General features: G+C 56.6%; 55 protein-coding genes, 1 pseudogene and 1 riboswitch. Of the genes and pseudogenes, 40 read left to right on the top strand and 16 right to left on the bottom strand.

Annotated elements, in window-relative coordinates; all coding sequences use genetic code 11:
- Positions 1-124: 124 nt before the first annotated feature.
- The 6 genes from mntA to EDC14_RS11565 all read left to right on the top strand — a co-directional run bounded on the left by mntA (position 125) and on the right by EDC14_RS11565 (position 3,877).
- Entirely contained in the window at positions 125-544 is a 420-nt protein-coding gene (gene mntA / locus EDC14_RS11540) for a type VII toxin-antitoxin system MntA family adenylyltransferase antitoxin (RefSeq protein ID WP_165907965.1), read from the top strand.
- Complete coding sequence (gene hepT, locus EDC14_RS11545) at positions 537-950, top strand: type VII toxin-antitoxin system HepT family RNase toxin (RefSeq protein ID WP_132014454.1); 414 nt, start codon at positions 537-539, stop codon at positions 948-950. Before mntA ends, hepT begins: the two co-directional genes overlap by 8 nt.
- 28 nt (positions 951-978) lie before the next feature.
- On the top strand, positions 979-1,485 hold the full coding sequence (gene cas4 / locus EDC14_RS11550; protein ID WP_132014455.1) for a CRISPR-associated protein Cas4: 507 nt from the start codon (positions 979-981) through the stop codon (positions 1,483-1,485).
- Positions 1,486-1,779: 294 nt separating this feature from the next.
- The gene (gene cas1b / locus EDC14_RS11555; RefSeq protein ID WP_132014456.1) at positions 1,780-2,772 is read left to right on the top strand and encodes a type I-B CRISPR-associated endonuclease Cas1b; all 993 of its coding nucleotides are present in this window, start codon (positions 1,780-1,782) and stop codon (positions 2,770-2,772) included.
- Between the two features lie 24 nt (positions 2,773-2,796).
- Positions 2,797-3,060, top strand: coding sequence for a CRISPR-associated endonuclease Cas2 (cas2, locus tag EDC14_RS11560; RefSeq protein ID WP_132014457.1), 264 nt, complete (start codon positions 2,797-2,799; stop codon positions 3,058-3,060).
- A gap of 499 nt (positions 3,061-3,559) precedes the next feature.
- Positions 3,560-3,877, top strand: coding sequence for a hypothetical protein (locus EDC14_RS11565; RefSeq protein ID WP_132014458.1), 318 nt, complete (start codon positions 3,560-3,562; stop codon positions 3,875-3,877).
- A 265-nt stretch (positions 3,878-4,142) separates the two neighbouring features.
- On the opposite strand, the gene EDC14_RS26785 is transcribed toward EDC14_RS11565, so the two are convergent.
- Positions 4,143-4,316 carry a hypothetical protein gene (locus EDC14_RS26785; protein WP_165907966.1) on the bottom strand — a complete coding sequence of 58 codons (174 nt, stop codon included), beginning with the start codon at positions 4,314-4,316 and terminating at the stop codon, positions 4,143-4,145.
- Positions 4,317-4,368: 52 nt separating this feature from the next.
- Here EDC14_RS26785 and EDC14_RS11570 point away from each other — a divergent pair, with 52 nt between their 5' ends.
- The 11 genes from EDC14_RS11570 to EDC14_RS11620 all read left to right on the top strand — a co-directional run bounded on the left by EDC14_RS11570 (position 4,369) and on the right by EDC14_RS11620 (position 18,187).
- Positions 4,369-5,211 (top strand): ChbG/HpnK family deacetylase, encoded by an 843-nt coding sequence (locus tag EDC14_RS11570; protein WP_132014459.1) that lies wholly within the window; start codon positions 4,369-4,371, stop codon positions 5,209-5,211.
- Between the two features lie 60 nt (positions 5,212-5,271).
- Positions 5,272-6,000: a glycosyltransferase family 2 protein gene (locus tag EDC14_RS11575; RefSeq protein ID WP_165907967.1), complete on the top strand. Its 729-nt coding sequence runs from the start codon at positions 5,272-5,274 to the stop codon at positions 5,998-6,000.
- A 17-nt stretch (positions 6,001-6,017) separates the two neighbouring features.
- Positions 6,018-7,637, top strand: a complete 1,620-nt coding sequence (locus tag EDC14_RS11580) for an ArnT family glycosyltransferase (protein WP_165907968.1) — start codon at positions 6,018-6,020, stop codon at positions 7,635-7,637.
- A gap of 138 nt (positions 7,638-7,775) precedes the next feature.
- A complete protein-coding gene (locus EDC14_RS11585) occupies positions 7,776-8,456 on the top strand; it encodes a response regulator transcription factor (protein WP_132014462.1) in 681 nt (226 codons plus the stop codon).
- Positions 8,449-9,738, top strand: a complete 1,290-nt coding sequence (locus EDC14_RS11590) for a sensor histidine kinase (RefSeq protein WP_165907969.1) — start codon at positions 8,449-8,451, stop codon at positions 9,736-9,738. Before EDC14_RS11585 ends, EDC14_RS11590 begins: the two co-directional genes overlap by 8 nt.
- Positions 9,739-10,011: 273 nt before the next feature.
- The gene (locus EDC14_RS11595; RefSeq protein ID WP_132014464.1) at positions 10,012-11,184 is read left to right on the top strand and encodes an inverse autotransporter beta domain-containing protein; all 1,173 of its coding nucleotides are present in this window, start codon (positions 10,012-10,014) and stop codon (positions 11,182-11,184) included.
- A 163-nt stretch (positions 11,185-11,347) separates the two neighbouring features.
- Positions 11,348-11,610, top strand: a riboswitch (cobalamin riboswitch).
- Between the two features lie 185 nt (positions 11,611-11,795).
- On the top strand, positions 11,796-13,637 hold the full coding sequence (locus tag EDC14_RS26790; RefSeq protein WP_165907970.1) for a TonB-dependent receptor plug domain-containing protein: 1,842 nt from the start codon (positions 11,796-11,798) through the stop codon (positions 13,635-13,637).
- 33 nt (positions 13,638-13,670) lie between these two features.
- Positions 13,671-14,798, top strand: a complete 1,128-nt coding sequence (locus tag EDC14_RS11605; RefSeq protein WP_165907971.1) for an ABC transporter substrate-binding protein — start codon at positions 13,671-13,673, stop codon at positions 14,796-14,798.
- Positions 14,799-14,822: 24 nt separating this feature from the next.
- Positions 14,823-15,836 carry an iron ABC transporter permease gene (locus EDC14_RS11610; RefSeq protein ID WP_132014466.1) on the top strand — a complete coding sequence of 338 codons (1,014 nt, stop codon included), beginning with the start codon at positions 14,823-14,825 and terminating at the stop codon, positions 15,834-15,836.
- Positions 15,833-17,044 carry an ABC transporter ATP-binding protein gene (locus EDC14_RS11615; protein ID WP_132014467.1) on the top strand — a complete coding sequence of 404 codons (1,212 nt, stop codon included), beginning with the start codon at positions 15,833-15,835 and terminating at the stop codon, positions 17,042-17,044. The genes EDC14_RS11610 and EDC14_RS11615 overlap by 4 nt, the downstream gene beginning before the upstream one ends.
- 3 nt (positions 17,045-17,047) lie before the next feature.
- The gene (locus EDC14_RS11620) at positions 17,048-18,187 is read left to right on the top strand and encodes an adenosylcobinamide amidohydrolase (RefSeq protein ID WP_132014468.1); all 1,140 of its coding nucleotides are present in this window, start codon (positions 17,048-17,050) and stop codon (positions 18,185-18,187) included.
- 20 nt (positions 18,188-18,207) lie between these two features.
- Here EDC14_RS11620 and EDC14_RS11625 read toward each other — a convergent pair whose 3' ends face one another.
- Entirely contained in the window at positions 18,208-19,884 is a 1,677-nt protein-coding gene (locus tag EDC14_RS11625) for a glycoside hydrolase family 13 protein (RefSeq protein WP_132014469.1), read from the bottom strand.
- A 283-nt stretch (positions 19,885-20,167) separates the two neighbouring features.
- Here EDC14_RS11625 and EDC14_RS11630 point away from each other — a divergent pair.
- The 5 genes and pseudogenes from EDC14_RS11630 (at position 20,168) to EDC14_RS11650 (ending at position 24,101) form a co-directional block, all read left to right on the top strand.
- Positions 20,168-20,912, top strand: a pseudogene (locus tag EDC14_RS11630) (nucleoside phosphorylase).
- A 63-nt stretch (positions 20,913-20,975) separates the two neighbouring features.
- A complete protein-coding gene (locus tag EDC14_RS11635) occupies positions 20,976-21,578 on the top strand; it encodes an ECF transporter S component (protein ID WP_132014470.1) in 603 nt (200 codons plus the stop codon).
- Between the two features lie 111 nt (positions 21,579-21,689).
- A complete protein-coding gene (locus tag EDC14_RS11640; RefSeq protein WP_132014471.1) occupies positions 21,690-22,457 on the top strand; it encodes an energy-coupling factor transporter transmembrane component T family protein in 768 nt (255 codons plus the stop codon).
- On the top strand, positions 22,457-23,302 hold the full coding sequence (locus tag EDC14_RS11645) for an energy-coupling factor ABC transporter ATP-binding protein (RefSeq protein WP_132014472.1): 846 nt from the start codon (positions 22,457-22,459) through the stop codon (positions 23,300-23,302). The genes EDC14_RS11640 and EDC14_RS11645 overlap by 1 nt, the downstream gene beginning before the upstream one ends.
- Positions 23,295-24,101: an energy-coupling factor ABC transporter ATP-binding protein gene (locus tag EDC14_RS11650; protein WP_132014473.1), complete on the top strand. Its 807-nt coding sequence runs from the start codon at positions 23,295-23,297 to the stop codon at positions 24,099-24,101. Before EDC14_RS11645 ends, EDC14_RS11650 begins: the two co-directional genes overlap by 8 nt.
- 47 nt (positions 24,102-24,148) lie before the next feature.
- Here the strand turns inward: EDC14_RS11650 and EDC14_RS11655 are convergent, their stop codons facing one another.
- Positions 24,149-25,051 carry a TIGR03943 family putative permease subunit gene (locus EDC14_RS11655; protein ID WP_132014474.1) on the bottom strand — a complete coding sequence of 301 codons (903 nt, stop codon included), beginning with the start codon at positions 25,049-25,051 and terminating at the stop codon, positions 24,149-24,151.
- A 3-nt stretch (positions 25,052-25,054) separates the two neighbouring features.
- Positions 25,055-26,131, bottom strand: coding sequence for a permease (locus EDC14_RS11660; protein ID WP_132014475.1), 1,077 nt, complete (start codon positions 26,129-26,131; stop codon positions 25,055-25,057).
- An 802-nt stretch (positions 26,132-26,933) separates the two neighbouring features.
- On the opposite strand from EDC14_RS11660, the gene EDC14_RS11670 reads away from it, so the two are divergent.
- From EDC14_RS11670 to EDC14_RS11685, 4 genes are all read left to right on the top strand, one after another.
- Positions 26,934-27,146 carry a DUF378 domain-containing protein gene (locus EDC14_RS11670; RefSeq protein WP_132014477.1) on the top strand — a complete coding sequence of 71 codons (213 nt, stop codon included), beginning with the start codon at positions 26,934-26,936 and terminating at the stop codon, positions 27,144-27,146.
- Between the two features lie 203 nt (positions 27,147-27,349).
- Positions 27,350-27,817 (top strand): CBS domain-containing protein, encoded by a 468-nt coding sequence (locus EDC14_RS11675; RefSeq protein WP_132014478.1) that lies wholly within the window; start codon positions 27,350-27,352, stop codon positions 27,815-27,817.
- Positions 27,818-27,934: 117 nt separating this feature from the next.
- Positions 27,935-28,249: a hypothetical protein gene (locus tag EDC14_RS11680; protein ID WP_132014479.1), complete on the top strand. Its 315-nt coding sequence runs from the start codon at positions 27,935-27,937 to the stop codon at positions 28,247-28,249.
- Between the two features lie 66 nt (positions 28,250-28,315).
- Positions 28,316-29,425, top strand: coding sequence for a deoxyguanosinetriphosphate triphosphohydrolase family protein (locus EDC14_RS11685; RefSeq protein WP_132014480.1), 1,110 nt, complete (start codon positions 28,316-28,318; stop codon positions 29,423-29,425).
- Positions 29,426-29,554: 129 nt separating this feature from the next.
- Here EDC14_RS11685 and EDC14_RS11690 read toward each other — a convergent pair whose 3' ends face one another.
- The 5 genes from EDC14_RS11690 to EDC14_RS11710 all read right to left on the bottom strand — a co-directional run bounded on the left by EDC14_RS11690 (position 29,555) and on the right by EDC14_RS11710 (position 35,080).
- The gene (locus EDC14_RS11690; protein WP_132014481.1) at positions 29,555-30,514 is read right to left on the bottom strand and encodes an ABC transporter ATP-binding protein; all 960 of its coding nucleotides are present in this window, start codon (positions 30,512-30,514) and stop codon (positions 29,555-29,557) included.
- A complete protein-coding gene (locus EDC14_RS11695) occupies positions 30,511-31,527 on the bottom strand; it encodes an ABC transporter ATP-binding protein (protein WP_132014482.1) in 1,017 nt (338 codons plus the stop codon). Before EDC14_RS11695 ends, EDC14_RS11690 begins: the two co-directional genes overlap by 4 nt.
- An 18-nt stretch (positions 31,528-31,545) precedes the next feature.
- Positions 31,546-32,460, bottom strand: coding sequence for an ABC transporter permease (locus EDC14_RS11700; RefSeq protein WP_132014483.1), 915 nt, complete (start codon positions 32,458-32,460; stop codon positions 31,546-31,548).
- Between the two features lie 3 nt (positions 32,461-32,463).
- The gene (locus EDC14_RS11705; protein ID WP_132014484.1) at positions 32,464-33,393 is read right to left on the bottom strand and encodes an ABC transporter permease; all 930 of its coding nucleotides are present in this window, start codon (positions 33,391-33,393) and stop codon (positions 32,464-32,466) included.
- A gap of 73 nt (positions 33,394-33,466) precedes the next feature.
- Positions 33,467-35,080 (bottom strand): peptide ABC transporter substrate-binding protein, encoded by a 1,614-nt coding sequence (locus EDC14_RS11710; RefSeq protein WP_132014485.1) that lies wholly within the window; start codon positions 35,078-35,080, stop codon positions 33,467-33,469.
- Positions 35,081-35,601: 521 nt separating this feature from the next.
- Between EDC14_RS11710 and EDC14_RS11715 the strand changes: the two genes are divergently transcribed.
- Both EDC14_RS11715 and EDC14_RS11720 read left to right on the top strand, forming a co-directional pair.
- Positions 35,602-36,543, top strand: coding sequence for an EamA family transporter (locus tag EDC14_RS11715; protein WP_132014486.1), 942 nt, complete (start codon positions 35,602-35,604; stop codon positions 36,541-36,543).
- Positions 36,544-36,646: 103 nt separating this feature from the next.
- On the top strand, positions 36,647-37,360 hold the full coding sequence (locus EDC14_RS11720; RefSeq protein WP_132014487.1) for an SIMPL domain-containing protein: 714 nt from the start codon (positions 36,647-36,649) through the stop codon (positions 37,358-37,360).
- A 279-nt stretch (positions 37,361-37,639) separates the two neighbouring features.
- Here EDC14_RS11720 and EDC14_RS11725 read toward each other — a convergent pair whose 3' ends face one another.
- Complete coding sequence (locus EDC14_RS11725) at positions 37,640-38,563, bottom strand: hypothetical protein (protein WP_132014488.1); 924 nt, start codon at positions 38,561-38,563, stop codon at positions 37,640-37,642.
- 214 nt (positions 38,564-38,777) lie between these two features.
- Here EDC14_RS11725 and EDC14_RS11730 point away from each other — a divergent pair, with 214 nt between their 5' ends.
- The 3 genes from EDC14_RS11730 (at position 38,778) to EDC14_RS11740 (ending at position 41,579) form a co-directional block, all read left to right on the top strand.
- Positions 38,778-39,662: a DMT family transporter gene (locus EDC14_RS11730; protein WP_132014489.1), complete on the top strand. Its 885-nt coding sequence runs from the start codon at positions 38,778-38,780 to the stop codon at positions 39,660-39,662.
- 3 nt (positions 39,663-39,665) lie between these two features.
- Positions 39,666-40,328: an HAD family hydrolase gene (locus tag EDC14_RS11735; protein WP_132014490.1), complete on the top strand. Its 663-nt coding sequence runs from the start codon at positions 39,666-39,668 to the stop codon at positions 40,326-40,328.
- 159 nt (positions 40,329-40,487) lie between these two features.
- Complete coding sequence (locus EDC14_RS11740; protein ID WP_132014491.1) at positions 40,488-41,579, top strand: GGDEF domain-containing protein; 1,092 nt, start codon at positions 40,488-40,490, stop codon at positions 41,577-41,579.
- Between the two features lie 26 nt (positions 41,580-41,605).
- On the opposite strand, the gene EDC14_RS11745 is transcribed toward EDC14_RS11740, so the two are convergent.
- Entirely contained in the window at positions 41,606-42,100 is a 495-nt protein-coding gene (locus EDC14_RS11745) for a GNAT family N-acetyltransferase (RefSeq protein ID WP_132014492.1), read from the bottom strand.
- A 237-nt stretch (positions 42,101-42,337) separates the two neighbouring features.
- Here EDC14_RS11745 and EDC14_RS11750 point away from each other — a divergent pair, with 237 nt between their 5' ends.
- Positions 42,338-42,667, top strand: a complete 330-nt coding sequence (locus EDC14_RS11750) for a YbjQ family protein (protein WP_132014493.1) — start codon at positions 42,338-42,340, stop codon at positions 42,665-42,667.
- 9 nt (positions 42,668-42,676) lie between these two features.
- Here the strand turns inward: EDC14_RS11750 and EDC14_RS11755 are convergent, their stop codons facing one another.
- The 4 genes from EDC14_RS11755 to EDC14_RS11770 form a co-directional block, all read right to left on the bottom strand.
- The gene (locus EDC14_RS11755; protein ID WP_132014494.1) at positions 42,677-43,204 is read right to left on the bottom strand and encodes a DUF421 domain-containing protein; all 528 of its coding nucleotides are present in this window, start codon (positions 43,202-43,204) and stop codon (positions 42,677-42,679) included.
- Positions 43,205-43,415: 211 nt separating this feature from the next.
- A complete protein-coding gene (locus tag EDC14_RS11760; protein ID WP_132014495.1) occupies positions 43,416-44,057 on the bottom strand; it encodes a hypothetical protein in 642 nt (213 codons plus the stop codon).
- A gap of 21 nt (positions 44,058-44,078) precedes the next feature.
- Positions 44,079-45,875 (bottom strand): Rqc2 family fibronectin-binding protein, encoded by a 1,797-nt coding sequence (locus EDC14_RS11765; protein WP_165907972.1) that lies wholly within the window; start codon positions 45,873-45,875, stop codon positions 44,079-44,081.
- A 172-nt stretch (positions 45,876-46,047) separates the two neighbouring features.
- Complete coding sequence (locus EDC14_RS11770) at positions 46,048-46,512, bottom strand: hypothetical protein (RefSeq protein ID WP_132014497.1); 465 nt, start codon at positions 46,510-46,512, stop codon at positions 46,048-46,050.
- Positions 46,513-47,101: 589 nt separating this feature from the next.
- Between EDC14_RS11770 and EDC14_RS11775 the strand changes: the two genes are divergently transcribed.
- From EDC14_RS11775 to EDC14_RS11790, 4 genes are all read left to right on the top strand, one after another.
- Positions 47,102-47,560 (top strand): DUF2000 domain-containing protein, encoded by a 459-nt coding sequence (locus EDC14_RS11775; RefSeq protein WP_132014498.1) that lies wholly within the window; start codon positions 47,102-47,104, stop codon positions 47,558-47,560.
- A 23-nt stretch (positions 47,561-47,583) separates the two neighbouring features.
- On the top strand, positions 47,584-48,435 hold the full coding sequence (locus EDC14_RS11780; protein WP_165907973.1) for an AraC family transcriptional regulator: 852 nt from the start codon (positions 47,584-47,586) through the stop codon (positions 48,433-48,435).
- Positions 48,436-48,490: 55 nt separating this feature from the next.
- Positions 48,491-49,417, top strand: coding sequence for a DMT family transporter (locus tag EDC14_RS11785; RefSeq protein ID WP_243662911.1), 927 nt, complete (start codon positions 48,491-48,493; stop codon positions 49,415-49,417).
- A 408-nt stretch (positions 49,418-49,825) separates the two neighbouring features.
- Positions 49,826-50,584, top strand: a complete 759-nt coding sequence (locus EDC14_RS11790) for a sulfite exporter TauE/SafE family protein (RefSeq protein WP_132014500.1) — start codon at positions 49,826-49,828, stop codon at positions 50,582-50,584.
- A 24-nt stretch (positions 50,585-50,608) separates the two neighbouring features.
- Here EDC14_RS11790 and EDC14_RS11795 read toward each other — a convergent pair whose 3' ends face one another.
- The gene (locus tag EDC14_RS11795) at positions 50,609-51,109 is read right to left on the bottom strand and encodes a GNAT family N-acetyltransferase (protein WP_132014501.1); all 501 of its coding nucleotides are present in this window, start codon (positions 51,107-51,109) and stop codon (positions 50,609-50,611) included.
- Positions 51,110-51,310: 201 nt separating this feature from the next.
- Between EDC14_RS11795 and EDC14_RS11800 the strand changes: the two genes are divergently transcribed.
- From EDC14_RS11800 to EDC14_RS11815, 4 genes are all read left to right on the top strand, one after another.
- Positions 51,311-53,749, top strand: a complete 2,439-nt coding sequence (locus EDC14_RS11800; RefSeq protein WP_132014502.1) for a TOTE conflict system archaeo-eukaryotic primase domain-containing protein — start codon at positions 51,311-51,313, stop codon at positions 53,747-53,749.
- Between the two features lie 135 nt (positions 53,750-53,884).
- A complete protein-coding gene (locus EDC14_RS11805) occupies positions 53,885-54,553 on the top strand; it encodes a Crp/Fnr family transcriptional regulator (RefSeq protein ID WP_165907974.1) in 669 nt (222 codons plus the stop codon).
- 27 nt (positions 54,554-54,580) lie between these two features.
- On the top strand, positions 54,581-55,600 hold the full coding sequence (locus EDC14_RS11810) for an L-rhamnose/proton symporter RhaT (protein WP_132014504.1): 1,020 nt from the start codon (positions 54,581-54,583) through the stop codon (positions 55,598-55,600).
- A gap of 213 nt (positions 55,601-55,813) precedes the next feature.
- A complete protein-coding gene (locus EDC14_RS11815; protein WP_243662914.1) occupies positions 55,814-56,563 on the top strand; it encodes a head GIN domain-containing protein in 750 nt (249 codons plus the stop codon).
- Positions 56,564-56,691 lie beyond the last annotated feature (128 nt).

The raw sequence follows: 56,691 nt of genomic DNA on the forward strand, positions 1-56,691 counted from the left end.
TTTTTTCAAGGTCCGTTTTGGGCTTGCTCATGGAACTTGGGGGGTTCGCTGAATCGGCTTTTTGAGGGCGTTTTCCCCTGTTCAGCGAACCCTAATTAACGATTTGACTAAAGGATTGATGAGCATGTCTGATCCCTTATCCCGCGTCACCGAATATCTTCATCATTACCCCAACGTGAGCGCCGCTTGGCTTTTTGGTTCCATGGCGACCGGAAAGGCCGGTAAGAATAGCGATATGGACATCGCTATTTTATTCACGCCGGATCTGTCCAAATATGAGCGGTTCGATTTGCGGTTGCTTATCGGCGGAGAACTGGCGCGCCTGGCGGAAAGAGAGGTTGATGTGGTGGATATGGCGGCCGCTCCGTTGTATCTGCAACATCAAGTTCGGAAAACCGGGCGGCTGATTGTGGAGAAGGATCATGCGTATCGAGTCGCTTTTGATATCCGGTCGCGGCGGGAGTATTTTGATCTAGCGCCCGTTTTGGAACTTAGAAACCGGAGGTTGATTGAACGAAGCATCGGAGGGAGCGAGAATGGTTGATAGCAACTTGCTAAAGAACAAACTGGCGCAATTAGCGGATTATTTAGCCGATCTTCAGGATTCCCAGACTGTATCGTTGGATTTATATCGAAACGACAAAAAGACTCGCCGCTATATTGAGCGCACGTTGCATCTGGCGATCGAATGCTGCTTGGACATCGGGAGCCACATCATCGCGGACAACGGTTGGCGCGAGCCGGTCGACAATAAGGATGTATTCGCGGTGCTGGCGGAAAACGGCGTTTTTTCCCAAGAATTAGTGCCGAGGCTCCAAAAAATGGCCCAGTTTCGCAATGTGCTGGTTCATGATTACGCCAAAATCGACCCGGATATCGTATACCGGGTGCTGACGCAGAACTTGCCGGATATCCGGGAATTCATCCGCGCGGTAGAACGGTTGTTATGACGAGACAGGTTAACGGGGGTGATATGTCGTGGCCGGGAGTGAAATAAACGTCACCGCCACCCTGATCTGGTATTACTATATCTGCCACCGTGAGGTTTGGCTGATGGCCCGGCAGATCACGCCCGACCAGGATAATTCCAACCTGGAGATCGGACGGGTGATTCAGGATCAGCGTTATGCCCGGGAGAAGAAGGAGGTCGACCTTGGCGGCCTCAAGGTGGACATTCTGAAACGGGAAGGCGGCGAGTTGGTGATCGCCGAGGTGAAAAAAAGCTCCCGTTTTAAAGAGAGCGCCCGGATGCAACTGGCTTTTTACATAAAGAGTCTGAAGACGCACGGTGTGATCGCCCGGGGCGAATTACGATTTCCGGAGGAAAAACAGAAAGAAGCGGTAATCCTGGACGAACAGTTGGAACAAGAACTGGACCGGGCGGAACGGGAGATCCTGCGGATTGCCTATCTGGAGCAGCCGCCCCGGCCGGAAAAGATTCAGTGGTGCAAACGTTGCGCGTATAACGAATTTTGTTGGACCTAAAAAGCATTGAGGTAAACTCCGGAGGCGATCGCAAAAGCTCTACCATCAACGCCTTTGGGCATCTTTGGTCCCTCCCCCATAGCCCGGTTTTCCGGGCGTGATGGGGGAGGGCAGGCAACTTCGAAAAGGCCCCAAGGGTGAGGGCATTGACGGCAACGCCGACCTAAAGACTTTATCCCATGGCTTCTGTATGCAACGACATGAATCCTTAGGGTATATGATTTGCGAAAATAACGAACGCTTCACCGTTTTTTCACAATCATGTCCTTGCATATAAAAAAGAGGAGACGTTTCATGCAAAAGACACTCTATATCTTTTCCAACGGAACATTGCAACGGGAGGGGAATACCCTCTGCTATATCACCGAGGAAGGCAAGCGGTTTCTGCCGGTTGAGGATATTCAGGAGATTATGGTCTTCGGCGCGGTAGACTTCAATAAAAGCCTGCTGGAGTTCCTGACGCAACATGAGATCTTGTTGCATTATTTCAATTACCACGACTATTATATGGGAACCTTTTACCCGCGCGAACATTATAATTCAGGTTTTGTCATTTTGAAGCAGGCGGAACACTACATGGAAGAAGCCAAGCGGCTGACACTGGCCAAGAAATTTGTAGCGGGCGCTTTGCGCAATATTGAGCAGGTACTGCGCTATTACGAGCGTCGGGGCATTGCCTTGGGGGATACGCTGTCGGAATTCACGGATAATGAAACTCAAATTGAATCCATCACTGACTTATCAGAATTGATGGCATATGAAGGAAATCATCGTGAGACGTATTATCGATGCTTCGATAAGATCCTGGATCATCCCGATTTCCCATTCGATAAACGAACCCGGCGGCCCCCTCAGAATAATCTGAATACTTTGATCAGTTTTGGAAACTCGATTCTATATACCATCGTTCTGTCGGAGATCTATAAAACTCATCTTGATCCGCGCATTGGTTATTTGCACGCCACAAACTTTCGGCGTTTTTCTTTGAATCTCGACGTTGCGGAGATCTTTAAGCCGATTATCATCGATCGGCTGATCTTCACGCTAATCGATAGACAGATGTTGACCAAGAAGGATTTCGAGGCCGAGACTGGTGGGATCGTTTTAAAGGAGAAAGGCCGAAAAGTATTTGTGGAAGAACTGGACAAACGGCTCAGCACCACCATCAGCCATCGCGCGGTGGGCCATCCGGTCTCTTATCGCCGGCTAATCCGGATGGAGTTATATAAGGTGGAAAAACATTTGATGGGGGAAGAATCATACAAGCCCTTTGTATCGCAATGGTAAAAGTCGGTACGGAGGTGAATTCAGCTGTTTGTAATCGTGGTTTATGATATTGCTGAAAAACGAGTCGCCAAAGTGCTTAAAAAATCTCGCCAATATTTGTACTGGGTTCAGAATTCGGTCTTTGAAGGCGAGATCTCGGAGGCCAAGTATAAGAAATATGTCACGGAACTAAAGAAAATAATCAATTTAGAAGAAGATTCGGTGATCATCTATAATTTAAGAACCAGCAAATATTCCTCCAGAGAAGTGATCGGCCTTGAGAAAGGAGGACAGAGCAATATTTTGTAGTTGACCCGGAATGATGTAAAAATACCGGGGGGTCGACAACAGCCCCAAATTTCAATCGAGCAGCGAGTTCATTAGAAAGTTGTGTGGAAAAGAGTCCGAACATTTGAGTTTCGGACTTAAAAAAGCCCATTTTGGAAGGGTTTTTAGACTACCTACGAGGGATTGAAACAAAAAAGCTCAAGCCGTAGGAAAAGAAAGTTTAGAACGTTTTTAGACTACCTACGAGGGATTGAAACATTATACCACTATAGTGTCATAGTGTCAACTGATTTAGTTTTTAGACTACCTACGAGGGATTGAAACTTGAGACGGATTGACCGAATCCATTATATTTTTTCAAAAAACTTTCCTGCCTCCATGCAGGAGTTTATTTTAAAAGACCTGTTACATATAAACAAATAATCTATTGATTTAATGATACGAACCTGATATAATAGGGTCATCGGATGAAGCCTAGGCAGCCGAGTCTAATCTTATCATTTACTAGGGGGAATGAATTGTGACAAAAGAACAAACCATCCTGTCCAAGCTGGGCCGGACCGAAGAGATGCTGGCCGGACTGGCGGCGCATGCCGAACAACTGGCGCGCCGGGGGATCGACGCCGCTTTCATCACCAAGCTGACCACCGCTCATGGCAACGCCCGCGACGCCCATACCGAACAATTGGCCTTCAAGGCGCGGATGATGGAGAAGACGAACGAGTGCCAGAGGCGCCTCGATGAGATGCTGGATCTTTACTCCGAGGCCCGCAAGCAAGTGAAGATCGAGTTGCCGACCGAAACCTGGCGGGAGTTCGGCATCGTCAATCAGCGGTAGCTCAGATTCATTTTGATATTTGTGGATACGGGGAGGTAGGCGCGGCCAATCGGCCCGCCTACCGGATCACCGCCAAATGTTTTTTGACAGATATTTTCAGACTATCCGCCGGAGATGACTTTGATCCTCCAAAATACTGGATTGGCCGTAATCCATTACATTTTTTGAAATAACTCCTGCTCCAAAGCAGGAATTTATTTTAAAAACATTATTACATCTAATTAATTAACCACAGTCCACATGTATCGCGAGGATGGAGGACGGTTTAGCCATGATGGATTCCATCGCCAAATTTCCCCTGATTTGAATTCACCGTCACCAGATCCGGCATAGCGGCATGCCATTGCGGAGAATGACCGGCGAGCGGTGTTTGAAGCCCGGCAGCTATTTTCAGTTGTTTTTCAGAATCGAGTTTTATACTGAAAGACATCGGACGCACGGACAAGGATCCGGCCGGTTGGGAATTTGACAAATTGAAGGAGGTGAGACCGGTGAAACGGCTGATCGTCAATGCCGATGATTTTGGACTCCACGAAAGTATCAACCGGGCGATTTTCCGGGCGCATCGCGAAGGTTGCGTAACCAGCGCCACCTTGGTTGCCGGAGGAGCGGCTTTTGACCAGGCGGTGAACTTGGCCCGCCAGTGTCCGGGCTTGGGGGTCGGGGTACACCTGACTCTGGTCGGTCTGCGTCCGGTGGCCCGCGGCAACGTGCGCTCCTTAGTGACCGAAGACGGCAGCTTTTGGCCGGATTATCTGGCCTTTAGCCGCCAATACCTCATGGGACGAATCGAACCGGAACAGGTGGAAACCGAACTGCGCTGCCAGTTGCAAAAAGTGATGGGCAGCGGCATTCCCATCACCCATCTCGATAGTCACCAGCACTTGCATGTGTTGCCCGGCTTCCCCCGGATCATCGGCAAATTAGCCTCCGAATTCGGAATCGAGCGAATCCGGATTCCGGCGGAGCCGGCCGGCTTTGTGCGGGCCGGGAGTTGGTCATGGGGCAGGCTGTTGGGCCGGACCCTGTTGACCGCTTGCTCGGTTGAGGCCGGGCGCCATTATCGTCGCCTGCGGCTGCGCCATCCCGATCATTTTTTCGGAATGTTGTCCGGAGGAAGGATGAATGATCAGAACCTGCAGGCGATTTTGACGGCACTGCCCGAGGGAACCACGGAGTTGATGGTGCACCCCGGTCTCGACAATGCCACCCTCGATACGGCGTACCACTGGGGTTACCAGTGGCAGGCCGAATTGGAGGCGCTGTGTTCCCCGGCGATCGCCGGCTGGTTGCGGAAGATGAACGTTACCCTGATCAATTACCGGGAGTTATAGTCCAAAAATTTCGGCCAAAAAATTTTGTTTGAGTAAGCTCCGAAAGGGGAAATGGAAAAGATGGAACCTCAATTTAGCCTATCCTTTGTTTTTCCGATGTATAATGAGATGGACAATATCGAAGCCTGCGTCAAAGGCGCAATGCAGGTCGGCGAGCAGTTGGGAATCGATTATGAGATCGTGGTGGTGGACGACGCGAGCACCGACGGCTGCGGTGCCTTGGCAGACAAGCTGGCCGAGGCATATCCGGTCCTCAAGGTCTTGCACCATCCGGTCAACCGCAAACTGGGCGGCGCGTTGAAAACCGGCTTCGCCAATGCCGCCAAGCAATACATCTTATATATGGATTCCGATTTGCCCTTGGATTTCGCTGAGGTCTGCGCGGCCATTCCCCAAATCGGCACGGCGGATATGTTGATCGGTTACCGGAAGACCCGCGATGAATCATTCCGGCGCAAGTTCATCTCGAAAGTCTATAACCGGGTGATCCGGCTGCTCTTCGGCCTGAAGGTCCGGGATGTCAATTTTTCGTTTAAACTGTTTAAACGGGAAATTTTCCAGCAAATGGTCCTGCAGTCCGAAGGTTCGTTTATCGATGCGGAACTCTTGATCGAGACTTATCGAAAAGGGTATGTCATACGGGAAGTCGGCCTCAATTATCAGCCGCGGATCGCCGGAGTCTCGACATTAGCCAGCAATGCCGTGATCAAGAAGATCCTGGCCGAGATGTGGGAATATTACTGGCGCCAAAAAAGCCTGCCCCAGCAAGTCCCTTCCTTGCGGGCATGACATTTCGAGGAGTTTTGATGAAGATCAATAAACCATTGCTGGTATTCGGACTGAGTCTGCTGTTGTTTCTCTTCTGGGCCCAGGCCTTTCCGGTCACGGATTCGGTAGAGTCCAACTACGCTTTGACTGCGAAGGAAATGGTAACGAGCGCCGATTGGATCTCACCCCGGATCTACGGTAAATTCTGGTATGATAAGCCGGTGATGATTTACTGGCTGCTGGCCCTGGCCATGAAGGCATTCGGATATGCGGAACTGGCGGTCCGGCTGGTGCCGGCGCTCGCCGGAGCGGGCGGCGTCGCCTTGATTTATTGGTTTGTCGCCAAGGTACGCAATGAGCGGACTGGATTGCTGGCTGCGGTACTGCTGGCAACCTCCTTGCAGTACTTGATCATTGCCAAACTGATTATCACGGACAGCCTGCTTTTTACCCTGAACGCGGCGGCATTGGCCTGCTTTTACCTGGGCTATATCAATCATCGGGGCGCTGCCCGGCGCTGGTATTTGTTAAGTTATCCTTGCCTGGGGCTGGCAGTCTTAACGAAGGGTCCGGTCGGCGTGCTTCTGCCGGGGCTGGTGATATTGATATTTTTAGCTTGGCGGAAAAGGTGGTCCGCGCTGCGGAAGATGCGGCTGGGCGTTGGGCTGCTGCTATTCTCGGCGGTGGCGCTGCCGTGGTATGGGCTGATGTATGCCCGGCACGGCCAGGCCTTTCTGGATACTTTTTTCGGGATTCATAATTTTTTACGGGCCACCGTCTCCGAGCATCCGCGCGATAACGTGATTTACTATTATCCTTTGTTGTTTGTGGCGAGCACGTTGCCGTGGACGGGCGTTTGTTTCGCCGGACTCGGGGAAGGATGGCGCCAATGCCGGAAATGGGACGATTTATCGTCGTTTTTACTGATCTGGGCCGGGGTTTTTGTGGTTTTTTACTCTTTGATGGCCACTAAATATCCGACCTATACTTTCCCCATACTATTTCCGGTTATCGTATTGACCGCCTGCTATCTGGAGAACCGCTGGGAGCAGAAAGACTTTCGCTTTGGCTGGCTCATGGGCGGCGGGCTCTTATTATGGTATGCTACGCTGGTATTCGTAGGGGGACGCTATTTAAACGGTGTATTGCTGGCGGTTTATGTAATTCTGAACGTCATCTGCTTATCAGCGATCATGTTTGGGTGCGGACGGTTCACCGGATCAAAGCGGTTCCTGCCGCTCGCCGCAGGGGTAATCGCCGGTTATCTGTTATTTGCGGCACTGGTGGTGCCGCCCTTTGGCAGCGACCGCTCCGGAAAAGAGTTGGCCCGGATGTTGGCCTCGTATGCCCATTATCAGATCGGCGCTTTTCAATTCTATAGCACAGCCGCGGTTTATTACGGCGGGCACCGGCTCACCATGCTGGAAACGGGCGCTGATATTCATCATTTCCGGCAGCATACCTTTAGCTGGTATGCGAAATATACAATGCCGGTCGCCACGGTACCGGAGTTTCTCGCCGGTCCGGGAAAACTCAAAATGATCATTGTAAAGCGTTCCGGGTGGCCGCGTTTCAAGGCGGAAACCAGCGGGGTCGCCTCATTGGAAAAGGTGGGGCAGAACGCCGAGTATCTTTTTTACCGCGTTCGGGCTATATAGGTTGAACCAGATTCCGCTTTGATTTCACTGGCATTCGGCTTCACGATGCAAACGTTTTAAAAGTCATCTGCATTGGGAAGCAAAATCTTGGGAAGAAATTTATTTCATCCTATCTATCAAGGCAGAAAGGTGAATCCAATGCGAATCTTGTTGGCCGAAGACGATCAGCGTCTGGGAAATCTCATCAAGCATCTGCTGGAAAACGAGAATCATCAAGTCGAGTGGGTGCAGCAAGGCGATGAGGTTTTTGATCTGGCTTATCAGACCGCTTTTGATGTGATCGTTTTGGACTGGATGATGCCTGGCGCGACCGGGCTGCAGGTTTGCGACCGCTTGCGCAAGAAGGGCTATCAAGGCGCGATCCTGATGTTAACCGCCCGCGATGCGGTGGATGACCGGGTTTTGGGCCTGGATGCCGGCGCGGACGATTATTTGGTGAAGCCGTTCGAGTTCGCCGAATTGAAGGCCCGGTTGCGCGCTTTGTCCAGGAGGGGACTGGCCCCTTTGCAGGAAGAGATCGTCAAAACGGAAGGCTTGATTTTAAACCGGACCACCCATAAGGTGCAACGGGGTGATCAAGAAATTCAGCTGACCAGCAGGGAATTTCAGATCCTGGACCTGCTGCTGCAAAATAGCGGCCGGGTGGTGCCGCGCGAAGTAATCATCGACCGGATTTGGGGTTGGGATACCGAAGTAACCTCAAACAACTTGGACGCTTATGTCCGGTTGCTCCGTAAAAAGCTGGATTTGCCGTTTTCTCAACCGTTGATCTCGAATGTCCGGGGTATCGGATATAAACTGGAGGTCCGGGATGTTTAAGAAGGTACTCCGAAAATTGACCCTCTTCAACTCGGCCTTAATGGGCGGGTTTCTGCTAGTCTTTATTGGAATTACTTTTGCCGGAATCGTTTGGGGCATCTATACCGAGGAGCAAAAAAACGTCTTGGGTTATGCCCAGGAAGAAGCGGAGGAAAACCTGGATCTCCTCAAAAATGAGTCTTATTTGCAGCCGGGGTTCAATCGTGTTGAGACCGGCGAGAACGAGATGATGTTTTTTTATGTGTATAATCATCGCGGGAGGTTAATCCGGTATGCCAATGCTCCGGCTGGATTGCTGGAGATAATTAAACAAAAAAGCCGGGCTGGCGCTATTCCAGAAGGCAAACCGACCGTGTTGATTCTGAAACGGATCCGGCCCAAAATCAAAGTGATGCTGACCGCCTTTACCATTCGTGAAGGGGGCAAGGTTTATGGGAAAATTTATGTGGGCAAAAATATCGCCGGATTATACCGGAATATTCAAAAATTGCTGTCCTATTTGGTCTTGATCACGCTGTTTTTTTTGGCTCTCACCGCGTTGCTCGGCTTTATTATGGCCCGGCGTTCGATCGCCCCGATCAAACGTTCCTATGAGAAACAACGGGAATTTTTAGCCGACGCCTCCCATGAATTACGGACTCCGTTAAGTATTTTGCTGGCCTCGGTGGAAACGATTCAAGGCGATCCCGCGAACCGGATGACGGAGTTTTCCGGGCAAGTGCTGGCCGATATGAAAGATGAGATTCGACAAATGACGAAAATCGTCACCGATCTTTTGACGCTGGCCCGCTCTGACGCCGCAGTGCTGAATTTGATGAAAGAGCAGTTTGATTTGGGATCAATCGCCGAGCAGGTGATTCGAACGATTACCCCGCTGGCGCGGGACAAGAGTATTGAGGTGCAACTTATTTTTCCGGAGTCCGTTACGGTTTACGCCGACCGGGAGCGGATTGCCCAATTGCTTTTAATCCTGGTTGACAATGCTGTCAAGTATACCCCCAATAACGGGCAGCTGCTACTGATGATCCGGCGCTTGGGAGGACGGGAAGGTTCCGGGGTGGAGATTGTCGTCCAAGACAACGGCATCGGAATTGCGCCGGAGGACCAAGAATTGATTTTCGAGCGGTTTTACCGGACCGATAAAGCCCGTTCCCGGGCGCTTGGCGGAAGCGGGTTGGGCCTGCCGATTGCCAAATGGATCGTGGAGCAACATGGCGGCACCATCAAAGTCACGAGCAAACTTGGGGAGGGAGCGCGTTTTACGGCGGTTTTGCCGATCTAAAGTATGAAAGTCCGTCGAATGCTTCGATTAAAGCAAGGGATTATCCCTTCAGACTAAGGTTTGTAGGTTTTTTTTATAGTGAGCATTAGGAATCTATCATCGGCACCGGGGTTTCGCCGGCGGAGGACCGCTTGGACCCGTAAAGTCCTGCGCGAAGATGCCGATGATCATATCGCAAGGGTTCGCAGCTCAAAGCAGAAATTCTCGAAAGGAAATCCCGCTTCGAAGTAGAATTCATCCGTAAATCATTGCTGCCGGGGAGGGATTGGTTTGTTGCCGAGGATACTTGGGGCCATGCTCGCGGGAGCGCTCCTTTTGACGGTGAACGTCCCGGCGGGCGCGTCAGCGTTCGCGGATGCCGATGCCACGGATATCGAAACCGCGATTCTCTCATCATTCCTGGAGTATCCCGAGCCAGGCCTGGCGCTGGCCGGATCGGCCGGTTACTATTCGGCGCTGGATAGAATCGCCAAACTGCAGTATTCCCAAGACGCAGAAGCCGAACTTGGAGTGGCAGAGCCGGACCAAGCCGGGGAAACGGCCCCGGACTCCGCCGAGTTGGCGCAGATCGTCCGCGCCAAGCTGAAACAGGAGCATATTATCGCCGTTCAGAGCCAGCCGGCGAAGCCCGTCAACCGGTTCGCCGATTTCACCACCGTTCCCGCGACTCCCAGCGCGGCCCGGTTCTTCAATACCATTTTTCCGTGGGCCTTCGGCGAAGCCAAAAGCAACGGACCGGAGTGGCTGACCCGGACCGAGCTGCGGCTGTCCCTGGACGGTACCTTAAAACCATTATACTCGCTTAATACCATCCAGCCGCTTTGGACCAACCAGCCCACCGATCTGCTCTTCTGGCAGAGCCGGGTCAGCGCCGACTCCACCGGCACCACGCCCACGCTCAATGTGGGGGCGGGTTATCGCAAGCTGTTGGACGGCCAGAGCCGGCTCCTCGGGGTCAACGGCTTTTACGATTATTCTTACGATACCGATCGCTCCCGGGCCGGAGTCGGGTTGGAATTTTTCGCCGGACAACTGGAGACCCGGCTCAACGGTTATTTTGTCCTGAATGGCGGCCTGCGGCGCCTGCCCGGCGATTCGTCCGGCCAGGGGAACGTGGCGGCCGGCTACGATCTGAAGATCGGCGGCCCCTTGCCGGAAATGCCTTGGCTGACGCTGTATGCCAGCAAACAGGTTTATTTTCACGAACGTTCCGCCGATGTAGCCACGCTGCAATTCCGGACCGGCTTGCGGCTCACCCCGCATTTCAGCGTCAAGCTCGGGTATGCCGTGAATCCGGTGGTGGAGTCGGTACTGTTCAACTACACCTTCGGACCGTCCAGCCTGCCTTCGTTGAAAACTTACCAACAGCAACAGGAAAACGCGGCGATGGGCGCGAAACTGCTGCAATCGGTGCAACGCGACAACACGATCCACATCGAAAAATGAAACGCCGGCGCGCCCGGAGCATTCGGCAAACGCTCTCCGCGTGAAGGCAAACCATCCTGTCCGCTTTTTTAAACCAATTCGAACCGGTTTCGCAAATATTTGAAGTTGCGTAAATGCCAATGAAACTCTATAATATTTCAAAGACTCTCGCACCTTCTTCATAAAAATCGTATATCTTCAAGGTGCCTAACGGCTTGATAGGGAAACCGGTGCGATTCCGGTACGGTCCCGCCACTGTAACAGGGGAATTCGTTGACAGCTATATCAGTTGAATTGAATTTCTAAAGCATCATGTTCCTAAGCTGGCCATGATGGAATAATGAAGAAATTTATTTCATCCCATATAGACCCACTGGGTAATTCCGGGAAGGGGTCAACGCGTCATGATCCTGAAGTCAGGAGACCTGCCTTGAAAAGATTGGAATCTGACCTACGGTCGATAGGGGGATGATGTCTCATGGCATGGTTATTCCGGCCTTTGACCCCATTCATCGGGTTAAAGGCCTTTTTTACTGTCCTCGCGCCATGGCGGCCCGGCTAGCGGCGGCGCCTCTCCTGCCATCTGGCCGGCATAGGGAGCCGGCAACCCAAAAAGCAAAGGGGGACTTTCATTGAAACGTTCGTTCTGGAGTTGGATCCCATTGACCCTCGCCATTGCGCTTTGCGGTTATCCCGTGGCCAGCGCGGCGACGGAGACCGATACATACGAGGAAGCAGAAGTGGTGGTTACCGCCAGCCGGGTACAGCAGCCGCAGGCACAGGCGCCGGGGACCACCGAAGTCATCACCAGGCAGGATATCGAGGCATCCGGTACGGAGCAGGGGAGCGTGGCCCAGGCGCTGTCCGCCAACGGTCAGCCCATCGCCCAATACAGCGGCACCGGCACGGCCAGCATCCGGCTGGACGGCGCCGATTCCCAGCAGACCCTGGTGATGGTCAACGGGGTTCCGGCCAATACCGGGACCCTGGGTATGGTTGACCTGAGCGCGTTCCCGGCCGCCAGCGTCGAGCGGATCGAGGTGACCCACGGGCCGCTCTCGGCGTTATACGGCGCAAATGCCCTAGGCGGCGTGGTCAATATCATCACCGATCTGACCGGAGAGCCGCAAAATCAGGTGTCGCTGGCGGGCGGCACCTTCGATACCGGCCGCTTCAACGTGACCACCATCCAGGAACGCTGGGGTTTTGCCATCGGCCGCAATATCACCGACGGTTCGCGCGCCCGCTCGGATCTGGCTGCCAACTATTTCACGGGCCAATACAATTTCTTTGAGGAAGAGGACAACTACCTTAAGTTATACCTCCAGGCCACTAGCAAGCAGATTGAGGTCCCGGGCTCAGTCGCCTATCCGGTATTTCAGGGGGAACAGTCGGACGACAGTTATACAGTCAACTTGAACGGCAAAAGCCAATTCCTCGCGGGCACTTGGGAATATAAACTTTATCATCAGTTTTGGGACGAGGACTATGATCAGCCCGCCTACGCCGGGGCGCCCTATTATCAACTGGAGGACCACGGCCGTTACCGTTCGAAAGTCCTGGGCAGCGACATCGCCGGGACTTACACCCTTGGGGAGCATGAGATTCTGGGCGGCCTGACCGTGAAACAAACCAAGTTCGAGAGCGACAAGGCCGGCGCTCATACCCAGGACGACTGGGCGTTTTTCGCCCAGGACACTTACAGGCCGATCCCGGGCCTGAGCCTCATCGGCGGACTGCGCCAGGACCACAGCTCGCAATTCGGCTCCGAGCTCTCGCCCCGGGTGAGCCTCGTCCAACAGGTCGGCGACGCGCTGACGCTGAAATATGGTTATGGGGAGGCCTACCGGGTCCCGACCATCAACGATCTGTATTGGGATCAGGTCGGCATGTACAGCAATCCCGATCTCCGGCCGGAGCGGGGCCGGCGCTTCGACATCAGCGCCGAATACCGGCAAGGCGTCTCGACCTGGACGGTCAATCTCTTTCGGAACCGCCTCCGGGACGGGATCCAATGGACGCCCGTGGATCTGTCGAACCCCTTGGGAAATTGGTTGGTCGACAATGTTGCCCGTTCCAAGGTCAATGGGGTTACGATCGGCTGGAAGGGGACCTGGCAACTGCTCACCGGCTGGGTCAATTACCATTGGCTGGACCGGGAAGATGACGCCTATGGCACCGGGAATTATCAAGCCGGCAACTTTTTTGGCAAAAACCAGGTGGATTTGGGCTTGACCCTAGGGGATCCCAAGGCTAACCTGAATTTGAACTGGAAGTTCGTTCGCAACCGGACGTGGTCCGGTTCGGAGCTGTCCGGTTACAACGTGGGCGATCTGAATTTCCGATACCGCTTTACCCCTTCATTCGCCATGAGCCTGGGCATTGCCAATCTGACCGACCAGGAGTACGCCGTGTACAGCGGTTACCCCATGCCGGGCCGGGCCGGATTGCTGACTGCGAAGTATTCTTTTTGAGCTGAGGATGGAAAACAGGGGATGGGATTGCGGATGAGACGAGAGTGCCTTCGTAAATTAATGGTGCGGATCTTTTCCGGCCTGCTCCTGCTGGGGGCCGCGCTTTGTGCCGGCCCGGCCGGAGCGGACGGGCCGGAGCGGTTGCCATTGCGCTATAGCCACGGCTTCGCAGTGACTTATCTGGCCGACGGATTCAAGCGAGTCCGGGACGGCGCGGGCCGGACGTTGATCCTGGCGCCGCGGGGCCGGCAGGTGCCGGCCGCGCTCCGCCGCTACCCGGTCATCCCCGTTCCGTTGCGGCGGGCGGTTTTCGCCTCGCCGACCCAGGTCTGTTTGTTGCGGCCTTTTCAGGACCCGGCGCTCTGGCGAAGCCTCGCCGGCGTGACCAGTCCGTCCGAGGAATGGTATCTGGACCCGGTCAAAGAAGGATTGAAGGCCGGAACCATCGCCTATCTCGGGGACAGTTACAACCCCGATTACGAGCGGCTGCGGGCGCTACGGCCGGAGGTGGTGTTCGTCTATGGCGGCCCCTACGGGCAGGAGCGGTTGATGAAAAACCTGAAGACGATGGGGATCCCCTATGCGGTGGACAACGACTATTTGGAAGCGGACGTGCTGGGCCGGATGGAATGGTTGAAATTCCTGGCGGTTTTTTATGATAAAGAGCGGGCGGCCGCGGCCTATTTTGACGCCGCCGCGGCGCGGGCGGAAGCCACGGCCGCCCGGGTCCGGTCGGGACCGCGCGTCAAGGTCCTCTGGGGCCTGCTCTACGACGGCAAAGCCTACCTGCCCGCCGCCGATTCCTATGTCGCCCGGATGATCGGGATGGCGGGCGGGGAGTATCTGGGGCCCAAAACAGCCGGAACCGGCGGGGGAAACATCGGCGTCAGCCTGGAAGAATTCTACTATCTGGCCGGACAGGCCGATCTGCTGGTCAGCGCCACTTTCCCCTCGGCCACTCCGACCTTGGCGGCCTGGTTGCGGAACGCCCCGGTCCTGCAAACGGTACCGGCGGTCCGCGCGGGCCGGGTCTGGTGCCTGCAGCCGTGGTACAATCAATGGCTGGACCGGAGCGACGAATTGGTGGCCGATCTGGCGGCGCTGACCCATCCGGGGCACTTCCGGAACCAGCGGGTGCGCCATTTCTACCGCCTGCCGTAACGGCGGCTTTTCGGGAGTGGGACGATGCGACAAAATCATTACGGATACCTTTGTTTAATCATCATGGGCTTGCTGGCGGCGCTGACTTTTCTGCTCAATGTCAGCCTGGGTTCGGTCCGGATCCCCTTGGCCGAGGGCCTGTCGGCGCTTTGGGAGCCGAGGGATTCGGGGGCCTTTGCCGCGATCATCCGGGATATCCGCCTGCCGCGGGCGCTGGCGGCGGCGAGCGGCGGCGCGGCTTTGGCCGTCACCGGACTGCTGCTGCAGGTCCTTTTTCAAAACCCGATCGTGGATTCGTTCATTCTGGGAGTCTCCTCCGGCGCCAGCCTGCTGGTGGGAGTGGTGCTCCTGGCCGGGACGGCTTTCGGCATTCAGGCCGCGCCGCCGCAACTTTTGGTCGGCGCGGCCTTCCTCGGCGCCATGGCGGTGATGCTCCTGGTCCTGGGGCTGGCCCGCCGGGTTAAGAGCGTGGTCACCCTGCTGGTGGCGGGACTGATGGTTGGCTACTTATGCAGCGGCATCACTAGCGGTCTGGTGGTGCTGGCCCAAAGAGAACAGTTGCGCAACTTCATCCTGTGGGGGTTGGGCAGTTTCTCCGGTTACACCATGGGCGAAGCGCTGTTTTTGACCGGACTCGTGCTGCCGCTGGCGGGAGCCGCCTGCTTTTTGGCCAAACCGTTGAATGCCTTGCTGTTGGGAGAGAAGTACGCCCGGAGCGGCGGCGCTCCCATGAATGCCTTGCGATGCTCGATCATCTTGATCACCAGCCTCTTGGGGGGAGCAGTCACCGCGTTCAGCGGGCCGATCGCCTTTATCGGCCTGGCAGTGCCGCATCTGGCGCGGATCATCTGGCGGACTTCGGATAACCGGATGTTGATTCCGGCCTGTTTTTTGCTGGGCGGGGCGGTCGCGGGCAGCTGCGACCTCTTGGCGCGCTTGCTGTTTGCCCCGGTGGAACTGCCGATCAGCGCGGTCACTTCCTTCTTCGGCGCGCCGCTGGTCATCGGATTGTTGCTGAAAAGGAGCAGGGTGGCATGAGCGTTTTGGAGACCCGCGGGTTAAGCGCGGGTTATGGCAAGAAAGTCATCGCCGCCGCCGTAAACATCGCCGCCCGGCGCGGCCAGATGGTAGCGTTATTGGGCCCGAACGGAACCGGCAAGACGACGCTGCTGGCCACGCTCGCCGGATTGCTGCGGCCGCTGGCCGGGACGGTCCTGGTCAACGGCAGGGATTTCGCTAGTTACTCCCGGCTAGAGATGGCCCGCCAAGTGGCGGTGGTTCTGACCGACCGCATCGAGCCGGGGCTGCTGACCGCGTACGATGTCGTCGCCAGCGGCCGCTATCCGCATACCGACCTTTTTCAGCGTTTGGGCCCCGCCGACCGGCAACAGATCCGGCGGACCATGGCTTGGGTCAGCGTTGAGAGCCTCACCGACCGGCCTTTCGGCCAGTTGAGCGACGGGGAGAAGCAAAAGGTTCTGCTGGCGCGGGCGCTGGTCCAGGAACCGCAACTGATCCTGCTGGATGAACCGACCGGATTTCTCGACCCGCGCAACCGGATGGAGTTCATGAGTTTACTGGCCCGCCTGACCCGCGAGCGGGGATTGACCGTGCTGCTCTCCTTGCACGATGTGGAGCTGGCCCTCAAATATTGCCAATGGGTCCTGCTGATCCGGGACGGCCGAATCATGGCCGAGGGCCTGGCCGAGCTGGTCCTCACCGCGGCCAACCTTCGCCGGCTTTACGGATTGGCCGGAACGGACTATAATGAGCTGCTCGGCACCTGGGAGATGGCCAACGACCGTCCGCCGGAACTGTTTGTGGTCGGCGGCGGGGGGAGCGGTACCGCGCTGTACCGGCTGTTGACCAAGTACGGCTACGGCCTCGGCAGCGGCGTGCTTCACCGCAACGACCTCGATTATCAAGCGGGCCGCTCCATGGGGATTCGCTTGATCGCCGAGGAACCGTTTGAGCCGATCGGCGCGGCGGCGCTGGCCGCAGCCCGGACCGAGCTTGCCTCAGCTAAGGCGGTCCTGGACGCGGGTTTTCCGGTCGGCTCGGCCAACCGGCCCAATCTCGACCTGATTCGGGATAGCCTGCACAGCGGCAAAAAGGTTTTTTCACTGCGGCCCGCCCCGGAAAGCGAAGGACTGTACGGCGCTCCGGCGGCGGCGATCAGCCACTGCGGGGATCTGCTTGAGCTGGTGGAGCGTTTGAATAAATTCCGCGATGAAATGGGCGAATGACGATTGTTGCTGGAAAAGACCCCGGCCGGGGATCTTCTCAAAGAAGAGAATAAAGCATTGTTTCTGCTGTTTCAGGGCCAACGCAACGTCCTGAGCAGTTCGCCGTGGAACGGCGGCTACCGGGAGGATCTGCGGGTCGCCTTCAATTATGACGAGAAACCGGCGGACGGTTATTGCCGGCTGCGCGCCGCCACTTATCAGGAACACCTGCGCCTGATCGCGGCCGAGCTGGGATTGGATCCCGCCCGGGCCACCGGCCTCAGCACCGCCGCCTCCATGCGCAATGCGGCGATGGCGGTGGAGACTCACGGCCGGCTCAGCGTGGCGGCGATCGTGACCGCGGGCGTGGCGGTCAACGGCGGCCGGGCCGGCGATCCGGCCGCTTACGAGGAACAGCGGCTATTCCCGGTGAAGCCCGGGACCATCAATATCCTGCTGGAGATCGACGCCGCCCTGCCGCCGGCCGCCATGGCCGGAGCGCTGATCACCGCCACCGAGGCCAAGGTCGCGGCGCTGCAGGAACTGCTGGCGGGCAGCAACTACTCGACCGGGCTGGCCACCGGTTCTGGAACCGACGGTGCGATCCTGGTCAGCCATCCGGAGGCGCCCCTCCGCTTGACCGATCCGGGCAAACATTCCAAGCTGGGGGAGCTCATCGGCCGGGCGGTGCTCGGCGCGGTGAAAGAAGCCCTGGCCCGGGAGAGCGACCTGACGCCCGAGAGCCAGCACAGCGTCTTGCAACGGTTCAAACGGTATGGAATGGATGAAGAGTGGCTCTGGCGCCAATATCAAAAAACAGCGCGGTCTAAAACCGGGACCGGTTCCGGACTGTCCAAGGCCGGTTTCTCCCAGGCCTTGAAACATTTGGACCGTCGCGGGGACTGGGTCGCCGCGGCTTCCCTATACATTCATCTCATGGACCAGTACGCCTGGGGAATGTTGCACGAAACCGAAACATCGGCGGCTGCGGCGGCGCTGCTGGACGGCCTGGGACGGGAGTGGGGGAGCGAAAGCGGGGCGGGCATTCCGGAACCCGGACCCTGCGACCATACGATTCAAGCGTTGCGGTACGCCTTTGCCCAAACATTGCTGGCCGGAATCGCCGGAACATCCGCTGCAAAAACCCGCCCCGGGGCGGGTTGATTCGGAAGAAGGTCTTTCCTTCAGGCTCGTTCTGCGGATCCGGATTCCATCGCCATCCGGTAGAGCCGCGCTTCCCACGGCCGCAGCGGCAGGACCGCGCCGCAGTTTTCCGCCTCCGGATAATTGGCCAGCAACAGTTCCCGCCGGGAATGACGCAGTTCATCCGGGAGCGCGACCGTTTGCGGCTGGTCGGAGAAGTTCAGCAGCACCCAAAACCGTTCCCCGTCCAGGGTCCGCAGGTACGAATAGATGAAGGGATCCGCCTCGTCAAGGCAGCGGTAGTCGCCATAGACCAGCGCCGGGGTTTGCTTGCGCAACCGGAGCAGCTTGCGGTAATAATGCAGCACCGAGCCGGGATCGGCCTCGGCGGCGGCCGCATTGATGGCCGGATAGTTGGGGTTCACCTTGATCCAGGGCTCGCCCGAAGTAAAGCCGGCCTGGGGGCTGTCATCCCACTGCAGCGGCGTTCGGCTGTTATCGCGGCATTTGGGCCGCAACCCGGCCAAAACGGTTTGGGGATCCCGGCCCGCGGCCACCTGCTCGGCGTACCGGTTCAGCATCTCGATATCCCGGTAATCGTCGATGGTCTCGAAACAGACATTGGTCATGCCCAGTTCTTCCCCTTGATAGATGTAGGGGGTGCCGGGCAGCGTCAGCGTCAAGGTCGCCAGCAGTTTGGCGGATTCGACCCGGTACTGCCGGTCATTGCCGAAGCGGGAGACCTGGCGCGGCTGATCGTGATTGTTCAAGTAGATGCTGTTCCAGCCCTTGCCCTCCTTCAGGCCATGATACCATTTGCCCCAGATCGCTTTGAGAAGCGGCAGATCCAGTTGGGCGGGGGTATCCACGATCTCAAAATGGAAGACCATATTCAATTCGCGGCGGTCGGCTCCGGTATAGAGGACGCCGTGTTCCGGCGCGACAAAGCCGGTCTCCCCGACCGTCATGATATCGTAGCGGCTCAGAACCTCCCGATGCATCTCCTGCAAATACGGGTGGATTCCCGGCTGGTTGGCGTAAAGCGGCCCGCCGAAGACAGACGGTTGATCCGCGGGCGGCGCGTCGGGCAATCCGGCCGGTTTGGCCAGAAAATTGATGACATCCATCCGGAAGCCGTCGATTCCCTTGTCCAGCCACCAGCGCATCATCCGGTAGATCTCCCTCCGGACCTCGGGATTTTCCCAGTTCAAGTCGGGTTGTTTCTTGGAAAAGAGGTGCAGGTAATACTCGCCGGTCGTTTCATCCCATTCCCAGGCCGACTGGGTGAAAAAAGAGCGCCAGTTGTTCGGTTCCCGGCCGTTCCGGGCCGGCCGCCAGATATAGTAATCCCGCTTGGGATTGTCCCGGGAAGAACGGGACTCGCGGAACCAGGGATGTTCGTCCGAAGTATGGTTGACCACCAGATCCATCACCAGCCTGAGGCCGCGGCGATGGGCCTCCGCCAGCAATTCGTCGAAATCGGCCATGGTGCCGAAGTCGTCCATGATCTGATAGTAATTGGAAATATCGTAGCCGTTGTCGTCGTTCGGCGATTGATAGACCGGGTTCAGCCAGATAACATCGACTCCCAGTTCCTTGATATAATCCAGTTTCCGGATAATGCCCCGCAGATCGCCGATTCCGTCCCCGTTGGCATCCAGAAAGCTGCGGGGATAGACTTGATAAACGACTGCTTCTTTCCACCAGTTTCGTTCCATGGCAAGCTCCTTTGGAGGATTCATCCGTTGCAAGGCTGCGCCCCGCCTTTCCGGCGGAAAGGGCGTTTTTTTTTGCAACCGGCAGCGGTTGCGGAAATCATAATCTCATTGTAGTAAGGGATTTCCAAAAATGCAACAAAATTTTCCTTGTACCGCTTTTTGGGACATGGGGCGAGGGGGAAACGGGACAAATATTTGGCGCGCCGAGAGGAGAATCACCGCAACCGGCGAACTTCTCCTATAACATAGGACATCCAACCGTAATCAAGAGGGTACAAGTACAATGAGTGAGAGCTTGCAACCGCATATCCGCTGCAGCGCAAGGGATGCCGCGCCCTATGCCTTGTTGCCCGGCGATCCGGGGCGGGGTCGGACGAATCGGCCAATTCCTCGAAGGGGTCCGGGAAATCGCGTCGAATCGCGAGTTTACCACGATTACCGGGTCCTATCGCGGAGTGAAAGTCATGGCGACTTCCACCGGGATCGGCGGGGCCTCGCTCGGTATCGCCGTGGAAGAGCTGCGGCGCATCGGCGTGACCACGCTCATCCGGATCGGCAGTTGCGGCGCTCTCCAAAACGATCTGCGGGTGGGCGATCTGATCATCCCGTCCGGCGCGGTGCGCAATGAGGGGACTTCCGACGCTTACATCGCCCGGGATTATCCGGCGCTCCCCGATCCGCTGCTGCTGACCGGCTTGCTTCAGACCGCAAGGCGCTTGGGCTATCCTTTCCAGTGCGGCTTGGTCCGCAGTCATGACAGTTTTTATACCGACCGGGAGGCGGCGATCGATCGCTACTGGGCGGAGCGGGGCATCCTGGCCTCGGATATGGAAAGCGCGCCGCTGATGGTGATTGGCGGGTTGCGGAAGCTGAGAACCGCGTCGCTCCTGAATGTGGTGGTCGAGGCCGAGGGCAGTCTGGAAAACGGCATTAACCAATATGTGGACGGCCGGGACGCCGCGGCGCTCGGCGAAGAACGGGAGATCCGGCTGGCGCTGGAGACCATCTTTTCACTGTTGCAGGAATGATTCCAGTTGCCGGTCGCGAAGACCCGGAGGATAACTGAAAAATTGGCGAGGGGGAGAATCAGGATGGCGAAAAAAGGAATGTGGTCGTTCAAGTTTTCAACGGCTTCGCTGGTGCTGATCCCGGCGGCGGTGGGGATCAACTACATCGGCAAGTCGTTTGCGGCGGCGCTAAAACTGCCGCTGTGGCTGGACGCCATCGGAACAGTTCTGGCGAGCATGTTGGCGGGGCCGATCATCGGCGGTTTATGCGGGGCCATCAATAACATCATTTACGGCCTGACCATGGACCCGGTCTCATTTGTCTACGCCATCACCAGCGTGGCCATTGGCGTCGTGGTCGGGATCATGGCCTACCGGGGCTGGGTCGCCAGCTTCTGGAAGGCCTTCTGGGTGGGCGCGTTGATCGCCGCCGTGGCGGCCGTGGTGTCCACGCCGATCAATATCGCTTTCTGGAAGGGCCAGACCGGCAATGTCTGGGGCGATGCGCTCTATGCGGTGCTGATCGCCCATAAGAATCCGGTGTGGCTGGCTTCGTTCCTCGATGAACTGGTGGTGGACATTCCGGACAAGATCGCCACGGTGATCATCAGTTTCGGAATCTTCAAAGGGCTCCCCAAAAAACTGACGGTCCTTTACAGCAACGACAATCGAACCGAGACCCTGTAAGAGAAGAGCAAACTGGAGATGAGCGAGACTGCCGCGGCAGTCTTCTCTTTTATTCCGGTTTGGGAGCAGTGCGCAATCATTCGTTAGATTTCCTTATGGACGGTGGTCGTTTTGGAATTTAAAAGTCTCTACCAGCCCAAGGATACGTTCATCCACCGGCTCGACCCCATCAGCAAACTGTTTTACATCGGCGCGGCCATCGCCGTTCCGTTGCTCCTTCCTTCGCTGGAGGTGGCGCTGGTCTGCCTGGCGGTCAGCGCCGGGTTGTTGCGCGGCGGCCGGGTTTTCCGGAAGGTGCTGCCGTTGATCGGCTTCAGTCTGGTCGTGCTGCTCTCCATCATCGTTATCCAGGGTTTGTTCATGGCGGAAAATCGCATCCCGCTCTTTCGCGTCGGTCCGCTCATCTTTTACAGGGAAGGGCTGACGCTGGCGTTCGGGCTTTGCCTGCGGGTCGTCAATATTCTGGCGGCTTTCGCCATTCTGGTGCTGACCACCAAGCCTTCGGATCTCATTGAAAGCCTGGTCCGGAAGGGGCTGTCGCCCAAGATCGGCTATGTCCTGAGTTCGGTCCTGCAGATCATTCCGCAGATGGCCGGGGCCATGGAGACGGTGATGGATGCCCAGCGTTCGCGGGGCATGGAAACCGAGGGGAGACTCAGTACCCGCCTGAAGGCATTCATCCCTTTGATCGGACCGGTGGTCATGAATTCCCTGATCAATACCAAAGAACGGGCGATGGCGCTGGAGGTGCGGGGGTTTAATTCCCGGGTCCCCAAAACCTTTTTGACCGAGGCTCCCCAAACCCCCTGCGGAACGGTCATTCAATGGAGCCTGGCCGGCATGGTGCTGTTGGCGCTGATCTGGAGGTTGATAGGTTGATGGCCAAGATCGTAGTGGAGAATCTGAAATACCGGTATCCCTTGACCGAGGAACTGGCGCTGCAGGGAATCTCTTTTACCATTGATAGCGGGGAGTTTATCGGGGTCATCGGTCCCAATTCCGCCGGGAAATCAACGCTCTGTCAGGCTTTGGTCGGTCTGGTGCCCCAATTTTATCACGGCGCCTACGGCGGCCGGGTAATGGTGGCCGGCCTGGATGCCGCCAAAACGGAGCTGAGCGAGATGGCGATGCGGATCGGCATCGTCTTTCAAAACCCCTTTACCCAGATGACCGGTTCCCGAATGACCGTGTACGAGGAGATCGCTTTCGGCCTGGAAAATCTGGGTCTGGAACGCGCCGAGATGAAGGCCCGGATCGATTGGGCCCTGCAGCTGTTGGATATCGAAGCGTGCCGGGAACGCAACCCTTTTGACCTCTCCGGCGGGCAGATGCAGCGCTTGGCGCTCGCCAGCATCATTGCCATGCGGCCGGAGATCATCGTCCTGGATGAGCCCACTTCGCAGTTGGATCCGCAAGGCTCGGAAGAGGTTTTCCAGGCGGTGCAGAGCTTGTGTCAAGAGGGTTTGACGATTATCATGGCCGAACATAAGATGGAGAAGATCGCCAAATACGCGAACCGGATCTTCCTGCTGCACCAGGGGGAACTGGTGGCCGCGGATACCCCCGCCAAGGTCTTTTCCCGGCCGGACCTGGAAAGCTACGGAGTCAACGCGCCCGCCTTCACCCGGATCTGCAAGGGGCTGCATATCACCGACCCGCGTACGGGCCTATACCCGGTGACGCTGGAAGAAGCTTACGCGACGGTGGTGAAGGGCCATGAATAAGATCGAAGTGACCGGTCTTCATTTTTCGTACGGCGCCGAGGCGGTCCTGCGAGGAATCACGCTCAGCTTCGATACCACTCCCACTGCCATCATCGGCCAAAACGGCGCCGGCAAGACCACCTTTGTCAAACTGCTGAAAGGGCTGCTCAAACCGGGAGCGGGCTCGGTCGTCATCAACGGCAGCGATACCCGCGAGACTACGGTGGCCCAATTGGCCCGGCAGATCGGTCTGGTTTTTCAGAATCCCAACGATCAAATCTTTAAGAACACGGTCATCGATGAAGTGATGTTCGGTCCCTTGAATATCGGCCAGTCCGCGGCCGACGCCCGGCGGAATTCGCTGCAGGCCCTGGAGATGGTGGGGCTGAGCGGCAACCTGACCGCTCACCCCTATGATCTGAGCTTATCCGAGCGCAAGCTGGTGAGCATTGCGGCGGTCGTGGCCATGCAAAATGGGATCATCATCCTGGACGAGCCGACCATTGCCCAGGATTATGCCGGCAAGGAAAGGATCCGGCGGATCATCCGCGACCTGCGCGCTCAGGGCCGGCTGATCATTACGATCATTCACGACATGGATTTCGTGGCCGAGACGTTCGAGCGGGTGATCGTCTTCCAAGACGGCAAAGTGATTCTGGACGGCGACGCCCGGACCGTTTTCGGAGCGACGGATCTGCTCTACCGGGCCAAGCTGGAACCGCCGCACGTGACCCAGCTCTGCAAGCGGCTGGGCTACCGGGAAACCTTTTTAACAGTCGAGGAGTTCATCGCCTATCAACAGCGGGAAGTGAAAAAGTAAAAAAACGCCAGCGGGCGTTTTTTACTTTATAACAAATGGATTCGGGTTTAGGGGTACAAGTACTCATCCCGCGGCGGGTCCACTTTATAAACGGTCGTGGCCGTAAAATAGGGATAGATTTTTTCGGGAGTCACCATGCTGATGATGGGGTCGATCGATTGTAGCTTGGGGTCGAAGGGCAGCAGTTGCAGGGTGCCTTCCACGCCCACCCATTCCTCGGCCTGAAACGACGCCGGTCCGGGCAGCTTGACCCGGACTCCGGCGGCCAGGCCGTCGGCTGCGCAACAAGTAATGATCATCCGGTACAACACAATCTCATCCGGTTTTAGCAAAGGTGAGCGCAAGACTTTGCCGATCAGCCGGATCCTGGAACGGAGCAACTTCTGGCGCGGCGCTTTCAAGGTGTCGAAGATAATATCGCCGATCTCCAGCTGCGTATATTCGGTCGCGGCCCCGGCGGCGACGGCCGGCGTGGCAGCGGCTCCGGCGGCGGGTTGATCCGAGAGCGAATAGGACGCCGCCCCGTTTGAAAGCTGGGCGGTTCCCGAAGACGACAGCTTCCAGCCGGAATCGCCCGCCGGCGGCTGGGACGCTGGGAGGGGGGGAGCGGAATTGCCTGAGTAGGATAAGGACTGGGGCGCGATCAGCAGCGACATTAAGACCGGTACAAACAGCAGATAACTGCTGGGCGCGACCCCTTCCCGGTGGTGGTGTCCGCAATGCGCCTCATGGCCGGAGCCGCCCGCCGGATGTCGGCTGTTCCGTTCGGCGGCGATCCGGGCCAGATTATACAGGATCATGGCGCCGAGGATTACTAAGGTGATGACCGTCAGGAACGAGAGCCGGGGATTGATGAATTTCCGAATGGTCCCAGTCCGTAACAGAAAGAACAGGAAGATAAAGTAACCGCTCAATACGATCGTGGTAAAATAGGTTTTATAACGATTCATTCCTTAAAACCTCCCTTGGAAGAAACGACCGGCGCCACTCAGATTCAGCAGCAGGCAGAGCAGGAAGACCAGAACGGCGCAGCAGCCGAAGATGAAAACGAGCGCTTTGGGCCGAAAACTCTTCACCAGCAGCAAGGTGTTCTTGATATCCAGCATCTGGCCGAAGACCATGAAAGCCATCACGCTGCCCAACGGAAAATGATAGGTAAACGAGCGGGCCACAAAGGCGTCGGCCTCGGCGCAGAGTGAGAGGCTTAGCGCCAGCAGCATCATGGTCAAAATCGATAAGGCCGGATTTTGGGTCAGGGCCAGCAAGGCCGTTTTGGGGAGGGCCACCTGGATGGTGGCAGCCAAAAACGCGCCGATGATCAAGAACTTGCCGACTTCCAGAAATTCCTCGTTGGCATGTTCAAAGACGGCGCCGATGACGCTTTGGCGGCGCGGTCCGTGGTGCTCGTGGGAATGGCCGCAACCACAGGAGCACGAGTGTGCTTCCGGTTCGGCTGCTGCGGCGGCGCTCTCCATGGCCGCCAACGTTGGCTGGTTTAGGATATCGGAGAGATTCGGCAGAAACTCGCTGACCAGCCAGGCGACGATGATTCCGATGCCGATGGCCATGCCCAGCCGGATCAGTGTCACCGACAAGCTATAACCGAAGGCGGTCGCGGTCGCCCAGACGGTAATCGGATTGACCAGCGGCGCGGTGACCATAAAGGCGATCGCCATATAGGGAGGAACCTTCTTGAGCAACAGCCGCCTGGCCACCGGAATCACCCCGCAATCGCAGACCGGGAAGAGGAAGCCGGCGCCGATCGCCATCAGGATCCCGGGCAGCCGGCCGGTCTTGGCCAGCTTCTGCTCGATCATCTCCACGGTGATCAGCTTTTGCATCAGCGCCGAAGCGAAGACGGCAATCAATACGAAAGGCAAAGCCTGGATAATGATGCTGATGAAGACGGTGGAAAGCTGCGGCAATTTGTTCAGGATGGACGGCGGAATGGTCACGCCGCCGAGCACCACCACAGTAAAGGTGAACGCAAATAAGAAGATGGACAGCCCGAGTTTGAACGGAGCTTTCATCCGAATCCCACCTTATCATTTTAAAATGTCCACAATGGACATTCATTTTTTATGAATTTTGCCAGCGGAAAACCGTGGCCGCGGACATCAAACGTCCCGACACCGGATTGCAAAAGCTGCGGCGGCACTCGAAGGTGCCTGGCGACCGCAAAATCGCTTTCGCAAAATGGATCGGGATTTATGACGCAAGGGTGGGCAACGCAGAAATCCGGGGCGGGGCCCGGCGCGGGAAGGAGTACCGCGGTTTCCGGCGGAAGAGCCAAGGCCGGCGGGTGAGGCTCAATGGGGCAATCAGCGGCAAAACAGTGATTTGAAAGGAGAGAACCGCGATGGCGCCATTTTGCAAGATTTGGCATGCCAAACAATGGCCATTCTCTTCATCTCCGGAATGGAGGAAAAAATGGGCGCTCAGAAAGAGCAGGGCGATGATAAAAAGAACCCCCAGAATTTGGCGCGTTTTTTGATTCATCATTGTAAAGGGGCGGTTCAGGAACTTTCAGCTGGATGGGCTGGAATGCACGACCGCGGCTGAAAGCCATCCTCCTCCATTTCCTCTGCGGTAAAGTTGGATCATGGAATTGTATTCGGCAAGGATATGAAAATACCTTTTTCAAGTCCGCATGCCGGTATCCTGCTATGTTTGACGCCGGTTCAATCCGGGAAAGTGCGGTTTTCTGGGGGAATTGGGTCGAGCGGAGGAAAGGGATGTTCCCGGAACCTTGCTGGCTAAACTTTCCTATCCTAAACCATTGAAAATTCGGGAAAATAAGCTTCATCAAGCTTACAGAATGGAGTGGTTTTTTTGGATAGATTCGCATTGGTCCTGGTGATCATCGGCGCCTTAAACTGGCTTTTGGTGGGGTTGTTCAAGTATGATCTGGTCGCGGCGGTCTTTGGCGGCCAGGCTTCGTTGTGGAGCCGGATCATCTATTCGTTGGTGGGAATCGCCGGCCTTTACAGCATCAGCTTCTTATTCCGCGAAAAGGTGCCCAACGCCGACGAAGAAGAAAAGTAAGCCTTTTCTCCAGAGGGTGTCGACGACACCCTCTTTTCTTTGGCTCAAAATGCCTGGTTTTTTGCATATATTATCAGAGCGCCGTTTCGCAGCCTGTCCATTGGAAACAGATTTTTTGCAATTTTGATGGGCGGCTGCAACTTTTGGACTGTTCGGACGTTTAAGAATGATGTATCGGACCCCGTTCTGAAAGGAGGAGCTTGATGAATATTGCTTTTTTCTTAATTCCCAAGAACGAAGTGGTCTACTTACCGATTAAATGCACGATGCGCCAGGCGTTGGAGAAGATGGAATATCATCGGTATACCGCCATTCCCCTGATTGACGAGAATGGGAAGTATGCGGGAACGTTGACCGAGGGCGATTTGCTCTGGAAGATGAAGAACAGCCCCGGGCTGACGTTTGAGGGAACGGAAAAAATTATGCTGCGGGAGGTGCCGCGCCGCACCCAGAATGCCCCGGTCCGGATCAACGCCGAGATTGAAGATCTGCTTTCCCTGGCCATGGTGCAGAATTTTGTGCCGGTCGTCGATGATCACGACATCTTTATCGGGATCATCCGCCGCCGTGAGATCATCGAGTATTACGCGGGCGTTTCGCCGGCCGCCAACGGCAAAATACCGTTGCGGATGATGCCATCCGGCGCCACGCTCTGTCCCAAATCCGTATAACCGTTAGCCAATCATGAAGCCGTGAGGACCCAAGTCACGGCTTTTTTTATTTCCGGCGCACCACTCCTTCGGGTGAGCCGCGGCGCGCCGCCCCGGCGGTCGGAGCGACGCACCCGGATGTCCGGGAATTATTCCGGAACGTCCGGCCGGCTTTCCCAAGCCGGGGATGAACTCTGCCGCGGCCCGGGAATGCTTTCCCGGGTCCGGGACCGATACACCCAAGACCCAGGCGGGCTTTTCCGGGCGTGGGATCAGCATGGCGGAGTCCGGGAGCAACTTTCCCAAGCCGGGGACGAATTCTGCCACGGCCCGGGAATGCTTTCCCGGGTCCGGGACGGGTTGCCGGGAGCGGATGGCGGAACGGCTTCAGCGGATCGCCGGCTTTTTGGGGGAAGCGGCGCAAAGAGTCGGGACATCCGGCAGGAAAAATGATGAGCGTGGGGAAGTATGGTAGGATGGGCGGACCGAAGCCGCGTCCGAGAAGAACGGGAGGTATTGATGGAAAACCCGCTTCCCAGAGAAGTCTACCTGAAACGTACTCACCTGCGCCAGCCGGATGTGCGGGGCGATTATTTCCGCGACCAGACGGCGATCATTCATTCCATGCCTTTCCGGCGGCTCAAGCACAAGACCCAGGTTTTCTTCGCGCCGGAGAATGATCATGTCTGTACCCGGATCGAGCACGTGATGCATGTCGCCACCATCGCCGCCACCATCTGCAAGGGCCTGAATTCCAGCGGCTGGAACCTCGATGCCGAGCTGGCCTACGCCACGGGACTCGGCCATGACTTGGGCCACGCGCCGTTCGGCCACTCCGGCGAGGAGATCCTCAATCAGAAACTGCAGGGGATCGCTTCTTTCATTCACGAGGTCAACGGCTACCGGGTGGTGGAGCACCTGGCCAACGGCGGCCGGGGCTTGAATCTGACCTACGGGGTGAAGGACGGGATCATCAACCATAATGGCGAGCAATTCGAACAGTATCTGCGGCCGGTGCCCCACGAGAACCGGCTGGAAGCGATGCGCGACCGCAATTCGCTGCCCAGTTCCTATGAGGGATGCATCGTCCGCTTCGCCGACAAAATCGCCTACCTGGGCCGGGACATCGAGGACGCCAAAATCGCCGGCTTCATCCGGACCGCGGATATCCCGGAGCAGATCCTGAAAGAATTGGGCACCACCAACGGGGAGATCATCAACAGCCTGGTGATCGATGTCATCGAAAGCTCGCGCCGCCAGGGAGCGATCTGTTTTTCCGATGAAAAATTCGAAGTGGTGGAACGGCTGATCGAGTTCAACCGCAAATATATTTACAATCATCCCAAAATCGAGGCCTATAAAGTATTCGGCCAGCGGATCATCGCCGCGCTCTTCGATTATTTGATGGAATCGTACCGGAAATACGGTCGGGATTACCCGAAATACTCCGAAGGCTCCAAATTGGAGCGGGCCTTCGGCAAGCATTTGGAAGAGATGGACCAGTTTTACCAGCGGACCGGAGCGCCGCCGGAGTTGATGGTCACCGATTACGTGGCGGGGATGACGGATCTTTATGCCTTGGAGTGCATGAAGCAGATTACGCTGCCGGCGCCGATTCAGTTTCAGTAATGATGGAATGACCGCAACGGTCAGGAAAAGCCCCCCGAAGTTTTTTTGCGAGTCACGCGGAGAAAAAGGGAGTTCATGATGATCCAAAGAGCCGCCGGAGAAAATTCCGGCGGCTCTTTGGCGAACAGCTTAACTATGGACCGCAAAGCAGCTGACGAAATGTCCGCCGCCGCAGTCCACCAGTTGTGGATCGCGTTCGCCGCACTCCGGCCGCGCGATCTTGCAGCGGTTTTTGAAGCGGCAGCCGGGCGGGGGATCCACCGGGCTGGGAACGTCGCCTTCGAGCACGATCCGCTGCCGGCTGGCCTCCACGTCCGGGTCGGCGACGGGCACCGCCGAGAGCAACGCTTGTGAGTAGGGATGGAGGGGATTCTTATAGAGCTCCGCGGCCGGGGCCAACTCCACCAGTTTGCCGAGGTACATGACGGCGATCCGGTTGCTGGTATGCTTGACCATGGAGATGTCATGGGCGATGAACAGATAGGTCAATCCCATCCGTTCCTGCAGCTCTTCCAAGAGATTGATGACTTGAGCCTGAATCGAGACGTCCAGGGCAGAGATGGGTTCGTCGCAGATGACGAACTCGGGCTCCACCGCGAGCGCGCGGGCGATCCCGATCCGCTGCCGCTGGCCGCCGGAGAATTCGTGCGGGAAACGGTTGGCGTGCTCCCGGTTCAATCCCACCAGGGAGAGGAGCTCATTCACCCGTTCCTGGGCTTCGCTGCCTTTGGCGATATTGTGGACTTCCATCGGTTCGCTGATGATCTCGGAGACGGTCATCCGCGGATTCAAGGAAGAATAGGGATCCTGAAAGATCATCTGCATCTTGCGGCGGACCGGCAACATCTTGGCTGGCGGCAGCGCATCAATGTCGGTGCCGTTGAAGATGACCTTGCCGCCGGTCGGTTCGTAGAGCCGGATGATGGTCCGGCCGATGGTGGTTTTGCCGCACCCAGACTCGCCGACCAATCCCAGGGTCTCCCCCTTGGGGATGGTGAAACTGACATCGTCGACCGCTTTTAAGGTGCGGTGGCCGATTTTAAAGAACTTCTTCAAGTTGCGGACTTCCAGCAATGGACTGCCACTCATGCCACAATTCCCCCTTTGTCGGTCGGACGTTTTACCTTGGGGGCATCCTGATGCAGTAACCAACAGGCTGCCTGATGGCCGTCGCCCACCTCAAACTGGGGCGGCTGTTCCTGTTCGCAGATCTTCATGGCATAGTCGCAGCGGGCCCGGAAACGGCAACCGACCGGCGGAGCCAAGAGATCGGGCGGCTGGCCCCAGATCGGAACCAGTTTGGTTTTCGTCTCCTCGTCCAGCCGGGGCACTGATTTGAGCAGCCCCCAGGTGTAAGGATGCTGCGGATTGTAGAAGATATCCCGCAGTGTCCCGGTTTCGGCGATCTTGCCGGCATACATGACGATCACCTTCTGGCAGAGTCCGGCGACGACCCCGAGGTCGTGGGTGATCAGAATAATCGCGGTATTGACCTTTTGTTTCAGATCCTTCATGATCTCCAGGATCTGGGCTTGGATCGTCACATCCAGCGCCGTGGTGGGCTCGTCGGCGATGAGCAGTTTCGGTTCGCAGGCCAGCGCCATGGCGATCATCACCCGCTGCCGCATGCCGCCGGAGAATTGGTGGGGATACTGGTTGAGCCGGTTTTCCGGCGAGGGGATCCCGACCAGCTTCATCAGGTCGATGGCTTTCGCGATGGCGGCTTCGCCTTGGAGTCCTTTATGAAGCGCCAGGCCTTCGGTGAGTTGTTGCTTGACGGTGAGCACCGGATTGAGCGAGGTCATCGGATCCTGAAAGATCATCCCGATCTCGTTGCCGCGGATCCGGCGCATCTCGTGATTGTCCAGGGGTACCAGGTCCTTGCCGTTAAAATAGATGGAACCGCCGGTGATTTTGCCGGGATGGGCGATCAGGCGCATGATCGAGAGCGAAGTGACGCTCTTGCCGCAACCGGATTCGCCGACAATCGCCACCGCTTCTCCGGAATCCACCGTAAAACTGACATCATCCACAGCCTTGACTTCCCCGGCGTAGGTGTAGAATGAGGTTTTCAGTCCCTTGACTTCCAATAATGCACTCATGGTAATTCCTCCTTACCCTTACTTACGCAGCCGCGGATCGAGCGCGTCCCGCAGGCCGTCACCGAAAAAGTTGAAGGCCAGCATCGTGATACAAATGGATATCGCCGGGAAGAACAATTGATACGGAAACGAGCGGAACCCGCCCAAAGCGTCGGAGGCGAGCATCCCCCAGGAGGCCATCGGAGCGCCGATGCCCAGCCCGATGAAGCTCAAGAAGGCTTCGGTAAAGATAGCCTCCGGTATATTAAAGGTCACGGTTACCAGAATCGGGCCGATCGAATTGGGAACCAGATGGCGCAGGATGATCCGTTTGTCGCTGACCCCGATCGCCCGGGCGGCCAATACGTAGTCTTGCTCCTTGAGGCTTAAGACCTGTCCCCGGACTACCCGGGCCATATAGAGCCAGTATACCGCGCCAAGAGCTATCAAGACGTTTTGCAAACCAGGCATTAAGATAACCATCAGCAGAATGACCCATAACAACAGCGGAATGGAGTAGAGAATGTCGACGATGCGCATCATGTATTCGTCGACTTTGCCGCCGTAATACCCGGCGATGCCGCCATAGATGACTCCCAGTGTCAAATTGATCAAGGATACAAAGAAGCCGACAATCAGCGAGACCCTGGCGCCGTACAGGCAACGCACGAAAAGGTCGCGGCCGAGATTGTCCGTTCCGAACCAATGGTCCGCCGAGGGCGGCAGGTTGGCACTGAGCAAGCTCTGGTCGGAATAGGAGTACTTACAGAAAAAAGGGCCGAAGATAGCGGATAAAATGATGACAATGATGACACATAACGAAGCGATCGCCACCTTGTTCATTTTCAACCGGCGCCAGGCATCCTTCCAATAACTGGTGTTGGGGCGGACGATGGTGTTGTCGGCATCGGTCTGACGGCCGATCGGTTCAAACAATGCAGGTTGATTTATCATTCCTCAATCACCTTTTCCAGTCAATTTAATTCTGGGATCAATCATGGCGTAGATGACATCAACGATGAGGCTCATCAATAAGACGAAAGCGGCGTAAAAGACGGTGACGCCGAGGATGGCCGTGTAATCCCGGTTATAGATGCTGTTCACATAGTAGCGGCCCAGACCGGGGATGGCGAAGATCCGCTCAATGACAAAAGTCCCGGTCAGCAAGGTGGCGGTCAGGGGACCCATGACAGCGATCGCCGGGATGAGCGCGTTTTTCAGCACATGGCGGACGATGACCATGGCTTCGCTCAATCCTTTGGAACGCGCGGTCCGCACATAATCCTGGGCGAGGACCTCCAGCATGCTCGAACGGGTCAACCGGGCGACGAAAGCCATGGGAAAGACCGAGAGCGCGACGACGGGCAACACCACTTGGCTGGGCATTCCCCATAGCGCCGGAGGGAACCACCCCAGCTGGAAGCTGAAGATGAACTGCAACAGTGTGGCCATGACGAAACTGGGAATGGACACTCCGATAATCGCGCCGAGCATCAGCATGCTGTCCTGCCACTTGTTGTGATTGAGCGCCGAGAAGATGCCGGCCGGCACGCCGATCCCCAGCGCCAGCAGAATGGCGAAGATGCCGATGGTGGCCGATACCGGGAAACCTTCCCGGATTAAATCATTGACGGTTCTGCCTTGGAATTTGAAGGAGGGGCCAAGGTCGAGTTTTAGGATATTGACTAGATAATCGCCATATTGCTTGAGCAGCGGATCGTTCAGATGATAGCGCGCTTCAATATTCTCCAAAACCTCGGGCGGTAACTTTTTCTCGGACGTAAAGGGTCCGCCGGGAATCGCATGCATCAAGAAAAAGGTTACGGTGATGACAATCCATAGGGTTACAATGGCCGATCCGAGCCGGCCCAGAATATACTTACCCACCGTTTATCACTCCTGCCATATTGCAATAAAAGGCGGCGCGGAGAGCGCCGCCTTCGGGAAAATGAAATTTGTCTCAGTGCCGAGCAATATAAGCTTTGTCGAAGTAGACCATGCCCAGGGCCGATTGGTTGACGCCTTTGACATAGCTCTTCATCAACGTGGGATTGGTATAGAAGTAGATCGGCATGATCGGCATTTCATCCATCAGGATCTTTTCTGCGTCATGCATGGCTTTCATGCGGGCTTTTTGGTCGCCGGTCGATTTGGCGATGTCGATCAACTTATCGTATTGGGCATTGCTCCAACCGGTTTGGTTGTTGCCGCCGTTGGTGACGAACATATCCATGAAGGTCATCGGATCTACATAGTCGCCGAGCCAGCCGGCGCGGCAGACGGTATAGTTCAGGTTTTGCTGGTTGTCGAGGTAAACTTTCCATTCCTGGTTGGTCAGGGTAATGTTGATGCCCAGGTTTTTCTTCCACATCTCTTGGATAGCCTCGGCGACTTGCTTATGCTGTTCGCTGGTGTTGTAGAGCAGTTCGACGGTAGGGAAACCCTTGCCGTCGGGGTAGCCGGCTTCGGCCAGGAGCTTTTTGGCGGCTGCCAGATCGTCTTTGAAGAAATTGCCGCCCACTTTTCGGAAGGTGGCTCCTTTGGCGGCATCGGGGACGCCGAAAGGAACGAAAGCGTAAGCGGGTTTCTGGCCGCCCTTGGTAACGACTTTGACGAGCAGCGCCCGGTCGATCGCCAACGCGAATGCTTTCCGGACTTTCACGTTGTTAAACGGAGCTTTCTTGGTATTGAACCGGTAAAAATAAGTGCCCAGGAACGGAGAGTACATTAAGGTTCCGGTGGATTCGAGGCGCGGAATCTCCTGGTGCGGGACGCTGTTTTCGTCCAGCATGTCGACCTGGTTGGAATCGTACATGGTCAAGGCGGTGCTCTGTTCTTCGATGAGGTAGAAGGTCAATTTGGTTAATTTGACGGCTTTGCGGTTCCAGTAGTAGGGGTTGGGAACGTATTCGATCCGTTCGTTATGAACCCAGCGCACCATCTTGAAAGGACCGTTGCCGATGTAGGTTTTGGGGTCGGTGGCCCATTTCTCGGGGTTGGCTTCGACGACTTTCTTGTTGACCGGCAACAGGGTCGGGAAGGCGGTGATCGCCAGGAAATAGGAGCACGGGGCTTCCAGGGTTACCTTTAACGTATAATTGTCAAGGGCTTTGACGCCGATTTGGTTGGCATCGGTGATCTTTTTGGTGTTGTACGCTTCGCCGTTCTTGATGTAATACAATTGATAAGCGTATTCGGCGGCCAGTTTCGGATCGAGCGCCCGTTTCCAGGAGTATTCGAAATCATGGGCGGTGACCGGTTGGCCATTGGACCACCGGGCGGTTTTGCGGAGATGGAAGGTGTAGGTCAGGCCGTCCTTGGCGATCTCCCATTTATAGGCGATGCCGGGAATCGGCACGTCATTCTCGCCGGTGCGGGTCAGGCCTTCAAAAGCCGCTAACTCGATATTCGCGTCTTGAACGCCGGTGGAACGGGCCGGGTCGATAGTTTGCGGTTCGGTAGCATTGTTATAACGCAGCTCCTGAACCTTGGCCAGTTTCGGAGCGGCCGCGAAGACGGTTGAGCCGATGAATACAACGACAGCCAGCAATAAAAGCCATTTTGTCATTTTCATAATTCATACCCCCAATAATATTTATTATCAAAAACTAACTAAAAAACCAAAACCTTACACCATTCACCTCCTTGGTGTTCGATTCTTATTTAACTGTTCCGGCAGGCAAGAAATTTTTATGGAAAATTTGTCATGCCGAAAAATGGAAAACTACTGCATAAATATGCAATTTTCGTTATCTGATTACCAGGGATTAAACATAAAAGAATTAGACGAAACTCGCGGAATACCTGCCAGAGAAATGACATGTTTCTTTTTTTTAACATATATATTTTTGGACATAGATATGTCATGATCTGTTTTTTGGATCGCTTACGTAGATACGACTTTACGCTTTATTTTATCACTGAAAAGTCTCTGCCTAAATATTTAAGCTCGTGCTTATTGTGAAAACTGGCCATGGGAGCTCACCATCTGGGTTGTTTAACAATTTTTTAAAGATCATATTCAGGCAGGAACTAACCTCTTCGAAGCCGAAATCTGAATCAAAAGGACTGTTTTCAGGAGATCATACTCGGTTCATGAAAAAAGTGACTTTACTGATAGGACTGGCTTATTTTTGCATCTATGTCGTTTGGGGTGGAACGTATTTCTATATTAAAATGGCGGTGGAGACAATTCCTCCGCTGTATGTTGTCGGATTGCGTTGGTTGATCGGAGGAATCCTCTTTTTGCTGGCCGCTTTGGCGGCCGGTAAATTGAAGCAGCTTCCGTCTTGGCAAGAGATTGGCGGCTCGCTCTTGCTGGGGTGTCTGCTGCTCGTCGCGGGGAATGGCTTGGTCACTTTTGCCGAACAAGATGTCGACAGTTACCTGGTGGCGTTGATCATGGCCTCGACCCCTATCTGCATAGCATTCTTCGACCGGATACTCCTCAAAAAGAAGATTGCGGCCATGACCTTGAGCGGGATCGTGGTGGGCATCATCGGAGTGGGGATATTGGTATATCAAGGGGACCCCGCAGCCAGCTTCACACCGCCGCTGTTGATGGTGATCGGCGGATTGACCTCGTGGAGCTTTGCGACCAGTCTCGGACACCGCTTGAAGGTGCCTGCCGATAACCTAGTCAATAGCGCTATTCAAATGACCTTCGTCGGATTGGTTTGCGTTGCCGGGCTTTGGCCGGGACAGCCGCTTCCGGCGATCGCGTCCGCTTTTTCGGCTCATTCCTGGTTTGGACTTGGCTATCTGGCAATACTCGGGTCATTGGCCTTTATCGCGTATAATTACTTGATCGCGCATGAGCCGGCGTTGCGGATTGCCAGTTATGCTTTTGTCAATCCGGTGATCGCTACAATCTTGGGAATCGTGGTCGGCAAAGAGAAACCGGTCGCTTCGCTCTGGTATGGGTTACCCCTAATTTTAGCAGGTCTCTTTCTAATGTTCTATGGCGAAGCCCTGGTTAGTTATATCCGGCGGTTAACCGGAATAAATTGCAATGCAGACACGAGGACGGTAAAATAGTTAACGCTGGCGCCGTAGGAAATCCCCAGCGGTTTACTCTTAAAAGTTTGTAAGACTTGGTGGTACGATAGGGTTACAAAAGTATTGCATTGGGGGAAGAACAATGAGAAACCGGTTGCTGGCAGTTTCCATTCTGGGTATCAGTTTCATCATCGGTTCGATTCTCTTCGGCCTCTTCTTTTACGAAAGCCGTCAGCCCCAAAAGACCATCAGGGTTGTCGGCCTTGCCACGCGACGTTTTGACTCCGATATCATCAAATGGCGGGTCACACTCGCGCGTTCCGTCGGCCAGACCGAGTTGAAGAAGGGGTACGGTGAGATCGAAAGCGACCGCAACGGCTTTGTCGCATTTTTGAAGGCCCATGGGATCGATACCGGGGACATTACGATCCAGCCGGTAAATACCAACCCGGTCTATAGCCAAAACGGCGGGCTTGTCTCCGGTTACAGCATTCAGCAGAATCTCTTTATCCTTTCGGACGATGTAGGAACAGTGGAAAAGCTGGCGCTCGAGCCGAGCACGCTGGTGGATAAGGGAATCTTTCTACAATCTTCCAATCTGGAGTATTATTATTCGAAGTTGGATATGTTGAAACGGAGCCTGTTGGCGGCGGCTACCGGCGACGCCAAAAAGCGGGCCGCGGAGATCGCCAAGAGCACCGGTGACCGGATCGCCAAGATCGCTTCGGCGCATTCGGGCGTCTTTCAGATTACCGAACCCTATTCGACCGAGGTGATGGATTATGGGGTTTACAACACCGCCGGCCGGACCAAAGATATCACGGTCACCGTCAATGTGGTCTTTAACCTTCATTAAAAGCGTTGTGATAAACCCTGCCCGAAGGTCAGGGTGACACAAAAGCTCAGAAAAGCAAGTGATAAAGTCGTTTTAAATCTTTTTGCAAGCTGACTTCCGTTTCGAAAGACTTTATCACATGGCTTTTAATTAAAAGCAGCCTGTAAGTTGAATTCATTTCCAGTATAGCTCATGTCCCTAAAGCCAGCTATGATGAAAAATGAAGGGGTTTCAAAGCCGTCCGTCTTCGCGGGCGGCTTTATCCGGCCATAAGGCGCTGGAAATGGATGGATTATTCTCTTAAGGAGCTCCGGCGGCAATCTGGCTCGCTTTGGTCAGAAAGGCGCGGGCCTGTTTGATTAGTCCGATCTCCTCCAAGGACATGGAGATACGCAATAGATTATCGCTGCGGCTGCGGTCGAAATCATGGACGTCCGCGATGACGATCCGGGCCGCCAGGCTCAAGACCCGTCCGCCCCGGCGGCGTTGCCCGTTCCGGGCGAGCTGGATCCCGATATATTGAAGGGTTTGAGCCCGCAGCGATTCACGGTTGCAATATTCCAGCCCATTGAAGGTCTGGCTTTGGATGGACTTGGCGATTCGCAAGGCCCGGCAAAACTGTCCGCCCGCCGCCCATTTCTTGGCGATCCGGCTATAGGCGGCGGTTCGGGCTTCGAAGTTGCGGGCGGGTTCGGGATCGTGAAATCGTTCGCTCCAGTGGAGAGCCATCTTGAAATAACGGGTGGCCGGCCGGCCAAAACCGCACCGGAGCAGATTGACTCCCAGATCTGCCAGGCAGTTGACGATGGAATCGATTTCCGCCTGATTGGATAAGGCGGACTCCTGGAAACCGGCACAGAGTGTATCAACCTGTTTCAGCAAGGCGCGGGCTTTGGGACGATAATGAGATTGAGCCAGCTGCTGGAGGATGAATCCCAACGCCCGAATCCGGTCGGTCTTCCACCAACAGCTGAGGGATTCGGCAATGGCTTCATCGAACAATGCCATGCCGGATTCCGGCTCGTTTCGGCTGATCCGGGCCGCCAGAAGTCCCAGCAATTGAGCCTGCACGGCTTTCTCCACCTTGAGGCCGACGATGGCATTCCGGGCCGTGGGATAGTCGGCGGCGGCAATTAATGGCATCGTCTTTAGCAACTGCGTCCGTTTAGAGTTACTGATCTGTTCCCAGTTCAGATTGAGCTGATACAAGGGATCCTCATTCATGGCTACACCCCCATCGCGGGTACGGTGGTCTCTGTTTATGAATATTGAAATTTTGAGGAGATATGCCTGGTTTTTTCCGTCCGGCGTGAACTTTTCAAGGGTTGGCCGGAATCCGGGGACTGGTTTTTGTTATTGAAAAGGATACCGATAAAGGAAGGGACGGAGACGACGCCGTTTTCGGGGAATCGCGGCGCTTCTTCGCGGTGGGTTCATTATGGTTGGTCCATCATTAGGTAATTCGTTCGATAATTCATTGGGAGTGCGTCGGAAAGCGTTGCTGTTTTTGGCGGCCACCGCGACGCTGTGGAGTCTCGGGGGTTTACTCATCAAATCAGTGGCCTGGAACCCGGTGGCCATCGCCGGGATGCGCAGCGCCATCGCGGCGGCGTTGATGTATTTCTATAAACGGAAATTTGAGTTCACCTGGTCGAAAGCTCAGATCGGCGGCGCCGTCGCCTACGCCGCTACGGTGATTTTATTTGTGACCGCCACCAAGCTGACGACCGCGGCAAACGCAATTCTGTTGCAGTATACGGCCCCCATCTACGTGGCGCTTTTCGGACAGTGGTTTCTGGGGGAGCGGGCCAGCCGGCTCGATTGGCTGACCATTGTCGTGGTCGGCGCGGGGATGATCCTCTTTTTCCTGGACAATCTCTCGGCCGGACATTTCGTCGGCAATCTGATTGCGATCCTGAGCGGAGTGGCTTTCGCGGCCTTAACCTTGTTCTCCCGCAAGCAGAAAGACGGTTCGCCGCTGGAATCCTTATTTTTGGGCAATCTATTGACCGCCTTGATTGGCTTGCCGTTTATGTTGCAAGCGATGCCGGATGGCCGGAGCTGGCTGGCTCTGCTGGCTCTGGGAGTGGTGCAACTGGGTTTTTCCTACATACTCTACGCCAGCGCCATCAAACATGTCACTGCGCTGGAAGGGATCTTGATCCCGATTATCGAACCGATTCTGAATCCGGTCTGGGTCTGGCTGGTCTTTGGCGAGATGCCGGGGAAATGGGCTTTTATCGGAGGGACTGTCGTCCTGGTGGCGGTGACCGGGCGATGCGTCATCGGAGCTTTACAAGAACGCGAGACAGGGGTGGGCTAAAGGATGTTGCTCCAAGATTGTGCGGTGATTTTTGATTGTGACGGCGTATTGGTCGATAGCGAACCGGTCAGTTGCGCCGCCAGTATACTGACGCTCCGGGAATACGGAGTGGTCACGGATGCTGCCGAGATGGAACTGATGATCGGCAAATCGTATCAGACGATGTTGGAGTTTTATGAGGAGCGGGACCGCCGTTCGTTTGATCTGGCGGAATTCACCCAGCGGGTGGAACAGAACTATTTTACGCTGGCTGAGGCGCTTCAGCCCATGCCCGGAGTGGCCGGACTGCTGGCCGCCTTGACGGAGCGCGGCATACCGCTGGCGGTGGCTTCCTCGGGCGGGTGCCGGAAGATCGAGTTTTCGCTGGAGAAGACGGGACTCCGGCCGTACCTGCCGGTCATCTGCAGCGCGGTGGATGTGGCGCACGGCAAACCGGAGCCGGATCTTTTCCTGTATGCGGCGGAACGTTTGGAGCAACCCCCGGCGAGATGCATTGTGGTCGAAGATTCCATCTACGGAATCATCGCCGCCAAACGGGCGGGGATGCTCGCTGTCGGTTATCTCTCTTCCTTCCCCGCAGAACGTTTGCGGGAAGCCGGAGCGGATTGCCTCTTGAAAGATTTCAGCGAATTCTTTGGGACCTTGAAATACGCGGGAATCTTGTAACGCCCGTCCATGACGGCGCGGATTTGGAACGATGTTCGAGATGTTCCAACCAGTGAAAAGCATTTGCATCCGGATTGAATTCGTTTTACAATTCAGATCAAGACCCGATCATTTCACGGAACCGTTCCCAGTAGTACGCATGAGGGGGCTTCGGCTTCAATGTTGAGGGGCTTTTTCATCAATGCCGCGATCCTCATCTCCTTCGTCAGCATCAGCAATCTGATCTTTTATAAGATTGGCTTGAGTCCGCGCTCGCCGTTGAAGTACCGCCTGCTGCACGGCTTGATCTGCGGACTGTTGGGAATGGTCTTAATCGAATTTGGCGTGCCCATCCCGCCCTCCGGAGTCATGAGTTTCCGGAATATCGCCATCATCTGGGCGGCGCTTTATTCCGGACCGGTATCGGCGGTGAGCGCCGGCGTGATGATCGCCGGGTATCGGTTGATTCGTCTCGCTCTGAATTGGTCATCGCTTACGGCGTTGCTCGGCACGACGCTTGTGGTCGTGGCGAGCTGTCTCATCGCCAGGCTGCGGTTAAGGCTCTGGAAGCGCGGTTTGATCGCCGTGCTATTTCACTTGATAGTCAATACGATCATTTTTAGCGGGGTAATCACAGACGGCCGTACTTTACGGACTCTGTTGAGCTTTTATTGGATCGGAACCGCCTTGGTGGCCTGGCTGGTTTATTTATACGCGGAACGGTTGGAGACGACCAGCCGCCAGTTCCGGATCTTTAAAGAGGAGTCCGCCCGGGATCATCTGACCGGCCTGAATAATTTGCGCGAATATGAGTTGTTTTTGGCGGCTGCGGCCGAGGAGGCCAGGGCCAACCGGGAACCCATTTCCTTGCTCTATATCGACATCGATTTTTTTAAGAGCATTAACGATCGCTTTGGCCATCCGGCAGGCGATGACGTTCTCAAGGAGATTGCCGGGATTATGAAGCGGATCTGTCGCCGGGTGGATTTCATTTCACGGAACGGCGGGGAGGAATTTACGATACTGCTCGTCAATTGCCCGGCCTTCTCTGCTTTGGAAGTGGCCGAACGGATCCGGAGAACTGTGGCGCAGCATCCCTTTGAGACGGCCGACGGCGAGTTGTTGACGGTCACACTGTCGATCGGAGTCGCCACCTATCCCGATCACGTAGCGGATCCCGACCAGCTCGCCGAACGGGCCGATGAGGCGCTTTACGCCGCCAAGCGGGGCGGCCGGAACCGGGTGGTCTGCGCGAAGCGGCTTTCCCCTTGAGATCCCGCTTTTGAAGCCCTCCAATCTCAGGATCTTTCTCCATTCTTTTCAGCAATCGTACCCAGATAAAATATTGGCAGCAGCCGTCCGGGGATGTTCGATTGGAACCAGCCGTCCTGTATCGCTCCGACTTTGCGGTAAAATCCGGCGGCGTGGGGATCGGCCAGAATCTTAAGCCGGGTAAAACCGGCGGCGCTCGCTGTGGCTTTGGCATGGCTGACCAGGCGGAAGCCGATGCCTTGACCGATGTGGGGGGGATCGACCCAGAGATGATCCAGATAGAGTTGGCCATCGGCCAGAGCTAACGCATACATGCCGACCGGGACATCATGGAGCCGGGCGGTGAAGACCCGATGACTGGCGATATATTCAGGAGTGACGGTCAATTCGTCTCGCCAGATCGCGAAGTATTCCGCGGGATAGTTCCAGTGGCCTTTGGCGGCGAAAGCGATCCGGGTTAGTGTGGCGGATTCGGCCGGGTCTGCCGGTAGAATGGTGATTTGCGGCGTTGCTCTGGTCATCCTATCGATCTTCCTTTCCGTTCGTCCGATGACTATCGTTTTTTGATTTTTCCGCCGCCGGAGGCTCGGCGCAGGAATCCGGCACGACTGCGGCGAATGTCCGTTTCTATGAATCCGGTGGTTCAATGTATGAATGATAATTTTGGCAAACGCGTTAAAGCTTCGCGATTTTCCAAAATTTTTTCCGATGTATTGAATCACCGGAGCAGTAATATCGTTCAACGAGGAGGAGCCTTGATGGATAAACACTTGATCACCACCGGCTTGCAATTGGAAGGATACCGCATCGTCCAGCAACTGGGCATCGTGCGCGGGATCACAGTCCGTTCCCGGAGCATTCTCGGAAACATCGGCGCCGGTTTGCAGAGTTTGCTGGGGGGCAACATCACCATCTTCACCGAACTGTGCGAGAAGGCCCGCGAGGAAGCGTTTGAGCTGATGGTGGAGCATGCCGAGGACCTGTCGGCCAATGCCATCATCGGAATGCGCTACGACGCCAATGACGTGGCCGACGGCATCACCGAAGTCCTATGCTACGGAACCGCGGTCCGGGTAGAAAAGGTATAGCCCGGCGCTTCAATCGGACTGTCCCCGGGAAAGGCCGTTGCGGCCGCGCCTTTTATGGACTGTACGCTCCTGAAACTCATTGGATAGCACGCTGATGTTGCCGTCGACCTCCAGCACGGCGAGGTCGACTTCTTCGACGGCGCGGACGCCGTGCTCGCGAAGGGCTTCTTTCAGTTCATCCGGGGTCAGGCCGGCTTTCGCCAGGTTTTTCGGTTGGACCTTACCGTGATAGACTAAGAGGATGGGTTGGCCCTGGATCAGCTTACTGAAGCGCCGGGAGCGCAGGATCGCCCATTTTAGCCCGGCGTTGACCAGAAAAAGGACGGCAGCGGCCACCAGTCCGCCGCTGAGGGAGGCATCGTTCCCGACCATGGCGTTCTGCACGGCATTGCTGATCAGCAGGATGAAGACCAAGTCGATCACGGAGAGCTGCGCCAGCTCCTTCTTGCCGGAGAGCCGGATGGCCAGAATGATGAAGAGGTAGACGGCAACCGCCCGGAAGGCGATGGAGAACAGGTCGGAGCCGAAATGAAACATGGCTTGCGCCTCCCCAAAAAACAGGCGGATTCTCAAAAGTGAACCGGTGGCTCGGCGGGGATGCCATGACGAACCGGGCCGGATTTGTATCGTGAACTATCGATATCGGGATAAGTTTCTCGAACGCCCGGATGAATTACGACATATTTCCCCTGGTTTTATCATGGAAACAAATACAGTCATTTACCTTATCATATAGGGAAAATTCTTGCTACTTTTCCTTGCCGCCGTGCCGGCCTTGGGACGCCTCGTAAAGCAGGGTCGGCGGCTCGGCACGGACCACCCGTTCCGCCAGCCGGTACTGCTCGATGAAGGCGAGCAATTCGGCTTCACGCCGCGGCACCTCTGCGAGAGTGGCCGCGGTTTTTTCGATCTCAAAGAGCCAGGAATGGCGCAGTGTTTGGCAATGGCTCAGTTTCAGGTGCAGGCCCAGGGGTTCATCGTAGCCGACCCGGTTTTCGCCGCTAAACTCCATGAACGGCCGATGGCCCAATCGTTCCAATTCCGCTGCGACTGCCGCGGCTGATCCGCCGGCGGAGCGACCGCCGATCTTCGCGAGGATCCGGCTTTCCGCGATCTCTCCGCTGACATCCTCGTCCAGCTCCTCGCGAATATTGATCAACTTCCCCCGGTCCGGGCCTTTCCATCCCAGCAGCACTTTCGGGCCGGATTCGCTTTCCAAATAACCGATGCGCAAAATCTCGTCCCGCTGAAAGAGGGCGGGACTGTAATGGACCGTGCGCCAACGGTAGGTCCGGGTTAGGGCTGAGTCGCCAAATGGCAGGACCGCGAAGGCCTCGGCCGGGCCGGAAAAATAAAAGCGGGTTTCAACTTCGTAGCTTGGCAAGCTCATGGCTTCCTCCGGATTATACATTTACTGCGGCGGCTCCACGCCCACCTCGGCCAGCAGCTGCGGGTCGGGGGTGATGATCGCCGTTTTGAAATAATCGTAGATCACGTAGCCCGGTTTGGATCCCGGCGGCTTCTTGACGTTTTTGCGCTGAGTATAGTCAACCGGCACCTTGGTCGAGTTTTGGGCTTTACTGAAATAGGCCGCCAGTTGGCAGGCGTAATTCAGCGTCTCATCGTCCACCGCCACACCCGGCTGGGGACGGAGGATGACGTGCGAACCGGGGATCTTTTGGGTATGGAACCACCAGTCGGTGGGATCGGCCACTTTGAAGGTGAGCTTGTCGTTCTGCAGGTTGTTCCGGCCCACCAGGATGGTATGGCCGGAAGGAGTCCGGTACTGCCGGGGTTCGGCCGGAGTCTCGCGGCGCATGGCCTTTTTGGCCTTCTCTCTGGCAAGCGCCTTGGGTTTGGCCGGCCGGCCGTCGGCCAGCTCGATCTCTTCCTGGACCAGCTTCAGGTCGGCCAGGGACTGGGCGCTGGTGATCAGGCTCTCAATGCTCTCCAGGTAATCAATGGACTCCTGGGTCCTGGCGATTTGCAGCGCGATCGCCTGTTGCCCTTTTTTGGCTTTCTGATATTTCTTGAAATAACTTTGGGCATTCTCCTGGGCGGTGAGGGCCGGATTCAGCACGATGGCCAGCTCGGCGCCGTCAGGATCGTAGTAGTTGACCAAACGCGCCTCGGAGCCGCCCTTGGGAACCTGATAGCTGTAAGTGGTCAGCAGTTCGCCGCAGATCCGGTACTCGTCGCCCCGCTCGGCCCGGGCGGCTTCGTCCTGTTGCTTGGCGAGCTTGGCGCGGGTTTTATCCAACTGATGGCCGATCTTTTTGGCGAGGTTCTGTTTGGCCTCGTGGAAACGGGCCAGTTCGTGGCGGTGGTTGAAGATGGCGGCCACGGCCTCGTTCAGGTTAGCCACCGCTCCGGCGCTGAGCCCGGCGGGCGGATTCGGCACGGCCAGCGCCGAACAGTCCACCGCATGGCCTTGCGCGTCATACAGCGCGGTGGGTGTGAATTCGGACGCGGCCACCCGGCGGGCCCAAGCGGCGAAGGCCCCATAGAGGGCCGCCCGTTGTTCGGCGGTCAGCTCCTGGCAGACGGTGTCGGCCTCCAAAGCGGCGGCAGCGGCGATCTGCTTGATCGACAAGTTCGAGAGGCCGTACCAGTGCTTCAGCAGAAACTTCTCAATCGTAACCCCGGGCGGCAGCTGGCCGAGGAGCGCGGCGAAGGCGTCCGCGGCGAGGGTTACCGGTTGCCAGCGTCCGCCGGTGGGCGGCAATTCATAGGGGAGCCCGGCGGCGATTTCGCGGTCTCCCGGGTGCTTCGGTTCGGGTTTGCGCCAGGCGTCGATGATCAATCCTTGCTCGTTGGCGATGATCAGGTTGGCGCTCTTGCCGGTCAGCTCCAGCAAGATCTGTTTCTTGCTCAGCCCGCTCAAAGGGTCGTAGACCTCAAAAACCAGTTTGAGCATTCGCTCGAAGGGAACTCCCTCGACCGCCACCAGCTTGGAACCGCCGAAATGTTTCCGGAGCAGCATGCAGAAGGCCGACGGATTGACGGGGTTCTCGCGCGTTCCGTCGAAAATATGACACCGCCCGTGCTGCGAGTTCAGCGAGATCAGCAGTTTGAAGGATGCGCCCATCCCGAAACAGGAGAAAAGAAATTCGTCGCTATAGGGCTGGTGAATCTTGTCGATCTTCACCGGCAGCAGCTTATGGATCTCGCCGGCGATGCAGGCGAGCACGGGGGCGTCGAGCGGCATGGCAATGGACCTCCAGGTTTTATCTTTCCTTAGTATAGCCGGGATCGGAAGCGACGTCAATTCCCGGGATGAGGAAGGATACTCGCTACGAAAAGAAGGCATTCCGTCTGCCGCGAGGCTTCAAGAGTATTGAGGTTGTAGAATTATTGAGATAAACCCGTTCCGTGGAGTGTCATTTGAGCGGTTGGGGAGAGTTTCGCCTCCGGGCCAGGAACCATCCCAGCACCAGGGACATGACCAGTCCGTAAACGATGGCGGCACAAAAATTACTGGCGGCTGATTCCAGGGAGATCGTCACCAAATGGGGTGTCTTATAGAGAGTCGTGATGGCGTAAGAGCTGAACCAGACGAACGAACCGTAATGCATACCCTTAAGCGACAAGCAAGCGGTGCCTAAATGGGGGAGGAGATAGGAGAAGATCACCCCCAGGGTGCCGGCGAAACCAGTGTAGACGATCAAAGCGAAACAAGTCTCCCAGAACCCCCGGGGCATTCTGCCAAAGGAAAGAACCCCGGCAAAGTCGATATAGCGCAGGATGTGCGCCTTCAATATGAGAATCACCAGCAGATTGACGGCGATGGCGGCGACGCCCCCGGCCAATCCGGCCAGTAAACCGTGGAGGTATTTGTCGTTCATCTTCTACTCCTGCGGGAGAAGGTTATGCCTGGCTATTATCTCTCAAATGGGCGCCGATTAATCATTTTGGACCGGAAATGAAAGTGCGGTTTGAGCATTTTGGTTCGCAACGCTTGCCGAACCACGGGCAAGGACTGCGCAACCCTGGGCGGGTGCCGCGCAATTTGCCGCAACCGTTGCGGAAAACTTCGGAAGGATTGCGGAAGGCCGCGCCAGTTCCGCGTAGCCGGAGGCGACCCCTGCGGAAACTTCGGCCGGAACCGCGCAACGGGCCGCAGGGTTTGCCGCGGATTGTGGAAGGGGTGCGGTTTGAAGCGCGGTCTTCACTGCGTCGAAATTGGTTCATAAGGTTAGGTATAAGGTCGCGGCCTCATCTTGTGCCGTGGAAGGTTTACTTTGGCGTGTTTCATTCAGCGACCCAGATCCCGAAGTTTGACGTTCTTCTGGAAAGAGCAATTTTCTTCAAGACTTGGGCCCGGCGCTCTTTATATAATAGAAGCAAGCAGCGAATCTTGTTTCTTTAGAGACTAGGCATATCCGGTCCCTCCCGCGGGACCGTCTGCCTGCAGGACAAGGAGAACCGGTTCCAATGAACGAATCTGTAGAAACCATCCCGGCGAAAACCGGAGCCGGATCGCAAATCATCCCGACGCGTTGCGTCATCATCTTGGATCAAGAACTGCCGGTCGGCCGGGCGGTCAACGCCGCCGCCGTCATCGCGCTGACCATCGGGCAGCGCCATCCGGTGCTGGTGGGAGAGCCCTTGGTTGATGGCGCCGGTTTCGCTCACCCCGGGCTGATCCCCATCGGCATCGCGGTGCTGGCCGCTTCCCGTTCCGAACTGGGAGAGATCCGCCGCAAAGGGCTGGAGACCGGCTGCGATGTGATCGATTTTCCAGTCGAAGGACAGCAGACCACCGATTATCAGGCCTTCCGGGAGGCGGTGGCCGGCATTGAACCCGAGGCCATTCAATATGCCGGGGTCGCCCTGGTCGGCCAGAAAAAAGCGGTCCGCAAAATCGTCGGCAATCTGGGGCTGCTGAAATGACAGCCGGCCCGGAGCGGCCCGGCATGCTCGATATACCAGGAGTGTTGATGATGGAGTTCAAGGAATGGAGCAAACTGGGGTATGACCCGCAATTGGGTCTGGAGTCGTACCAGGCCGTCTGCATCAAACACGGTTTCCCTTCGCATATGCATGATTACTATGTCTTCTGCTACATTGAGAAAGGGCTGCAATCGTTCTTGTATCGCAAGGCCAAATACCTGACTCCGCCGGGCGGTCTGATCCTGTTGAATCCGGGAGACGCTCACACCGGGGAGCCGGCCGACGTGAGAGGCTTCGAGTACCGGGCCGTTTATCCCACCGTTCGTCATCTGCAGGAAGCCGTCTACGAGCTGAGCGGCAAATGGCGGGACGCTCCCTTCTTCCCCGAAGTGCGGGTGGACGATCCCGGATTGGCCGGCGCGATGCGCGCCTTGCACCAGTCCCTGGTCGCGGAGACGCCGCCGCTCAAACGGGAGTCGTTGTTCCTGATGGTTTTGACCCGGGTGATCCGGCAGTACGCCGCGAGCAATCACGCCTTGCCAACGCCGGGCCGAGAGCCGAACGCGGTGAAACGGGCGTGCCAGTATATTCACGATCATGCCGCCGAGGGGATTACCCTGACCGAGGTCGCCGAATCCGTCCATCTGAGCAGGTATTATTTTTTGCGGGTCTTTCACGACGCCATTGGCATGCCGCCCCATGCTTATCTGGAGAGCGTGCGGATCGGCAAGGCCCGGCGGCTCTTGGAGAAGGGGCTGCCGTTGAACCGGGTGGCCCAGGAATCGGGGTTCAGCGATCAGAGCCATTTCACCAACCGCTTCAAGCGCCTGATCGGTGTGACACCGGGCCAATATGCCCACCAGTTCCGGTCCTGAGGCGGGGTGCCAGCGGCTTCGTCCTGGGATACCATCGTCCGGCTAGGAGGATCCCATGTTCGCCAAACCTGTTGTTCGCATGCGCGGACTTAAACTGAAAGAATTTTTACAGGAAAAGACCTATCTGTTGGCGGTGATCGGAGCGGTGCTCATCTGGAGCACTTCCTTCGTGGCGACGAAAATCGCGCTCTGGACCGTTCCCCCTTTTACTTTGGGCGCCCTGCGGTTCCTGGTGGCCGGGATCGTCTTGGCGGTCTTCCTCGCGCTCCAGCGCGGCCTGGTCTGGCCGAGGCGGCAAGACTTGGGACACCTGGTGCTCAGCGGGGTACTGGGGATTACCATCTATTTCGCTCTGGAAAACCTGGGCGTGAAACTGGCCACCGCGGCGGATGCCGCATTGATTGTGGCGGCCTATCCCGCCATCACCATGCTGCTGGAGTCGTTGCTGTACCGGGTCGCAGTCTCGCGGATCCGCTTTTTCGGCGTAGGGCTGGCGCTCCTCGGAGTGTATCTGGTCGTTGGCGAGAGTTCGAGCCTGGGCGGACCGTACCGTTTTCGCGGCGATCTCATTCTGGTGGCAACGGGAATCGTCTGGTCCTTTTATAATTTTGTCACCCGCAAGGTGGCCAACGAATACCCCGCGCTCCTCGTCACTTTTTATCAGACCATTGCCGGGGCGATCGCCTTTCTGCCGCTGGCGCTGCTGGAGCGGGCTCAATGGCAGGCGCCCGCCGGAGCATCATGGCTGGCCCTGTTGTACCTGGCAATCTTCTGTTCACTGCTGGGCTTCCTGCTCTACGCTTATGGCTTGAAACGGTTGACCTCCAGCGCCGCGGTGACGCTGATGAACCTGGTCCCGGTCTTCGGCGTCCTCTGTTCCGTCTTTTTGCTCGGGGAAACCTTGAGTCTCCTCCAATGCGGCGGTGGCTTGATCGTCATCGCCGGAATTATCCTCGGAGTTCGTCAGGCAAGCGAGCGATGACCCGGTTCCTTGCTGCGTATCAGTTAGCCTGAGATAGTCGCCTCTTGGCGAGGCGCGGTTTGGCTCCGTCCTTGCAATGGCTTTTGGTCGAAGCTCCCTCGCAAACACGCTTCTGCTTCACCAACGCCCGGCACTTCCCGGCATTCTCCCCGGCAGCCCTCACCCACCCATCCACCGGCCCTCGAAAATTGATACGCATTGTTCATCGAAGCGGCGCAGGATTTTAGGAGACCGGTCCGAATACCCTCTGGGATCAGAGAATTTCAAATTACCATAACATTCCCTTCGCCATACAATATATAGTGAGTAACCCGGATATATCATTCAATATATTGTATAGCGAAGCTTTTTCGAAGAGATTTGAAATTCTCTCGGATACGACAAGATGAGGGAAGGCTTTTCAAAAACATGTTTCAGGCATTGCAATCGTTGCACTTAAGCCCCATTGAATGGGGATTGGGCGCGTTTTGCGCCCTGTTGTTCGGGTTCTCCAAGACCGGCATCAATGGCGTCAGCACGCTGGCGATTCCGATTATGGCCGCAATCTTCGGCGGCAAGACTTCGGCCGGGGTGGTGCTGCCGATGCTGATCACCGGCGATCTGATGGCGGTACGGCATTACAGCCGGCATGCCAATTGGTCGCATATCCGGCGGCTGATCCCCTGGACCCTGGGCGGACTGGTCATCGGGCTCCTGGTGGGGCGGGCCATTAATGACCGGCAATTCAAAGCGGTCATCGCCATCTCGGTCCTGGTCTGTCTGGGATTGATGGTCTGGTTGGAACGGAACCGGGAAACTTTGCAGGTTCCCGATCATTGGGGATTCGCGGCAGCCATGGGCCTGGCGGGCGGGTTTACCACCATGATCGGCAATGCGGCCGGCCCGGTGATGACCCTCTACTTTCTGTCGATGCGCTTATCGAAATATGATTTCATCGGCACCGGGGCTTGGTTCTTCGCCCTGGTCAATCTGACCAAACTCCCGTTGCAGATCTTTTTCTGGCAGGCGATCTCTCCGGCGACGCTGGCCTTCAATGCGGTCATGATTCCGGGAATCGTGGCTGGAGCAGTGCTGGGAATCTGGGTGGTCCGGCGCATTCCGGAGCGGCCGTTCCGGGTCGCGGTGATGATCCTGACGGTGGCGGCAGCGGTGAAGCTTTTATTTTAACGCGAGTCAAACGTTAAAGCTTTTTCATAAATATTCGCTTTCCAGAATCGACAGGACGATCAAGGAGCAATATTCGCCGTTCAGATAAATGCATTCCCGCAATGTTCCTTCTGCCTGGAATCCCAAGGCTTTATAGAGATGGAGGGCCCGCGGATTGTTTTCCCGGACATCGAGCCAGAGCCGGTGAACTCCCAGAGTCTCAAAGGCCAGTTTTTTGATGAAAAGCAGCGCCGCCCGCCCGTATCCTTTGCCTTTATCCGTGATGACGATCCGGCGTAATTCCAGGGCGCGATTTTGGTTTTCCAACCCGGCCAGGATGGTATACCCGACGCGCCTGCCGTCCCCCGTGTGAATGATCTGATGGGAAAGATCGCTCTCAATCAGCGAACGGAGATGTTCATCCCTTGACCATTGGCCGACATACGGAGCATTCTCGGCATCCCGTTCGGCGCCGAGAACGAAGTCGATATCCTCCACCCTCGTGTTTCGTAGCGTGATGCGCCCCACATCCGACAAGGATTCCATCGTTAGCACCTCCTGATTCTTCGGAGTAAAACCATCCGGCGGATTTACTTCCAATCCTATCATAATCGTTGCTCTTCCGAAAGGAGAACAGGGAACGATTCATTGTGTTTTGTGTGAAAATCCTGGCTCAAGAACAAGGATCTTTTGACCTTGCCGCGAAGTCTTTAAGCAAATTCATTGAACGCTTGCAAAGAGGTTTTCATGAGTACCAAGGACCTGTCGCTCCAGCTCAAGGACCAGCTTGCCGCCGCCGAGCGCCGTTTGAACGAACTGGATCGCGAACGGCAAACGCTGCTCGATCGGATCCAAGCGTTGCAGCAAGAGCTGCGCGCATTTCCGCCGGATTCGACCCCAACGGTCGAATCCGGCGCGGCGCATGCGGCCGATTGGGGAAAGGGAATCAGCAATCTTTCACCGCCCGAGGTCAAAGTGGCCCTGTTCCGCTCATTGTTTCAGGGCCGCGCCGACGTATACGCCCGCCGCTGGGAGAACCGCAAGACGGGAAAATCGGGTTATGCCCCGGTCTGCCAGAAAGAGTGGCTGCCGGGCCTCTGCAATAAACCGAGCGTCAAATGCGGCGAATGTCCCCACCGGTCCTTCCCGCCCCTCACCGAAGACGTGGTCCGGAATCATTTGGAAGGGAAGCTGATCCTCGGCTTGTATCCGTTGTTGCCGGACGAGACCTGCCGGTTTCTGGTCGCCGACTTCGACAAAGATTCATGGCGGGAGGATGCCCGGGCCTTGCGGGAGATCTGCCGGAGACTCGGCGTTCCGGCCGCCTTGGAACGCTCCCGTTCCGGCAATGGCGGGCACGTCTGGATCTTTTTCAGCGGGCCGGTTCCGGCGGCGCTCGCCCGGAAACTCGGCGCTTATCTGGTGACCGAAACCTTGGAGAGCCGCCCCGAAATCGGGCTCGACTCGTATGACCGGTTCATTCCCGGCCAGGATACCATGCCGCAGGGCGGCTTCGGCAGCCTGATCGCCCTGCCGCTGCAGAAAAAACCGCGGGAGCTGGGGTACAGCGTATTCCTGGACGATCAACTTGAGCCTTACCGGGATCAATGGGCGTTTCTCGCTTCCCTGGAGCGTCTGAGCCCGGAACGGGTGAATGGCATCGTCGATCAAGCGGCCATGGCCGGAAAGATCATCGGCGTTCCGCTGCTGCCGGAGGAGGAGAGCGGCGGCGATCCCTGGCGGAACCGGCCGGCCCGTTCCCAAGGAACGGCCGTGAGCGGCCCGTTCCCCAAAACGCTCACCATCACCGTCAGCAACCAGCTTTATATTCCGAAGGAATCATTGTCGCCGTCGCTGAAGAACCGCCTGATCCAGCTGGCGGCCTTTCAAAACCCGGAGTTCTATAAAGCGCAGGCCATGCGTTTGCCCACCCACGACAAGCCGCGCATCATCAGTTGCGCCGAATCGTTCGCCAAATACATCGGGTTGCCGCGCGGCTGCCGGGACGAGGCGCTGGAATTGCTGACTTCCTGCGGGATTCAGGTGGACTTTCACGAGGAGCGCAATTTCGGCAAACCCATTGATCTGCGTTTTCAAGGAACGCTCCGGCCGGAACAGCAGCGGGCGGCGGAGGCCCTGTTGGCTCAGGAGACGGGCGTTTTGGCGGCGACGACCGCCTTTGGCAAGACGGTCGTCGCCAGCTACCTCATTGCCCAACGGGCCGTTAATACGCTGGTCGTTCTCCACCGGCAGCAATTGCTCGACCAATGGGTGGCCCGCCTTTGTACGTTCTTGAATATTCAGCCGGAACAGATCGGCCGGATCGGCGGCGGGAAGTACCGGCCCGGGGGAATCGTCGATGTGGCGCTCATCCAGAGTCTGGTGAAAGAGAATGCCGTGGCGGAAGTGGTGGCCGACTACGGCCAGCTGATCGTCGACGAATGCCATCATATCTCGGCCTTCAGCTTTGAACAGGTGGCCCGGCATTGCAAGGCCCGCTATGTGGCGGGGCTGTCGGCCACGGTGATCCGGAAGGACGGCCGGCATCCGATTATCTTCATGCAATGCGGCCCGGTCCGCTACCGGGTCGACGCCCGCAAACAAGCGCAGCGGATGCCTTTTGACCACCGGGTGATCCGGCGGGAGACCGGTTTCCAATGGCCCGAACCGGCTCAGAATCCGACGATTCAGGATATCTATACCGCCTTGATCGGAAACGAGCGGCGGAACGACATGATATTCGACGACTGTCTCAAGGCGCTGGAGGCAAAACGTTCGCCGGTCCTGATCACCGAACGCAAAGAACACCTGCAGTACTTCGCCGAACGGCTGGCCAAGTTCGCCAAGAATGTCGTCGTGCTCCAGGGCGGGATGGGCGTGAAGCAGCGCCAGGCGGCGCAGGAGCGACTGGCGGCGATCCCCGCCGACGAAGAGCGGATCATTTTGGCGACCGGGCGCTACCTGGGCGAGGGGTTCGATGACGCCCGGCTCGACACGCTCTTCCTGACGATGCCCATCTCCTGGCAGGGAACCTTAGCTCAGTACGCGGGGAGGTTGCACCGCGAACACGACCGGAAGTCGGAGGTGCTCATCTACGATTACGTCGATTCCGAGGTGCCGGTGCTCCAAAAGATGTGGCAGAAACGGATCAAAGGGTATCAGGCCATCGGCTACCGGATGGACTAAAGAGATACGAACGTTTGCTATGATCGATTGCGACTGGCCGTGACGCTTCGGCCGGTCTTTTCTTTTACGGAGGGACCGATGTCCTTTTCCCGGGCCGGGGATTCGATTATAATGATGGCGAAAGGGGGGAGTCCTTTGTTTGATCTGTTTACGAAAGAGCCCCGGTTGCGGGAGATCCTGGCCTGTTGCCCGGAGCAAGCCGCGCAACGGGCGAAGGTCACCAAAGCGCAGAGCGGAAAGACTATTTTCCGGCAAGGGGAACCGCCGCCTTTTTTCTGCATTTTACTGTCCGGGCATCTGCGGGCCTATTATACCAGCAGTCTCGGAACCAGATATCGGGTATTGATCCATAATCCCGGCGAGATCATGGGAGAGATCGAGATTCTCGAGGGACGCTCCTGCATCTGCACGGTCGAAGCCTTAACGGAATCCACCCTGCTTTGCCTGAACAAAGAGGATTACCTGCAATGGCTGCAGGCGGACCGGAATTTTAATATGTACATCCACCGGCAACTCTGCGACAAGGTCTATCTATTGTCCAAGAAAGGCGCCGAGGACATTCTCTACCCTTTGAAATACCGCCTGCTGAATCTGGTCCATTACCTGCTGGAAGAGAACGACTGGGCTGACGGCGCCGGCGTTCCAATGCGCAAGGAGACGCTGGAAGAAGAGTTGGGAGTGACGGTGCGGAGCATCAACCGGATCATTCGGGAGCTCAAGACCCAGGGAGTGCTCTGCTATGAGCGGGGGTATCTGAAAGTGCTCTCCCGCCAGTTACTGATCCGGGAGATGAATCAGTTTTGAGCAGGTTCCGGGAGGAGGAGATTCGGCATGACCAGTGCGAACGTTTGGGGATTGCTGTGGGGCGTTCTGGCCGGAGCCCTGGCCGGCACGGCCGCGGTCTTTTCGAAAAAGGCCACGGGATGGCGGATTGAGAATATCTGGCTCATCTATTCCTGCTGGTCGCTGGGGTTCTTTCCCGGACTGATCGCCTGGGCCACGATCCCCCATTGGGGGTCGGCGATCCGCGCGACGCCGCTCTTGGTTTTGGTAGCAGTCTTTTTGTTCGGTTGCGGCTGGGGCTTCTCCAACATCGGCTTCGCCATCGGCCTGCAACGGCTGGGGCTGGCCCTGACTTCGGTGCTCATCATCGGCCTCGGCAATGCTATCGGCGCCATGGTTCCGTTGCTCTGGAGCCACGGGGAAGTATGGGGCGGGCCGGTCGGCTTGGCGATCAGCGCCGGGGTTTTCATCACGTTGGTCGGGATTATTCTGTGTTCCATCGCCACCTGGGAGAAGAAAGGGACTGATGTGGACCGCTCCCTCCGGGATGGGGGCCGTGTGGCCCGGGGAATCGCGATCTGCGTTGCCTCCGGGATCCTCAGCTCCTTATTCAATCTTGCGTTGATGGTGGGAGAGCCGTTGGAACGCCAGGCGGTGCGCCTGGGCGCTTTGCCGCGGGATGCGGCCAACGCTACCTGGGGGCTGGCGCTTTTCGGGGGCTTGTTCGTGACGGCGGGCTATTGCATTCTGCAATTCCGGCGCAACCATAGTTGGCGTATGTACCGGTCGCCGGGTACCGGCGCCAATTGGGGCTATACTTTTTTGATGGGATTGTTCTGGTTCGGCGGAGTCGTCCTGTACGGCATGTCGGTGCGCAGTTTGGGAGAGTTTGGCCCCTCCATCGGCTGGCCGATCTTTCAAAGCCTGCAAATCGCCATGGCCAACGGGTGGGGAATAATCACCGGCGAATGGCGGAATCTGAGCCGGGGCGCGCTGTGGACCCGCGGCGCCGGATTGGCTGTGCTGTTCCTGGGGATCGCCGTCATCGGCTGGGCGAGTACCTTATAACCTCCCGCGATAGGGCCGGTCGCAAATGTTAAATTAAAGTAAATAAAAGACACGAGATATTGCCATTTTTAGGAATTCGGATATGATGGAATCGTCCTATAGGGGATTTTTGCCATACGCGAGAATGGCATCTTCTTTTAATGGAGCGCTGCTCGCTCCGGGCTTAAAACCGAAAATGCCCCGGATCCGGGGTGGAGGGGACGGTTGCAAGGCATGAAGAACGGCTTTTTGACGATCCTGATTATTTTTTTGATCGCCATGAGTTATCTGCAGACTGCGCCTGCGGGTGAGCTGCCCGATGTTAGCGCGTGGTTCCGGCACGTCCAGGGTTCCGGCAAAATCGTCCAGGAACAGCGGAACGTGCCGGAGCTGGCGGGGGTACAGCTGGATGGCGGCGGCACCCTTTATTTGCGGCAAGGAGAGAAGCAAAGGGTGGAGGTGGCCACCGATGACAACCTCCTGAGCCTGCTCCGGACCCGGGTCGACGGCGACGGGGTTCTGCATGTCGGATTTGAAGCCGGGAGCGTCAATCCCACCCAATTGGAGATCTTTGTTACCGCGAGACAGATCCGGAGCCTGAAGATCGCCGGTTCCGGCAAGGTCCTCGGCCAAGGCAAGATCGGCGGCGAGGATTTAAAACTGATCATCGCCGGGTCGGGAAATATGGCCTTGGATCTGGATTTGAAACAGTTAGACAGTGATATTTCCGGTTCCGGGAATCTCGCCCTGTCCGGCCGCGCCGACACGCAGCGGGTCCGGATATCGGGCAGCGGTTCCGTGAACGCCTTGGAACTGGAGAGCCAAAGCGCGAAGATCGACGTCTCGGGATCGGGCGACTGCAACGTCCGGGTGCGCGATGAATTGCAGGCCCATATCAGCGGCAGCGGCAAAGTGCAGTATCAAGGCCAACCCAGGTTGGACACCCACGTCTCCGGATCGGGTAAAATCTTGAGTATCCCGTGAGTTCCCGCTCCGCAGCGTTCTTAATAGCTCATTGCAGGAAGGCGGTGTTTGCATGGCGGTCAACGATCCCAAAACGCTCCGTTGGATCCGGATCACGTTGGCGGTGATCATTGCCTACCTGATCTGGG

This window comes from Hydrogenispora ethanolica (genome assembly GCF_004340685.1).
In the GTDB taxonomy this organism is placed as follows: domain Bacteria; phylum Bacillota; class UBA4882; order UBA8346; family UBA8346; genus Hydrogenispora; species Hydrogenispora ethanolica.

What these genes read in the sequence shown, in the direction of transcription:
- cas1b (WP_132014456.1), top strand. Translation starts at nt 1,780, where the DNA reads ATGCAAAAGACACTCTATATCTTTTCCAACGGAACATTGCAACGGGAG.
- EDC14_RS11635 (WP_132014470.1), top strand. Translation starts at nt 20,976, where the DNA reads ATGGCGAAAAAAGGAATGTGGTCGTTCAAGTTTTCAACGGCTTCGCTG.
- EDC14_RS11790 (WP_132014500.1), top strand. Translation starts at nt 49,826, where the DNA reads ATGTTTCAGGCATTGCAATCGTTGCACTTAAGCCCCATTGAATGGGGA.
- EDC14_RS11800 (WP_132014502.1), top strand. Translation starts at nt 51,311, where the DNA reads ATGAGTACCAAGGACCTGTCGCTCCAGCTCAAGGACCAGCTTGCCGCC.
- EDC14_RS11755 (WP_132014494.1), bottom strand. Translation starts at nt 43,204, where the DNA reads ATGTTTCATTTCGGCTCCGACCTGTTCTCCATCGCCTTCCGGGCGGTT.
- EDC14_RS11695 (WP_132014482.1), bottom strand. Translation starts at nt 31,527, where the DNA reads ATGAGTGCATTATTGGAAGTCAAGGGACTGAAAACCTCATTCTACACC.
- EDC14_RS11615 (WP_132014467.1), top strand. Translation starts at nt 15,833, where the DNA reads ATGAGCGTTTTGGAGACCCGCGGGTTAAGCGCGGGTTATGGCAAGAAA.
- EDC14_RS11740 (WP_132014491.1), top strand. Translation starts at nt 40,488, where the DNA reads ATGTTGAGGGGCTTTTTCATCAATGCCGCGATCCTCATCTCCTTCGTC.
- EDC14_RS11700 (WP_132014483.1), bottom strand. Translation starts at nt 32,460, where the DNA reads ATGATAAATCAACCTGCATTGTTTGAACCGATCGGCCGTCAGACCGAT.
- EDC14_RS11785 (WP_243662911.1), top strand. Translation starts at nt 48,491, where the DNA reads ATGTTCGCCAAACCTGTTGTTCGCATGCGCGGACTTAAACTGAAAGAA.
- EDC14_RS11605 (WP_165907971.1), top strand. Translation starts at nt 13,671, where the DNA reads ATGAGACGAGAGTGCCTTCGTAAATTAATGGTGCGGATCTTTTCCGGC.
- EDC14_RS11745 (WP_132014492.1), bottom strand. Translation starts at nt 42,100, where the DNA reads ATGACCAGAGCAACGCCGCAAATCACCATTCTACCGGCAGACCCGGCC.
- EDC14_RS11590 (WP_165907969.1), top strand. Translation starts at nt 8,449, where the DNA reads ATGTTTAAGAAGGTACTCCGAAAATTGACCCTCTTCAACTCGGCCTTA.
- EDC14_RS11810 (WP_132014504.1), top strand. Translation starts at nt 54,581, where the DNA reads ATGACCAGTGCGAACGTTTGGGGATTGCTGTGGGGCGTTCTGGCCGGA.
- EDC14_RS11720 (WP_132014487.1), top strand. Translation starts at nt 36,647, where the DNA reads ATGAGAAACCGGTTGCTGGCAGTTTCCATTCTGGGTATCAGTTTCATC.
- EDC14_RS11760 (WP_132014495.1), bottom strand. Translation starts at nt 44,057, where the DNA reads ATGAGCTTGCCAAGCTACGAAGTTGAAACCCGCTTTTATTTTTCCGGC.
- EDC14_RS11675 (WP_132014478.1), top strand. Translation starts at nt 27,350, where the DNA reads ATGAATATTGCTTTTTTCTTAATTCCCAAGAACGAAGTGGTCTACTTA.
- EDC14_RS11655 (WP_132014474.1), bottom strand. Translation starts at nt 25,051, where the DNA reads ATGAATCGTTATAAAACCTATTTTACCACGATCGTATTGAGCGGTTAC.
- EDC14_RS11585 (WP_132014462.1), top strand. Translation starts at nt 7,776, where the DNA reads ATGCGAATCTTGTTGGCCGAAGACGATCAGCGTCTGGGAAATCTCATC.
- EDC14_RS11750 (WP_132014493.1), top strand. Translation starts at nt 42,338, where the DNA reads ATGGATAAACACTTGATCACCACCGGCTTGCAATTGGAAGGATACCGC.
- EDC14_RS11815 (WP_243662914.1), top strand. Translation starts at nt 55,814, where the DNA reads ATGAAGAACGGCTTTTTGACGATCCTGATTATTTTTTTGATCGCCATG.
- EDC14_RS11660 (WP_132014475.1), bottom strand. Translation starts at nt 26,131, where the DNA reads ATGAAAGCTCCGTTCAAACTCGGGCTGTCCATCTTCTTATTTGCGTTC.
- EDC14_RS11795 (WP_132014501.1), bottom strand. Translation starts at nt 51,109, where the DNA reads ATGGAATCCTTGTCGGATGTGGGGCGCATCACGCTACGAAACACGAGG.
- EDC14_RS11645 (WP_132014472.1), top strand. Translation starts at nt 22,457, where the DNA reads ATGGCCAAGATCGTAGTGGAGAATCTGAAATACCGGTATCCCTTGACC.
- EDC14_RS11725 (WP_132014488.1), bottom strand. Translation starts at nt 38,563, where the DNA reads ATGAATGAGGATCCCTTGTATCAGCTCAATCTGAACTGGGAACAGATC.
- EDC14_RS11580 (WP_165907968.1), top strand. Translation starts at nt 6,018, where the DNA reads ATGAAGATCAATAAACCATTGCTGGTATTCGGACTGAGTCTGCTGTTG.
- EDC14_RS11575 (WP_165907967.1), top strand. Translation starts at nt 5,272, where the DNA reads ATGGAACCTCAATTTAGCCTATCCTTTGTTTTTCCGATGTATAATGAG.
- EDC14_RS11770 (WP_132014497.1), bottom strand. Translation starts at nt 46,512, where the DNA reads ATGAACGACAAATACCTCCACGGTTTACTGGCCGGATTGGCCGGGGGC.
- EDC14_RS11715 (WP_132014486.1), top strand. Translation starts at nt 35,602, where the DNA reads ATGAAAAAAGTGACTTTACTGATAGGACTGGCTTATTTTTGCATCTAT.
- EDC14_RS11730 (WP_132014489.1), top strand. Translation starts at nt 38,778, where the DNA reads ATGGTTGGTCCATCATTAGGTAATTCGTTCGATAATTCATTGGGAGTG.
- EDC14_RS11710 (WP_132014485.1), bottom strand. Translation starts at nt 35,080, where the DNA reads ATGAAAATGACAAAATGGCTTTTATTGCTGGCTGTCGTTGTATTCATC.
- EDC14_RS11680 (WP_132014479.1), top strand. Translation starts at nt 27,935, where the DNA reads ATGTCCGGGAATTATTCCGGAACGTCCGGCCGGCTTTCCCAAGCCGGG.
- EDC14_RS11765 (WP_165907972.1), bottom strand. Translation starts at nt 45,875, where the DNA reads ATGCCGCTCGACGCCCCCGTGCTCGCCTGCATCGCCGGCGAGATCCAT.
- EDC14_RS11610 (WP_132014466.1), top strand. Translation starts at nt 14,823, where the DNA reads ATGCGACAAAATCATTACGGATACCTTTGTTTAATCATCATGGGCTTG.
- mntA (WP_165907965.1), top strand. Translation starts at nt 125, where the DNA reads ATGTCTGATCCCTTATCCCGCGTCACCGAATATCTTCATCATTACCCC.
- EDC14_RS11650 (WP_132014473.1), top strand. Translation starts at nt 23,295, where the DNA reads ATGAATAAGATCGAAGTGACCGGTCTTCATTTTTCGTACGGCGCCGAG.
- EDC14_RS11735 (WP_132014490.1), top strand. Translation starts at nt 39,666, where the DNA reads ATGTTGCTCCAAGATTGTGCGGTGATTTTTGATTGTGACGGCGTATTG.
- hepT (WP_132014454.1), top strand. Translation starts at nt 537, where the DNA reads ATGGTTGATAGCAACTTGCTAAAGAACAAACTGGCGCAATTAGCGGAT.
- EDC14_RS11625 (WP_132014469.1), bottom strand. Translation starts at nt 19,884, where the DNA reads ATGGAACGAAACTGGTGGAAAGAAGCAGTCGTTTATCAAGTCTATCCC.
- EDC14_RS11780 (WP_165907973.1), top strand. Translation starts at nt 47,584, where the DNA reads ATGCTCGATATACCAGGAGTGTTGATGATGGAGTTCAAGGAATGGAGC.
- EDC14_RS11685 (WP_132014480.1), top strand. Translation starts at nt 28,316, where the DNA reads ATGGAAAACCCGCTTCCCAGAGAAGTCTACCTGAAACGTACTCACCTG.
- EDC14_RS11690 (WP_132014481.1), bottom strand. Translation starts at nt 30,514, where the DNA reads ATGAGTGGCAGTCCATTGCTGGAAGTCCGCAACTTGAAGAAGTTCTTT.
- EDC14_RS11775 (WP_132014498.1), top strand. Translation starts at nt 47,102, where the DNA reads ATGAACGAATCTGTAGAAACCATCCCGGCGAAAACCGGAGCCGGATCG.